This is a genomic window from Mycolicibacterium septicum DSM 44393 (genome assembly GCF_000455325.1).
GTDB lineage: Bacteria > Actinomycetota > Actinomycetes > Mycobacteriales > Mycobacteriaceae > Mycobacterium > Mycobacterium septicum.
Genome location: NZ_HG322951.1, coordinates 479423 through 520721, shown reverse-complemented (window position 1 = coordinate 520721; position 41299 = coordinate 479423). Strand labels below are relative to the sequence as shown.

The 41299-nt window shown below is 66.4% G+C and carries 36 protein-coding genes and 1 pseudogene; 12 read left to right on the top strand and 25 right to left on the bottom strand.

Annotated features, from left to right (window positions below):
• A partial coding sequence (locus TX88_RS34835; protein ID WP_044514420.1) for an FUSC family protein occupies positions 1 to 945 on the top strand: 945 nt, incomplete at its 5' end.
• Positions 946 to 949: 4 nt separating this feature from the next.
• Here the strand turns inward: TX88_RS34835 and TX88_RS02500 are convergent.
• Both TX88_RS02500 and ptsP read right to left on the bottom strand, forming a co-directional pair.
• Complete coding sequence (locus TX88_RS02500) at positions 950 to 1924, bottom strand: pirin family protein (RefSeq protein WP_044514419.1); 975 nt, start codon at positions 1922 to 1924, stop codon at positions 950 to 952.
• Positions 1925 to 2005: 81 nt separating this feature from the next.
• The gene (gene ptsP / locus TX88_RS02495; RefSeq protein WP_044514417.1) at positions 2006 to 3688 is read right to left on the bottom strand and encodes a phosphoenolpyruvate--protein phosphotransferase; all 1683 of its coding nucleotides are present in this window, start codon (positions 3686 to 3688) and stop codon (positions 2006 to 2008) included.
• A gap of 102 nt (positions 3689 to 3790) precedes the next feature.
• Between ptsP and TX88_RS02490 the strand changes: the two genes are divergently transcribed.
• The 4 genes and pseudogenes from TX88_RS02490 (at position 3791) to TX88_RS02475 (ending at position 7829) form a co-directional block, all read left to right on the top strand.
• Positions 3791 to 4558, top strand: a complete 768-nt coding sequence (locus TX88_RS02490) for a DeoR/GlpR family DNA-binding transcription regulator (RefSeq protein WP_044514415.1) — start codon at positions 3791 to 3793, stop codon at positions 4556 to 4558.
• Complete coding sequence (locus TX88_RS02485) at positions 4555 to 5523, top strand: 1-phosphofructokinase family hexose kinase (protein ID WP_044514414.1); 969 nt, start codon at positions 4555 to 4557, stop codon at positions 5521 to 5523. The genes TX88_RS02490 and TX88_RS02485 overlap by 4 nt, the downstream gene beginning before the upstream one ends.
• Positions 5520 to 7549: pseudogene (locus tag TX88_RS02480) on the top strand (PTS fructose transporter subunit IIABC). Before TX88_RS02485 ends, TX88_RS02480 begins: the two are co-directional and overlap by 4 nt.
• Positions 7550 to 7571: 22 nt before the next feature.
• Positions 7572 to 7829, top strand: coding sequence for an HPr family phosphocarrier protein (locus tag TX88_RS02475; RefSeq protein ID WP_029110534.1), 258 nt, complete (start codon positions 7572 to 7574; stop codon positions 7827 to 7829).
• A 93-nt stretch (positions 7830 to 7922) separates the two neighbouring features.
• On the opposite strand, the gene TX88_RS02470 is transcribed toward TX88_RS02475, so the two are convergent.
• The 3 genes from TX88_RS02470 to TX88_RS34125 all read right to left on the bottom strand — a co-directional run bounded on the left by TX88_RS02470 (position 7923) and on the right by TX88_RS34125 (position 9834).
• Positions 7923 to 8339, bottom strand: a complete 417-nt coding sequence (locus TX88_RS02470; protein ID WP_162563067.1) for a hypothetical protein — start codon at positions 8337 to 8339, stop codon at positions 7923 to 7925.
• 555 nt (positions 8340 to 8894) lie between these two features.
• On the bottom strand, positions 8895 to 9530 hold the full coding sequence (locus TX88_RS34130; protein WP_162563066.1) for a hypothetical protein: 636 nt from the start codon (positions 9528 to 9530) through the stop codon (positions 8895 to 8897).
• A gap of 103 nt (positions 9531 to 9633) precedes the next feature.
• Positions 9634 to 9834, bottom strand: a complete 201-nt coding sequence (locus tag TX88_RS34125; protein WP_162563065.1) for a hypothetical protein — start codon at positions 9832 to 9834, stop codon at positions 9634 to 9636.
• Between TX88_RS34125 and TX88_RS35685 the strand changes: the two genes are divergently transcribed.
• From TX88_RS35685 to TX88_RS02445, 4 genes are all read left to right on the top strand, one after another.
• Entirely contained in the window at positions 9833 to 10288 is a 456-nt protein-coding gene (locus tag TX88_RS35685) for a type VII secretion target (RefSeq protein ID WP_084621766.1), read from the top strand. The genes TX88_RS34125 and TX88_RS35685 overlap by 2 nt on opposite strands.
• A 444-nt stretch (positions 10289 to 10732) precedes the next feature.
• A complete protein-coding gene (mycP, locus tag TX88_RS02455) occupies positions 10733 to 12082 on the top strand; it encodes a type VII secretion-associated serine protease mycosin (protein WP_044514408.1) in 1350 nt (449 codons plus the stop codon).
• Positions 12079 to 13476 carry a type VII secretion protein EccE gene (gene eccE / locus TX88_RS02450; RefSeq protein WP_044514406.1) on the top strand — a complete coding sequence of 466 codons (1398 nt, stop codon included), beginning with the start codon at positions 12079 to 12081 and terminating at the stop codon, positions 13474 to 13476. Before mycP ends, eccE begins: the two co-directional genes overlap by 4 nt.
• Positions 13477 to 13525: 49 nt before the next feature.
• Positions 13526 to 13864, top strand: coding sequence for a YbaB/EbfC family nucleoid-associated protein (locus tag TX88_RS02445; RefSeq protein WP_044514405.1), 339 nt, complete (start codon positions 13526 to 13528; stop codon positions 13862 to 13864).
• Positions 13865 to 14020: 156 nt separating this feature from the next.
• Here the strand turns inward: TX88_RS02445 and TX88_RS02440 are convergent, their stop codons facing one another.
• From TX88_RS02440 to TX88_RS02360, 18 genes are all read right to left on the bottom strand, one after another.
• Positions 14021 to 15580: a PPE domain-containing protein gene (locus tag TX88_RS02440; RefSeq protein WP_049924819.1), complete on the bottom strand. Its 1560-nt coding sequence runs from the start codon at positions 15578 to 15580 to the stop codon at positions 14021 to 14023.
• Positions 15581 to 15808: 228 nt separating this feature from the next.
• On the bottom strand, positions 15809 to 18091 hold the full coding sequence (locus TX88_RS34830) for an EspK C-terminal domain-containing protein (protein WP_210741641.1): 2283 nt from the start codon (positions 18089 to 18091) through the stop codon (positions 15809 to 15811).
• Complete coding sequence (locus tag TX88_RS33060; protein ID WP_244438321.1) at positions 18088 to 19035, bottom strand: ESX-1 system-associated protein; 948 nt, start codon at positions 19033 to 19035, stop codon at positions 18088 to 18090. The genes TX88_RS34830 and TX88_RS33060 overlap by 4 nt, the downstream gene beginning before the upstream one ends.
• Positions 19036 to 19297: 262 nt before the next feature.
• Positions 19298 to 20047 carry a hypothetical protein gene (locus TX88_RS02430; RefSeq protein WP_244438319.1) on the bottom strand — a complete coding sequence of 250 codons (750 nt, stop codon included), beginning with the start codon at positions 20045 to 20047 and terminating at the stop codon, positions 19298 to 19300.
• A gap of 677 nt (positions 20048 to 20724) precedes the next feature.
• Complete coding sequence (gene eccD / locus TX88_RS02425) at positions 20725 to 22257, bottom strand: type VII secretion integral membrane protein EccD (protein WP_084621764.1); 1533 nt, start codon at positions 22255 to 22257, stop codon at positions 20725 to 20727.
• Complete coding sequence (locus TX88_RS02420; RefSeq protein WP_044514400.1) at positions 22254 to 23684, bottom strand: MinD/ParA family ATP-binding protein; 1431 nt, start codon at positions 23682 to 23684, stop codon at positions 22254 to 22256. Before TX88_RS02420 ends, eccD begins: the two co-directional genes overlap by 4 nt.
• Before the next feature lie 131 nt (positions 23685 to 23815).
• Entirely contained in the window at positions 23816 to 24103 is a 288-nt protein-coding gene (locus TX88_RS02415) for a WXG100 family type VII secretion target (RefSeq protein WP_044514399.1), read from the bottom strand.
• Positions 24104 to 24134: 31 nt separating this feature from the next.
• Complete coding sequence (locus TX88_RS02410; protein ID WP_044514397.1) at positions 24135 to 24437, bottom strand: WXG100 family type VII secretion target; 303 nt, start codon at positions 24435 to 24437, stop codon at positions 24135 to 24137.
• A 91-nt stretch (positions 24438 to 24528) separates the two neighbouring features.
• Positions 24529 to 25854 (bottom strand): PPE family protein, encoded by a 1326-nt coding sequence (locus TX88_RS02405; RefSeq protein WP_044514396.1) that lies wholly within the window; start codon positions 25852 to 25854, stop codon positions 24529 to 24531.
• Between the two features lie 41 nt (positions 25855 to 25895).
• A complete protein-coding gene (locus TX88_RS02400; RefSeq protein ID WP_044514394.1) occupies positions 25896 to 26189 on the bottom strand; it encodes a PE family protein in 294 nt (97 codons plus the stop codon).
• A 180-nt stretch (positions 26190 to 26369) separates the two neighbouring features.
• Positions 26370 to 28121 (bottom strand): type VII secretion protein EccCb, encoded by a 1752-nt coding sequence (gene eccCb, locus TX88_RS02395; RefSeq protein WP_044514393.1) that lies wholly within the window; start codon positions 28119 to 28121, stop codon positions 26370 to 26372.
• A 2-nt stretch (positions 28122 to 28123) separates the two neighbouring features.
• Positions 28124 to 30352 (bottom strand): type VII secretion protein EccCa, encoded by a 2229-nt coding sequence (gene eccCa / locus TX88_RS02390; protein WP_044514391.1) that lies wholly within the window; start codon positions 30350 to 30352, stop codon positions 28124 to 28126.
• Positions 30349 to 31791: a type VII secretion protein EccB gene (gene eccB / locus TX88_RS02385; RefSeq protein ID WP_044514390.1), complete on the bottom strand. Its 1443-nt coding sequence runs from the start codon at positions 31789 to 31791 to the stop codon at positions 30349 to 30351. Before eccB ends, eccCa begins: the two co-directional genes overlap by 4 nt.
• Before the next feature lie 2 nt (positions 31792 to 31793).
• Entirely contained in the window at positions 31794 to 33518 is a 1725-nt protein-coding gene (eccA, locus tag TX88_RS02380; RefSeq protein ID WP_044519019.1) for a type VII secretion AAA-ATPase EccA, read from the bottom strand.
• Positions 33511 to 34077, bottom strand: a complete 567-nt coding sequence (locus TX88_RS02375) for a hypothetical protein (protein WP_044514389.1) — start codon at positions 34075 to 34077, stop codon at positions 33511 to 33513. The genes eccA and TX88_RS02375 overlap by 8 nt, the downstream gene beginning before the upstream one ends.
• Before the next feature lie 14 nt (positions 34078 to 34091).
• The gene (locus TX88_RS02370) at positions 34092 to 34940 is read right to left on the bottom strand and encodes an ESX secretion-associated protein EspG (RefSeq protein WP_044514387.1); all 849 of its coding nucleotides are present in this window, start codon (positions 34938 to 34940) and stop codon (positions 34092 to 34094) included.
• Positions 34941 to 34955: 15 nt separating this feature from the next.
• Positions 34956 to 35267, bottom strand: a complete 312-nt coding sequence (locus tag TX88_RS02365) for an ESX-1 secretion-associated protein (protein WP_044514385.1) — start codon at positions 35265 to 35267, stop codon at positions 34956 to 34958.
• A 31-nt stretch (positions 35268 to 35298) separates the two neighbouring features.
• Entirely contained in the window at positions 35299 to 36858 is a 1560-nt protein-coding gene (locus TX88_RS02360; RefSeq protein ID WP_044514384.1) for an EspA/EspE family type VII secretion system effector, read from the bottom strand.
• Positions 36859 to 37249: 391 nt separating this feature from the next.
• On the opposite strand from TX88_RS02360, the gene TX88_RS02355 reads away from it, so the two are divergent.
• The gene (locus TX88_RS02355) at positions 37250 to 38752 is read left to right on the top strand and encodes a MinD/ParA family ATP-binding protein (protein WP_044514382.1); all 1503 of its coding nucleotides are present in this window, start codon (positions 37250 to 37252) and stop codon (positions 38750 to 38752) included.
• Between the two features lie 10 nt (positions 38753 to 38762).
• Here TX88_RS02355 and TX88_RS02350 read toward each other — a convergent pair whose 3' ends face one another.
• Entirely contained in the window at positions 38763 to 39545 is a 783-nt protein-coding gene (locus tag TX88_RS02350) for a hypothetical protein (protein WP_044514381.1), read from the bottom strand.
• A 388-nt stretch (positions 39546 to 39933) separates the two neighbouring features.
• Here TX88_RS02350 and TX88_RS02345 point away from each other — a divergent pair, with 388 nt between their 5' ends.
• Positions 39934 to 40227 (top strand): WhiB family transcriptional regulator, encoded by a 294-nt coding sequence (locus TX88_RS02345; RefSeq protein ID WP_044514379.1) that lies wholly within the window; start codon positions 39934 to 39936, stop codon positions 40225 to 40227.
• 232 nt (positions 40228 to 40459) lie between these two features.
• Here TX88_RS02345 and TX88_RS02340 read toward each other — a convergent pair whose 3' ends face one another.
• On the bottom strand, positions 40460 to 40726 hold the full coding sequence (locus TX88_RS02340; protein ID WP_044514378.1) for a DivIVA domain-containing protein: 267 nt from the start codon (positions 40724 to 40726) through the stop codon (positions 40460 to 40462).
• Positions 40727 to 40770: 44 nt separating this feature from the next.
• Here TX88_RS02340 and TX88_RS02335 point away from each other — a divergent pair.
• Positions 40771 to 41299 (top strand): pirin family protein (locus TX88_RS02335; RefSeq protein ID WP_162563064.1); only part of this gene is annotated, 529 nt, incomplete at its 3' end.

Here is a 41299-nt window from a genome sequence, read left to right as displayed (position 1 = left end):
CTCGCGGTCGCCGTCACCCACGTGTTTCCGGTGCAGCACGGCTTCTGGGTTGTACTCGGCGCGATGTCGGTGCTGCGCAGCAGCGCCCTGACCACCGGGACGCGCGTGTTGCGGGCCGTGGCCGGCACCGCGATCGGGTTCGTGCTGGGTGCGGTGCTCATCGAGTTCGTCGGGGTGGACCCCGTGGTGTTGTGGATCCTGTTGCCGCTCGTAGCATTCGGGTCCGCCTATGTGCCCGAGGTCGGATCGTTCATCGCCGGGCAGGCGGCCTTCACCATGATGGTGCTGATCAACTTCAACCTGATCGTGCCGACGGGATGGCGCGTCGGGCTGGTCCGGGTCGAGGACGTCGTGGTCGGCGCGATGGTCGGGATCGTGGTGTCGCTGCTGTTGTGGCCGCGCGGCGCGACGGCGTCGGTGTCGAAGGCGATCGACCAGGCCCGCGCGGTGGGTGCACAGTTCCTGAAGCACGCCGTTCTCCGCGTGACCCGGGGCGCCTCCGAGCAGGCCACCGACCGCGTCGTCGCTCTGGGCCACGACGCGCTTTCCGCATCCCGAACCCTCGATGATGCTGTCCGTCAATATCTTTCGGAGAACGGCGGGCCCAGCGACCAACGAGCCCCGGTCGTACGCGCGGCCAACCGGGCCAACCGGGTGCGGGCCGCGGCCGAGCTCATCGCCGACGTCGTGCCCCCGCCGCTCGGTGTCTACGCCCGCACGCGCGAAGTGATCGAGGAACACGCCGCGGCCATCTGCGCCCGGCTCACCGGCGACGACGCCACCGCGGTACTGGTGCCGATCGGGGAGAGCTTCGTGGTGTCGTTGCGTGCTGAAGCCGCCGGAACGGATCTGGCCGTTTCGGCGGCTCTCCCTCTTGTCGCCGCTGCCGCACATCTCGGCGAGCTGGAGTTGTTGTACCCGCAGCCCGCCGAGTCGGTGGGTTAGCCGATCAGCTCAGGGGCCGGTGCGGCATCAGCGCATTCGGTGGGATCTGGCCGAACTTGCCCGCCTGGTAGTCCTCCAGCGCCTGGATGAGCTCGGACTTCGAGTTCATCACGAACGGGCCGTAGTGGAAGACCGGCTCCCGAATCGGCTTGCCGCCCAGCAGCAGAACCTCCATCGCGGGCCGGTTCGAGTCCTGAGTTCCCTCGGCAGAGACCGTGATCCGGTCGCCGGGGCCCAGTACTGCGAGTTGACCCTGATGGATCGGGTGCCCGACCGGGCCGACGCTGCCGCGTCCACTCAGTACGTACACCAGTGCGTTGAAGTCGCGGTTCCACGGCAGGTTGAGCTGCGCGCCCGATTCGATCGTGGCGTGCGCCATGGTGATCGGGGTGTGCGTGCTGCCCGGGCCCTGCGCACCGTCGATCTCGCCGGCGATGATCCGGACCAGGGCGCCGCCGTCCTGCGAGGACAGCAGCTTGGCGTCGGGGCCCTCGATGGCCTGGTAGCGCGGCGTCGCGAACTTGTCCTTCTTGGGCAGGTTCACCCACAGCTGGATGCCATGGAAGGTGCCGCCGTTCTCGACCAGTTCGGCCGGCGGCGTCTCGATGTGCAGGATGCCGGACCCGGCCGTCATCCACTGAGTGGCGCCGTCGGTGATCAGACCGCCGCCGCCATGTGAATCCTGATGGGCGAAGCGGCCGTCGATCATGTAGGTGACGGTTTCGAACCCGCGGTGCGGGTGCCAATCGGTGCCCCGCGGTTCGCCGGGCTGGTATTCCACCTCACCCATCTGGTCCATGTGGACGAACGGGTCGAGGTCTGCGGCGCTGACTCCACCGAATGCGCGCACGACGGGGAATCCCTCGCCTTCGTATCCGCGCGGGCCGGTCGTGATCGAACGGACCGGGCGTTCGGTGTCCGACGCCTGAGCTGCCGCGATACGGGGCAGGGTCAAGGTGTCTGCGGTGATGGCTGGCATCTCCTACCTCCTGATTGTGTAAGCCTGATGCCAGCTATAACCGGACTGCGGTCCGATTATTCCCGTGAGGTGTTTGCGCAGTCAGGACAGCCGGGCCAGCGCGGCCTCGCGGGCCTCCGCGGCGGAGCCCGTGGCCAGGACCGCCTCCGCGGCGGCGCGGCACTGCTGCAGCGTCACCTGCGCGATCCGCGAACCCACCGCGGCGATGGCCGCCGGCGCCATCGACAGCGACGTCACACCCAGGCCCACCAACACGGCGGCCAACAATGGATCGGCCGCGGCCTCACCGCACACCCCGACCGGCTTGCCCGCGGCCGCTCCGGCTCGGGCGGCCATCTCCACCAGGGCCAGCACCGCGGGCTGCCACGGGTCGGTGAGGGCGGCCAGGTCGGCCGACATCCGGTCGGCGGCCATCGTGTACTGCGCGAGGTCGTTGGTGCCGATCGACAGAAAGTCGACGTGATCGAGAATCTTGTCGGCCAGCAGCGCCGCGGCGGGCACCTCGATCATCACGCCGGGCGTGAGCCCGTACGAACGCGCCTTGGCGGCAAAGCTTTTCGCCTCTGCAGCGGTGGCGATCATGGGCGCCATCACCCACGGCGGGTTTCCGGTGGCCTCGCCCGCAGCCGCCACCGCTTCGAGCTGGTGGGCCAGCAGGCCTGGATTGCCCTCGGCGATCCGGATGCCGCGGACACCGAGCGCCGGGTTGGCCTCGTCGGGGTGACCCGCGAACTTCAGGGGCTTGTCCGAGCCCGCGTCGAGGGTGCGGACCACCACCTTGCGCCCGGCATACGCCTCCAGCACCTCGCCGTAGATCGTCGCCTGTTCCTCGACGGTCGGCTCGGTGTCGCGATTGAGGAAGCACAGCTCGGTGCGGAACAGCCCTACGCCTTCGGCAGGGGTTTCGCGTGCCGCCTTGGCGGCCGCGCCGTCCTGGACATTGGCCAGGATCGCGATGGTGTGGCCGTCGGCCGTCGCACCCGGTCCGGTCCACTGCCGGGCGGCCAGGGCGTTGCGTTGAGCGGCGGCCACGGCTGCGGCCGCAGCCGTGGCGTCCGGATCGGTGGTCACCGTGCCCGCGGTGCCGTCGAGCAGCACCATCGCACCGGCGGTAACCGAATCGAGCCCGCTCACCGCGACGACGCACGGAATTCCCAGCTGACGGGCGATGATCGCGGTGTGGCTGGTCGGCCCACCCAGCGTGGTGGCCAGCCCGACCACCAACTGCGGATCCAGCCCCGCGGTGTCGGCCGGGGCCAAGTCCTCGGCGAACAGGATGGACGGGATATCCGGCAGCGGCACACCGGGTTCCGGGAGTCCGGACAGCTCGGCGACGACCCGGTCGCGGATGTCGCGCAGATCGGTGACACGTTCGGCCATCAGCCCGCCGAGCTGTGTGAACAGGTCCACGAACTGATCGACGGCCTCCGACACGGCGCGAACCGCCGGGGCACCCGCGGCAATCCTTTTGTCAGCGGCACCTATCCAGGCGCGGTCCTGGGCCAGCGTCGCGGTCGCGGCGAGCACCTCCGAGGCCGCACCCGTGGCGTGCGCGGCCCGGTCGCGCAGCCGAGTGGCGACCTCCGTCACCGCGGCCGCGAAACGCCCCGCCTCGGCCGACCGGTCCGCCTCGTCGATGTCACCGGCGGGGACCTGGATCTCCGGCAGCCTGCTGACCCGGATCACAGGTGCGTACTGCACACCCGGAACCACCGGAACCCCGCGCAAGACAGTGGGTGACGCAACCGATGATGTAGTGCCCATGTGAGACAGATTACAAGAAAGCGTTGACAAGTCAACACAGTCAAGCGTAAAACAACATTTACCAACATTCGAACGGGCTTGAACCCACACAAACGGAGGCTCATGTACGCCGAGGAGCGCCAGCAGGCCATCGCCGCGCTGGTCATGAGCAGGGGCCGCGCCTCGGTCGCCGAACTGGCGCAGACGTACGACGTCACCACGGAGACCGTCCGCCGCGATCTCGCCGTGCTCGACAAAGCCGGTGTGGTGCGCCGCGTGCACGGCGGGGCCGTGCCCACCCGGACACTGCACCTCGTCGAAGCCGGCGTCGGCGAACGCGACACCACCCGGGCCGCGCAGAAAGATGCCATCGCCGCGGCCGCTGTCGACTTCTTCCCCCTCAGCGGTGCCAGCGTCCTGCTCGACGCCGGGACGACCACAGCCCGCGTCGCCTCCCAGTTGCCGACGGACCGTGAGCTCACCGTGGTGACCAACTCGGTGCCGATCGCCGGCCTGCTCGCCACGGTCCCGACCGTCACCCTGCAGTTGCTCGGCGGACGGGTCCGCGGCCTCACCCAGGCCGCCGTCGGCGAGCAGGTGCTGCGCGTCCTCGAAACCCTGCGGGTGGACATCGCGTTCATCGGCACCAACGCCCTCAGCGCGCGGCACGGACTGTCCACCCCGGACACCGAGGAAGCGGCCGTCAAGCGGGCCATGGTGCAGGCGGCGAATTACGTTGTGGTGGTTGCCGACTCATCGAAGGTCGGCGAAGAGGACTTCGTCAGCTTCGCCCCCATCGACAGTGTGGACACCCTGATCACCGACGACGAGATCTCGGATGCCGACCGCGCACTGCTCACCGGGCACGGCGTCGAGGTCGTGATCGCATGATCATCACCGTCACCCCGAACCCCAGCCTGGACCGCACCGTCACCTTGGGATCGCCGTTGACGCGCGGAGCCGTGCAGCGCGTCAACTCCGTCACCGTCGAACCCGGCGGCAAGGGCATCAACGTGGCCCGCGCCCTGACCTTGGCCGACGTGGCCGCCGAGGCCGTGTTGCCCGCCTCTGACGCTGATCCTCTGCTCGGCGCTCTGCTGACGCTTGGTGTGCGGTTCACCAACGTTCCGATCGCAGAGCCCGTCCGTACCAACCTGGCCATCACCGAATCCGACGGCACCACAACCAAACTCAACGAACGTGGCGCCGTCGTGGATGCTGACGCGCTGGAGGCGCTGACCCGCTGCGTGCTGGCCAAGGCGCAGGAAGCGTCCTGGGTGGTGCTGTCCGGGTCGCTGCCGCCCGGGATCCCGGATGACTGGTACGCGCAGGTGGTGTCGCTGCTGGCGCCGCTCGGCTGCCGAGTGGCCGTCGATACCTCCGAGGCGCCGCTGGCCGCGCTGGCGGCCGGGTTCCAGGTGGCCGCGCCCGATCTGATCAAGCCCAATGCCGAGGAGTTGGCCGACCTGGCCGGCGTTCCGGCCGCTGCCCTGGACGACGCTGCCGCCCAAGGAGACCTCTCGCCGGTGGTGGCCGCCGCCGACGCGCTCGTCTCACGCGGTGTCGGCACGGTGCTGGCCACGCTCGGCGCTGCCGGCGCGGTGCTGGTGAACCGTTCGGGTGCCTGGCTGTCCATGCCACCGCCGATCGTTCCGCGCAGCACCGTCGGTGCGGGCGATGCCTCGTTGGCCGGCTACGTGCGCGCCGCCGTCGCCGGCGCCGAAGCCCCGCAACGACTGCAGATGGCCGTCGCCTACGGCAGTGCCGCCGCGGCGCTGCCCGGTTCGGCCCTGCCCGGCCCCGCCCAACTCGACCTCGACGCTGTCCGTACCCACCCCGTGAAGGTGCCACTATGACCCAACCGATCATCACCCCCGGTCTGGTCCTGCTCGATGTCGACGCGGGCGGTGACAAGGAAGCCGTCATCACCCGTCTCGTGGGCGCACTCGCGGAGGCGGGCCGCACCAGCGACACCGACGGCCTGGTGGGCGCGGCGATGGCACGTGAGGCCCAGTCCGCCACCGGGCTTCCCGGCGGCATCGCGATTCCCCACTGCCGCTCGCCGTACGTCGACACCCCGACGATCGGCTTCGCCCGACTCTCCCCCAAGGTCGACTTCGGCGCCCCGGACGGCCCGGCCGATCTGGTGTTCTTGATCGCCGCGCCGGAATCCGGTGGGGCCGAGCATATGAAGCTGCTGTCCAGCCTGGCTCGAGCGCTGGTTCGCAAGGACTTTGTGGCGTCACTGCGCGAGGCCGCCAGCGTCGATGAGGTGGTGGCGCTCGTCGACGGTGTCGTGAACCCGGCGCCCGCCGCTCCCCCGCCCCGGCGCCTGAACCCGTCGCCGAGCCGGTCAAGGCGGTGTCGATCGTCGCGATCACGGCCTGCCCCACCGGTATTGCCCACACCTACATGGCTGCCGACGCGCTCAAACAGGCGGCCGAGACCGCCGGCGTCGAGTTCACCGTCGAAACTCAGGGCTCGTCCGGCAGCACGCCGCTGTCCGCGGCGACGATCGCCGCCGCCGATGCCGTCATCTTCGCCACGGACGTCGGGGTCAAGGACAAGCAGCGGTTCGCCGGCAAGCCCGTCGTCGCCTCCGGCGTCAAACGCGCCATCAACGAACCCGACACCATGATCTCCGAAGCCGTCAGTGCCGCAAAAGATCCCAACGCGCCCCGGGTGGCCGGATCGGCCGAGGCCACCGCTTCTTCTTCGGCTCCGGCCGGCGACGTGGGCTGGGGTACCCGGATCCGGCAGATCCTGCTCACCGGCGTGAGCTACATGATCCCGTTCGTCGCGGCAGGCGGTCTGCTCATCGCGCTGGGCTTCCTCTTCGCCGGCTACGACATCGGCAACACCCCGGACGGTGCGGAACCGCTGGCCTACGGGATGAACTCGCTGGGCCACCACATCGCCGTCACCAACACCCTGGCCGACCTGCCGCCCGGTGGACTGACGCAGTATCTCGGCGCGGTGCTGTTCACCCTGGGCGGGCTGGCCTTCATGTTCCTGGTTCCCGCTCTGGCCGGCTACATCTCCTTCGCGATCGCCGACCGGCCGGGTATCGCGCCGGGCTTCACCGCAGGCGCGGTGGCCGTGTTCGTCGGCGGCGGGTTCATCGGCGGCATCGTCGGCGGTCTGATCGCCGGGTTCGCCGCACAGTGGATCAGTTCGTTCAAGGTGCCGCAGTGGTTCCGGGGCCTGATGCCCGTCGTGGTGATCCCACTGGGCGCCTCGTTGATCGTGGGCCTGCTGATGTTCCTGCTGCTCGGGCGTCCGCTGGCCGCGCTGACCACGGGTCTGACCAACTGGCTCAGCGGCATGACCGGAACCTCCGTCGTCATCCTCGGTGTCATTCTCGGGTTGATGATGTGCTTCGACCTCGGCGGGCCCGTCAACAAGGCGGCCTACGCGTTCGCCACCGCAGGCCTCAACGTCGCCGACCCCGCCACGCTCCGCATCATGGCGGCGGTGATGGCAGCCGGCATGGTGCCGCCGCTGGCGATGGCACTGGCCTCGACACTACGTCCGGGGCTATTCACCGAGCCGGAGCGCGAGAACGGCCGTGCGGCATGGCTTCTGGGCGCTTCATTCATCTCCGAAGGTGCCATCCCCTTCGCCGCTGCCGATCCGGTGCGGGTGATCCCGTCGATGATGCTCGGCGGCGCCGTCACCGGCGGACTGATCATGGCGTTCGACGTCACGCTGAAGGCGCCGCACGGCGGCATCTTCGTGTTCTTCGCGATCGGCAATCTGCTGTGGTTCCTCGTCGCCCTCGCCTTGGGCACCGTCGTCGCCGCTCTCGCGGTCATCACCGCCAAGCAGTTCGCCAAACCCACCGTCACCACGCCGGAAACGCCGGCGCTGGCCACCACCTAAGTCACAAACCTAAGGAGAAAACATGCCCAGCAAGACTGTCACCGTCGGTTCGGCCATCGGCCTGCACGCCCGTCCCGCCGCGATCATCGCCGAGGCAGTGGTGAACGCCGGGGTACCGGTCACCCTGTCCATGGACGGCGGCGAGCCCGTAGACGCCGGTTCGGCCCTGATGATCATGACGCTGGGTGCCGGCAATGGGGCGCAAGTGACTGTGGAATCCGACGACGCCGATGCGTTGGCCACCGTGGCCGGGCTGGTGGAGCAGGATCTGGACGCGTAAAAGCGCCCAGTCGCACGTACTCGTTGGACTGGTCCACACCGACGTGGGAACTACATCGGCACTGATCGTATTTCTGTTGAATTACAAGGTGATTCACGCTCGGTAAGGCTGCTGTGGGCCGCGCCCCTGTGAGTTCAAGTAGTTCATCGCGTTGCGCACGGCGTCGAGCATGCCTTGATACGTGGCGAGTTCGCGGTCAATGTGCTGATTGAATGCAGCACGAGAGCCGGCGGCACGCTTCCCCTTTGACCGCTTTTTGCTCTCAACGTAAGCGATGATGACCTCGCACCGGTCCGCCTCGGCCACCAATTCCCCATACGGTGCGGACCAGATCCGATCCTGAGACCAACGCGCCCAGAACATTGACGAATGAACCATCAACTGGGCCGTATCCTTGTACGACCCCTTACTGCTCCAGTAGTCGATGGAGCACATGAATACGCAGAATCCTGTTGCCACACAGGCGACGATGAGAATCGCTGGCGCCACCAGTTCGGTGACGCGCGCCATGTCCAAAGCATCGTTCTGTGTGACAGCCAGTAGGTGATCGGATGTCATCGTTGCCCGCCACCCGAAGCGACGTTCAACGCATCGGCCAACGAACTGGCCCACCCGCGCATAGCGACAGATCGACCCAGGGCTTCCTCATCACCGGCGCCAGAGGCGGCCCGTTGCTCAAGGAGAAGAGCCAGCTGCCAACGGCGTTGGGCCTCCGCCTCCAGCTCCACATATGGTGCGTGGCTTAGCTGGTCAGCCGGCCACCGAGTGCGAAACTGCTCTGATTCCCTGACCAAGCGAGCCTCGTAGGATTTCCGCCACGAGGTCATGAATCGAACGGAGCCGAATATAGCCAGGGCCCCGAAACCAACCAAGCAGAGCACTGCGATCGAGGATGACAAATACTCCTCTGGTGTGTCCGGCCAACTTCGTGCGGCGAGTACAGCCTCCGGCACCGACACACTGATCATGGGCGCAGCCTAAAGCAGCTGCGCTGAAGCGCTAACCAACGCCGCTGGTAATCAAGAGCTTTTGGCGCTCGGTCCCACTCCACCGTTGGATTGACGATCAAACCTTGGGCACACCGTTCGGCCAGACCGGACGGGGAGTGCCCACGATCGAAGGAGGCACGCCAGGACCCGTGTTGTCGCTGCCCGCACCGGACGGACTCGGCCCAGAAGAGACCATCTGTACCGCGAAGCGCTGACCAGACTCAGGCCCTGAGTTCGGCGCACCCTCATCGGTTTCGCCGCTGTTCGGCAGCCCTTTGACTGCTGCACGGACATCCTCACCAAGGCTTTCGTACTGACTGACAGTCTTATTGATCAGGTCCGTCACGTCACGGATCGTCCGTTGCCCGACCTTCAGCAGAGTTACATAGCCCCCCGTAGTTTGGGCATACGACGCCAACATGGCCTTATCCCGTTGCCACGCCGATTCCACGGCTTCCACGCCTTGGAGTGCATCAAGATGGACCTGCTGAGACTTCGTCAGTATGTCCGCGACGATTCGGTGTGCTTCGCGCAATTCTCGACGTTTGCTATCTAGCCGGGAACCTGCAATTCGCGCCTGATCGCTGCCAGTCCCTTCCCAGTTCGGATGCGCCGGTGATTCCTCGGTGAATTCGGAAGGAACGATATCCGGCGACATCGTGGTGCCCAACAGTTGACGGGCACCAAGCAAAACGCTGTCGGCTGGGTACATCTCTCTAGTATCTCTCAGCACTCCGGCACGCACGGCGCCAGTTTTATCTGCGCCCCATCGGGCTGACCCCGATTGATGGAAGCGGGACTCAGGGGCTCGCTCATCAGCCTCGCAGCTTCTGCAGCACCATAGAGCGCCTTTGTGTCGTCGCTTCCGTGACCACCGCCAACACGTCCGCCACCCGACTGAACGCCACCATGGAGATTTCGCGGGTGAACGACATCGCACCCACAGTTAGCATTGGTGGGCAGCGATTGACCGTCTGGTTTGACTTCCAGTGATCGAGCAACGATGGAGCGAGCATGGCACTGTCCGTAGACACGAACAGTTTGACGAAATGCGCAGTTGAATACGATCGCGTGGCTGCAGAGGTTAAATCAGCTTGCGCAGCGGATCCGTCGTTAACACAAGCAATTGAAGCGAGCCATGGACCTGCGGGATCGGCACTTACTTCCGCATTCGATTATTTCCAGGCTGCCTTGCAAAGGGCTGGGACGCAGGTTGCTCAGCTGCACAGTGAACACGCAGACCGCCTTCGAGTGGCGGCCGATCGGTACACAAGCGCCGACCAGGATGGTGCGGATCGGATTTCCACAGCGGGCCAGGCATCTGAGTCTGGTCAGCGCTCCGCGGTACAGATGGTCTCTTCTGGGCCGAGTCCGTCCGGTGCGGGCAGCGACAACACCGGGCCTGGCGTGCCTACCTCGATCGTGGGCACTCCCCGTCCGGTCTGGCCGAACGGGGTACCGAAGGTATAGCGGTCGATCCAGTTTCGAGCGGGTCTGGCCAGTCGCAGCCAGCCGACTGACAGTGCCGGGAGGCCTTAGGAGACTCTTTCTGGGGCCTTTCAGAGAACTTCCAGTCGTCATCCTCGACCCGTGACCGAAGTGGCGACCAGCGGCGGTCAGACCGGCGCCGTGCGACCTCGTCTGCACTGTAGTCGGGCAGCGAATGCAGCCCCGATCCACGATCGTCGCCCGACCGCACTATCCGGCACGAATCCTCGCCCCTTGCCCAGCGCAACTCCAACTAACGACAAGAAGCGTTATCAGCCTCACCTGGGCACCCTTATGATTGCCTGCGTGCAACTAGCCGGACGGCTTGAAGTGAGAAGATGCATTGTCGAGCAGACCGGACTTTGTTTGCTGAAAGTGCATCAGCACACTGCAGACATGTCCGATGTCCTTGGGGGAGTGTGAGGCGTGCAGCGCTTAGTCGTGATGCTGCTGGCAGTTTTGTTGGCCCTATTCAGTGCGCCTCCGGCGTTTGCGATCGACCCGCCGGCCATCGATGCCGCGGCCGTTCCGCCTGATGAAACCGGGCCCGACCAGCCGACCGAGCAACGCAAGATCTGCGCGGCGCCGACTGTCATGCCGAATTCGAACTTCGCCGACAAGCCGTGGGCGGCCGACTACCTCAAGCTGGCCGAGGCGCAGAAGTTCGCAACCGGCGCCGGCGTAACTGTCGCGGTGATCGACACCGGGGTCAACGGGTCACCCCGGGTTCCGGCCGAGCCGGGTGGCGATTTCGTCGACGCCGGCGGCAACGGGATGTCCGACTGCGACGCCCACGGGACCCTGACCGCGTCGATCATCGCCGGGCGCCCGTCCCCCACGGACGGATTCGTCGGTGTCGCCCCCGATGCGCGACTGATTTCGCTGCGTCAGACCTCAGTCGCGTTCCAGCCCAAGGGTTCGCGCCAGGATCCGAACGACCCGAACACCACCCAGACCGCGGGATCGATCCGCAGCCTGGCCCGTTCGGTGGTTCACGCGGCCAATCTCGGCGCGCAGGTGATCAACATCAGTGAGGCCGCCTGCTACAAGGTGACCCGCCGGATCGACGAGTCCAGCCTGGGCGCGGCCATCAACTATGCGGTGAACGTCAAGGGCGCGGTGATCGTCGTCGCCGCCGGTAACACCGGCCAGGACTGCACGCAGAACCCGCCGCCGGATCCGTCGATCCCGGCCGATGCCCGCGGCTGGAAGGGCGTACAGACGATCGTCAGCCCGGCCTGGTACGACCCGCTGGTGCTCACCGTCGGCAGCGTCGGCCAGAACGGCCAGCCGAGTAACTTCTCGATGTCGGGTCCGTGGTTGGGCGCGGCCGCTCCCGGCGAGAACCTGACCGCGCTGGGCTACGAGGGCCAGCCGATCAACGCGACGCCCGGTGAGGACGGCCCGGTACCGCTCAACGGCACGTCGTTCTCGGCCGCCTTCGTCTCCGGTCTGGCCGCGCTGGTCAAGCAGCGTTTCCCGGATCTGACCCCGGCCCAGGTCATCAACCGAATCACCTCCACCGCACGCCATCCCGGCGGCGGCGTCGACAACTATGTCGGTGCCGGCGTGGTCGATCCCGTTGCCGCGCTCACGTGGGAGGTTCCCGAGGGTCCGGCCAAGGCGCCGTTCCGGGTCAAGGAAATTCCGCCGCCGGTGTACATCCCGCCGCCAGATCGCGGCCCCATCACTGGTGTCGTGGTCGCCGGAGCCGCATTGGCGGTGATCCTCGGGATCGCCGCGATGACCCGGCGCGCGTTGCGGCGGCGCCAATGAACTTCCTGCGGCGGCATTTCGGTTTCCGCTTCACGACGGGGCACGCCATCTGGGCGGCCACGCTGATCCCCGCGTGCATCGCGGTGTGCCTGCACTTCAAGCTGCTTTGGCTGGGGATCACGCTGTCGGTGCTCATCGCGATCTTCTCGGTGCTCACCATCCGCGGATACCGGCTCACCGGCTGGGTCAGGGCGGTCTTTTCCTGGCGGCGACGCCACCGCAGCACGCCCGATGTGCCGTCCGAGCCCGCGGTCGGAGCCACCGTCATGCCGGGGGATCACGTTGCCGTGCGCTGGCAGGGTGACTACCTGGTCGCGGTAATCGAGTTGATACCAAGGCCTTTCACCCCGACTGTGATCGTCAACGGCGAGGCCGTCTCGGATGACACCGTCAGCACCAAGCTCGTCGAGAAGCTGCTGCGGGCGCACTGCCCGGACCTGGAGGCCGACGTGGTGTCGGCCGGCTATCGCGTCGGCAAGACCGCACCGGCCAGCCTGGTGGCGCTCTATGAGCAGGTGGTGGGCCCGTACCCGGCGCCGGCGAACCGGCGCACCTGGATCGTGCTGCGCGCCGACCCGGAGCAGACCCGCCGCTCGGCTCAGCGCCGCGACAGCGGGGTGTCCGGGCTGGCCCGGTATCTGGTGGCGTCGGCCACCCGCATCGCGGACCAGTTGGCCAGCAACGGAATCGACGCGCGGTGCTCGCGCAGCTTCGACGATTTCGACAAGGCCACCGAGATCAGCTTTGAGAAGGAGACCTGGTCGGTCATCAAGGGCCGCAGTACCTTCACCGCGGCCTACAACGCGCCCGGCGGCCCGGACGTCTGGTGGTCGGCGCGCGCCGATCACACCACGACGTGCGTGCGGATTCGGCCGGGAGCGGCACCGACGTCGACGGTGTTGCTGACGACGCTGTCCAATCCGACTACGCCACGCGGGTTTTCCTGCCTGTACGGCGGGCAGCGGGCAGCCCTGCAGGGCCTCACCCCGGTGACCGACAAGCACTACGACCTGCCGATCGGCTCGGCCGGGGTGCTCGTCGGCGAGACCTCGGACCGCTACCCGGTGTACATGCCGTTCGACAACGTCGACGTGAGCATCAACCTCGGCGACGCCCGACTGTTTACACAGTTCGTCATCCGCTCCGCCGCATCCGGCGCCGTGGTGACCCTCGGTCCTCAGTTCCGTGAGTTCGCGACCATGATCAACGGCCGCGTCGGGCGGGTGCCGCGCGTCGCGTGGCCGAATGCGACGACCTACCTGGGCCCGCATCAGGGTGTTGGTCGAGTGATCATGCGTCCCAACTTCATTGACACACCACGGCACCGTCAGCTGCCGATCACGTTGATCAATCCGCGTGAAGAGAGCCGCTACCAGATGGCGCTCGAGCAGTGACATCAAGCTTCCTGGGAGAGGGGTCCCAGAAAGGTCGGGAGGAATAGGCATGACAGAGGAGATGCATCCGCAGGTCGCTGCGGTCCTGCGCCAAGCGCAACAGCTGCAGTCGCTCATGGATGACCAACTGCACAAGATGAACAGCGAAACATTCACGGCGGCAGACGAAGCCAAGAGCGTCGAAGTGACGCTCAACGGGCATCACCACTTGATCGACGTGTACATCAAGGACGGATTGCTGCGGCTGGGCGCTCAGGCCGTCGAGCAGCGACTCAACGAGGCAATCCAGAAGGCAACGGCCGCAGCGACGGCATCCATCGAAGCCGACCGTGAACGGCTCGATGCGATGGTTGCGGAGCTAACGGCCGATGGGCCACAGCTGGGCTGAGGCCCACGGAGTCTCTTCAGGTCAGCCCGTCTCGCCCCGATGGCGAGGCGGGCTGACTTATTTGGTCCCCGCTCCGCGGAAACCGCATGGCGTACAACGAGACTCGCCGACGACACAGATCGTGTCGTCGGCGAGTCTCTGTCTACTGACGTTTGTCTACTTGGTGTCCTTGACATCTTTGCGCGCACGGCGGCCGATGACCGCCTCCGTGTACGCGCGATCCTCGACGTAAAGGTCCTCGTCCTCTGTGAGGTTCGGGTTGCGGCGCTTCTCCTTGCCCTGGCCGCCCTGACCGTGGCCGCCACCCATACCGCCCATGCCACCGCCCATGCCGCCGGCACCAGCGCCACCTGCCATGCCTGCGGGTCCAGCGCCAGCGCCCCGCGCTCCGGACGGAGACGCCGCCACCGTTTCCGCACCGACGGCGGGCCCGAGCGGTCCGGCGCCCATGCCGCCGCCACCGCCACCCATACCGCCGCCACCGCCACCGGCGCTGGCGGGCTTGAGGCTGGGTTCCTCGAGACCGGGCATCTCGGGCATGCCCTCGGTTCCCTTGGGCAGGCCGCCCGACGGGGCACCACCGCTCGGCGAGCCACCACTCGGTTGGCCACCGCCCTGGCCGCCGGAGGGCGAACCGCCGCTCGGAGAGCCTCCCGATTCCTGACCCGCCGACGGATCGGCGCTGGCCGGGGACATCGAAGGCGTGTCCATCGACGGCATCTCGGGCATCTCCGGGGTGCCGCCTCCGCCGCCTCCACCGCCACCGGTGCCTGGAGTGCTGCCCGGCGTCTGGGTACCTGGGGCCCCGGGTGTGTCGGGCTTGGTTCCAACCTCGTTGGAATTTACCGCCGGCACACCACCAATCGTGGGCGCCTTTCCTGGCCGTACTTCTTGGAGGTTGATGTTGTTTTCATAGTTATTGCGGTCGTATTCCGACTGATACTGCCATTGGGTCCAAAGTCGCATCTTGTTCAGCCGATTGGTTTTCTCGTACTCGGCGACATCATGCAAGTTGGGATGGACCCGGACCAGCTGATCGTGCGCATCGCAGAACTTCTGTGCCTCTTCGGCCAGCCTGCCGCACTCCTCCGCCATGTCCTTCCACCAGGTATGGAGACTTTGCATGGCGTTCTGACAGGCTTTGGCGGCAGTGCCGTCCCAGTCACCGACCTTGGCCGGAATGTTGTCGGCGTATGCAGTAAGCGTGTCCTTGTAAGCTTTCCACTGGTCTCGGAAGTAATTCAACGACAGGGCTTTCGTGTCGTTGTCGAAAATGGCATGTGCGGAAGCCTGCCAGGACTGGAATTGATCGTCCGGCGAGGATGGGTAGCTGCCGAAGTCCGGAATACTTGGCACCGGAATATTGACCGCTTCAGGAACCACCGGCTCGATAGGCGGCTTCTGACCGTCGCTACCGTTGACCTGACTCTGAAGCGCAGCTTTGGCCTGCTCGTCGATCTTGTCGTAAGCAGCGGCAACAGATTTCAGCGTTGCGGCGAGACGCTGCACCTCGGCGTCTCCGGCTTTGAGTGTGGCGCTCAATTTTCCGGCACTGTGCTTGAGTTGGTTGAGAGCTTCATTGGTCTCCGGCAAGGTATCCGGAGCCTTCAGGCCGTAATCCGGTGCCGACTCTGCATCCGGACCTTTCGGACGAGGTCGCAACATTTGCTCAGCCGCGCTGGTCAGCTCCGACGACGTGACCTTCAAATCACTCATCGCGAAATCATCCTCCCTACGCCGGTGCCGCTGCCCAGCGGCCGCCGACGCTCCTGACGAAACCAAAGTTGTCCCGCGAACGGCTGCTTCTCAAGCCCGCTCGACCGGTTTCTCGCGACAATCATAAGGGCGAGTCAGAGGCATCGGATGCGGCTCTTTCTTTGAGCCTTGCCGCTTCCGTTTCTGCTCTGCACAGCTTTGCTGTGTTCCGTCCCCCGACCGTCACGCTTACTCCGCCATCGCGTCGGCAACCAACTGCCCGATGTGCTGCCAGTAGATGAAGTCGGCGACAGCCCGGCGTTGCTCAGGTCCATCCCCAGCGGCATGCGCCTCATAAACAGCCCACTCCTGGGCGTGGGACGCGTACTCGAGAAACGCCTGCAGGTGCACCTGACCGCGGTTGGACGCGCCGCTGCAAAGTGGCTGCCACACTGCGTCCCACAAGTCGAGCCGTCGGTCTTCGGGCGGATTCGTATCGACCGGTGCCGGCGGAAGGATCTTCACCAGATCGCCGTCACTGATCTGCGCCAACCGGGAGGCAATCTGTGGGGCAATCACCTTCAGGCGGTCGCGACCAGCCATCTGGCCCTTGGCCGGGATGTCCTCGGGCGTCAGTACTTCCTGGTGTACGCCTGCATCCGAGTTCTTGAACTGGTCCTCGGTCGCGATCACGGCGCGCAGCTTCATGTCGTGGTGCTGGGCCCAACGCTGCACCGCCACGACCGGGTGAGTCACCCAGCTCGCGCGCTCAGCGGGCGGAATCGACTCGTCCGCCGTGGCCATCGCTACGTGCTCTGGCAACTGCACCTGCTCAGGGATGAAGGCCAGGCCGTAATTGTTGGCGACGACGATCTTTCCGTCCACGGTGACCGCCGTGATCCAGAAGAAGATGAAGTCCTCTTCGTCGACCATGTCGGGGGCGTTGAGTGCCGCCGCGATCCTGCGCGCCAAGACGAGTGGATCCGATCCCGACCGCTTGGCCGCGTCCTGGGCAGCGTCGCGCTGGGCGCGCGCTGCGGACACCGGGATCGGTGCGACCTGCGCACCGCCAGCGACATTCGCAGCCGGCGTGACCGCAGGAGGCGGAGCGGCCGCTGGAGGTACCGGTGCAGCGGGAGGCGCTGTCGGCGGCGGGCCCAGCGGCGGCGCACCCATCGGCATCCCGCCACCCATGCCCATACCGCCCATCGAGCCACCTGGCGACGGAGATTGAACAGGGGCCGCGGATGCCGGCGCACCCGCCTGCGACAGTGGCGCCGACGTACTGGCCGGCGCCATCGCATCGCTGGCCGGCACCGCAGGTGACGGCGCCAACGGCGGCGCACCACCAGATGAAGCAGCGTGAACTGGGGTGTTGGCCGAATCAGCGAAGCCCTTTGCGAACTCCTGCAACGGATTTACTGGAGCTTGGCCAGCCGGTCCTTGGCCCGCCGCCTGCGACGCGTTCGCGGCTTGTTCCAGACCGCTCAGGCCGGACGAGCCACTGCTGCTCAGAGGGCTGGGAGCGCCTCCGCCAGCACCTGAGGGGCCTCCGCCGCCCTGCAGATTCGGCGAACCGCCGCCTGCGGGTGACGGAGGTGAGATCGATGGCGGCGAAGGGGTGGGCCCCCCAGCGGATATCGGCGTCTTACCGGGATTGGCGGGGGGCTGCCCTTTGGGTGGAACGCCTGACTGCGCAGGTGGCGCCACAAAAGTTGAAGGACCACCTCCTGGCTGAACTTTGCCTGGATCAACCAATTGGTCGACTGACGGATCGGAATCGGCCGGGGCCGTCACATCGGCTGGACGACCTGCACCCGGGCTAACCTTGCCGGGATCAACCAGATTGGCGACCGGCCGCTCACGTTCGGCCGGCGGCGTGATCTCGGGCGGTTTGCTGTCCCGGCTGACCTTCGTGAGAGCTGACAACGGACTGCCCTCGCCGGACCCATCTTCCGCGTCCTCTTCTTTCGGATCTTCCTTCGCCCGTTCGAAGTCTCCCTTTTTAGGCGCCGGCGGCTCATCGGACACGCCTTCCTTGCCGCTGGCCTTAGCCGCACCCCACAAAACAGCGGCTTTGTTCCACTCATTAGCGTGGTCCTGGATTCTTCCGATCGCCCCTTCTGCGCTGTTCTCATCTTGAAGTGTGTCATTGATGACTTCGAGCGCTGTCTTTATCGTCCCGCGAATCGTGTCCTTGACTTGGCCAATTAGTCCGGCGGCTTCGTCGCACCACGTTGCGGCTGTCGTCAGCTGGCGCTCGTGTGCTTCCATGGCCTTCGTGTGAGTATCGACCTTGACGTTGGCGGCGGTTGCAGAAACTCCCGCCCACGTATTTTCGCTCTTGAGGTACGACTGGCCGGACTGCCACCCTTCTTTAGCCCGAGTTAGATCGTTGCGAATGCCGCCTAATTGGGTGCTGCGGCCAACAAACGTTGACTCGTGCGTCTCCGGCCACCCCCCGTCACGAACCATACGATGTGTATAGTCGCCTTTCGGCCTGTCATCTGCTTCAATTCCTTGACCGATCATGATGCAGCCTTGCAAGCCCAATCAATGGTCATAACCATGAACGATGCAGACTGCGCCAGAAATCCGTCGGGCGCGGTGTATCCGGGCAGTGCGGTGACATAGGCGCGTTGGTACTGTGCCGCAAGGATAGCGATGTCCTCGAATGTGGGATTCCCGCTTGCTCGACCCAACCGTTCCAATTCATCAGCATTAGCTTCCATTATTGGAATTACGGCATCATTAATTGCCTTCTGTTCTGAGGTCCATTCCGTCGCCGGGATCTTTGCGTCTACAGTAAGCCAAGCCTCAGTATCTTTGCTGAACTTCGCTACCATTGAGGACCATCCGGTGCATTCACTATTTACCGTGTTCAAGAACAGCGCTGGCGCCTTTGGATCACCCAACGGAGATATCTTCGACGGCGGACCTGGTTCAGCGATCAGCGGGGCAACCGGTGGCGCTGATCCGAAAGAGATCGCCGAACACACGTTGTTTAGACCGTTGCCTATCGCGTTAGCGACGGCGACCACGTTGTCATCTTTTGCGGCGTAGGACGGTATGCGCTTGACGAAATCACGCGTATAGGCGATGAACTGCTCGTAGAGTTCGCGCATAGTCCTGTGAGGTGTTCGCTTCACCAAATTTACGGTCTGGTCCGCAGCTCGAGTCATCGCCCTGCCCGCTGCCTCGAACATGGCTCGCTGGTCAGGAGTCCACGCACTTGCGGGTATAGAAGAATCCCGATCGGCCCAACGAATCGTCTTGGTGCTGTCTGCATAATCGCGGGACAACTTGACCCACGCCTCACAAGTCGGGTCTTCCGTGATGATGTTCGCAGGTGCGGTGTCGTTGGCACTGGCGAATTCGGAGCCAGAACTGTTTGTTCCGGTATTCGACGGACCATTCCCGCCACCGTCAGGTCGGACAACGAGCACGGTAATGACAACCACCAGCGCGATGGCCAAGATGGCGGCTAGGCCGCCGAGGATCCATTTCGCCTTACCGCCACCGCTGGGCGGCGGTGGCCCGCCCGCCCACTGTTGTTGCGGACCCCACGGCGGCGGACCTGAAGGCGGAGGACCGGACGGCCCACCGGGATAAGGCTGCTGCGACCACGGTTGCGGCGCACCACCACCGGGCTGACCACCCGTAGGCGGTTGATGCCCATACGAACCCGGCGGGGGAGGCAGACTCATCGGCACACCTTTGACTCAGTCACGGATACGGTCACAACACAATTGCAGGATCAGACGGCGCTCGCCGCGGCGCCGTCCCGGCGGGCGGTGACGGCGCTTCCGGCGCGGACGCTCCGGGCGCAGGGGAGGTCTGGGGCGCAGACGGCGCAGACACCGGCGCACGCTCGACTGGCGCGGACTCTGCGGCAGCGCCCTCAGACGACTGCGCCTGCGCGTCGTGATCATCGTCGCGCTTTTCGCGCTCGTCACGCTCACCTGATTTGTCGGCGCCAGGCTGCCCGGTGCCGGGCTTGCCGGACGCGGAGTCAGCGTTCTGACCCATGCCACCGGTCATCTGGCCGATCTGCTGCACACCCTGCATCACTGCCTGCGGGACCTGGCCGGCCATCTGAGCCATTTGCATCGGAACCTGGGCGGCCGTTTGGGCCATCTGCATCGGCATCTGAGCCAGTTGCTGCAACTGTTCCAGGCCCTGGCTACCACCACCGGTGCCTATGCCTGTGCCCGATCCGCTCGATGCGCCGCCGGCAGCACTGCCGAGCCCCGCCGTCGCTCCCTCAACCTGCCCGGCAATGTCCTGGTCGGATTTCTCATACTTGTCGGCAGCGGCTTGAATGCTCCGGGCCGTGGCCTGCGCATCAGCCTTGGTCTGGCCTACACCGTTGATGAACGCTTCTTCGACACTCTGGGTCTTGGTGGCCAACGCTTGCGACATCGGATCGGTGCCCTCCGTCGTGTACCGCTGCGGAGGCTCCGGTATGGCACCGGCATGGGATTCCATCGACGCACCGTGGCTCCGCAGCTCGGCCGGACTAACCCTCAACTCACCACTCATCGGTATCCCCAATCACCCGGCACACCAACCGTATCCACGTCCCAAACTCCGCCAGAGTTTCTGCCACGAGTAGCAGTTGGCTTCACCGACACCGGAATGATGCGAAGAGTGCGCGTCAGCACAGAGCCCACCGGTCTCACCAAGCAGCGCTTTCCGACCGAACTGTTCTTCCGTAACGGCACCGGGTTGGCCGCTTCTACGAACATTCGGGCACCGCGCGAGCCCCGGCTCACCAGCCCAGACACGCCCATACTGTGGTCCCCTCCACCAAATAGCTCAGCAAAAGACTACCTGAGCCCCGACCACCCCGATTGCGCAAAATTTGGGCGGCTACCGTCGATCAGCGGCCTCGCAGGTCACCTTTGGCCGGGGTGATACCTCGGGAGATTGCGGGTGATGCTCCGCGAGCCCGCGACCGCGTCGCGCACCCAAACTTCCCACGTCGGTGTCTCAGCCCAACGTGTGTGCCGTGCCCACCGGCCACAGGTGTTCAACTCGATGGACCGATGTCATGTGCTGCCGTTGATCATGGGATGACCGCGTGTCAGGTTGGGAAGCATGGGTTTCGCGCTCCCGACCTGAACCACGCTGTTCTAGCCGGCGAGGCCGGCCACCCGTAAGCGTCAGTGCAACCGCAGGTTTCGCAGCAGGTCGTACACCCCGGCAATCCACAGCAGCAGCGGGATCACCGCCGCAATGGCCGCACCGTCGGACAGTTCCAGGATCCGCTTGGTCACGGGCGACACCCGGCGCACGCCGTCAGTCGCGCCGACCGCGATGACGGCGACCAGACCGAGTGCGGTGTAGATCGCCAGCACCAACCAGGCGCTGCCCGGATTCCACAGGCACAGACGGACCATCACACCAGTGGGCACGGCGATGGCCGCCGCGAGCAGCGACCAGGAGCACCACCGCTCGGCGTACAACCGCGATCGGAAGCCACAGATCACAGCCACCAATACGGCCACGATCATGCTGTGGACGAAGAAGTGTCCCTGCACCACAACCGCAATCGCGCCGACCGAGAGCACCAGCGAGCCAGCCGACAGGAAGCCGATCAACAGCTGGCGGGTCAGCAAGCTGCGCTCTTGCAGTCGCGCAGCCGATTCGGGCACCGAGGCGATGATCGCCTTCCACGTGGGTGATGCCTCGTCCACTTCGTCCGGTGTGATGACCGGATCGAGCAGCTCGTCGTTGGACACCGTCTCACCGGGCGCCGGAATCGGCGGCAGGGCGATACGGGCAACAGCGACAGTGAGTTTCGCGGCGTTGGTCACCACGATCAATCCGAAGGCGATGGCACCCGCCGGCACCCAGGCGCCCCCGCCGTACCCGACGGCGATTGCCGCCCCGGTGATCGCGATCGCCAAGACGGCGATGAAGGAGGCGACGTCGGCACGACGGCGCGGTCCACCGCGGGTGGCCAACGTCAACAACAGCACCACCGCGCCGGCACCGGCAACCTGTGGCGCGCCAAGGGAATCCGCGTCGTAGGGCAATGGCACGGCCAGCGCGGCAGCACCGCCCAACACGATCGTCGCGGCCAGCAGCAGGCTCTCGGCCATATCCAGGTTCTGGTAGCGACTCTGCGCCGCGAGGCTCCCGCCCAGCAGGCCCAGGCCGAACAACGCCAGCGCCAACGCCCACCACCAGCCCTGGCCAGCCCCGTTCCAGGACACCAGGGACATCACGGTGATGGCCCCGGCGACCACGGGGATAGCCAGGCCGACAAAGCGATTCAGTGCAGTGCGGTCGAAAATCGGTGACTCGTCGAGCACGGCGATCGCGTCGATCACGTCCTCGACCAGCGGGCGGTACCGCTCGGTGCGGCTGACCGACACGAGCGTCAGCAATGATCCGTCGACCACCCCGGCGTCGTCCAGGGATTCGTCGGCCTTCAGCGGCGGCGCACCCGGGCGCGCGAACGCCCACATGCCCTGCTCGGAGAAGTCGAAACCCGCGAGGGTGTCCTTCGGAGTGTCCTCGAGCAATTCGCCCAGCACACTCACCGTTTCATCGATGTAGGTCTCGATAGCCGCGGCGGCCGGCAGGACCAGATCCGTCATCCGCTTACCGGTGAGGATGGTGACCCTGGTGGTGGACGGCCTATTGGGCGTCGCGCTCGACGTGTCAGCGGTAGCTGCGGTCGCGGTCAACGTCGTTCAAGCCTGTCGAAATCGTCCGACAGGGCAGCCGCCAGCTCGGTGATGCGGCGCTGGAACGTATCGCTGAGCAGCTCGAGCTGAATCTCGGTGCCCGCGGCGATGTGCTTGTCCCACGGCAGCACGATGACACGGCCCGGGGGCACGTGGCGCTCGAACTGCTGCACCAGGTCCTCGACGTCGACGTTGGGCTTACCGGGTGTGACGTGGTTGATGACGACGCAAGACCGGCCGAGCAGATCCTGGTAACCGTTCTGGCGCAACCAGTCCATCGTGATGGCGGCCTGCCGGGCGCCGTCGATCGAGGCGCTGGCCACGATGACCATCCCGGACACGCTGGAAAGCACGCCGCGGGAAGCCTTCTGGAACAATCCGGCACCGCAGTCTGCGAGGACGAGGTTGTAGTAGCGCGACACCACAGAGGTGGCGCCCTTCCAGTCGTCGTCGTTGAACTCGCGCTGGGCTCCGCTGTAGTCCTCCGAGGACAGCACCTCGAGGTTCGACCCGTTCATGCTCGTGTACGCACGAATGTCGTTGTAGCGGGACAGTTCCTGGTCGGCGAGCAGGTCGGAGATCGTCGCCGCGGACTGGCGTCCGGCCCGGTCGGCCAGGTTGCCGCCGTCGGGGTCGGCGTCGATGGCCAGGATGCGGTCACCACGGACCTTGGCCATCGCCGATCCCAGTGCAACGGTGACAGCGGTCTTACCGACGCCGCCCTTCAGTCCGAATACGCCGATCTGGTAGGAATCACGGGCATTCCGCCGGATCCGGCTGTGTAGATCAAGTTCGTAGACCTCATCCGGCGACAGGCCCAGGTTGATCCGCGTCGTCAGGTACAGCCAGTGCCGCCATCCCCGCTGGGACGGCATCTTCACACCGGTCTTCACCCCGACGTGTGAGAGCGCATCGATCGCGCGGTGGTTGCCCATCGAGGCGGCCGAGGTGGGGCCGGGCGCGGCTGGGCTGGGGATCGCCTGCCCGGCGCGCCACTGGCCACTGACCTCGGGATCGAGATCGGCGAACTGCGAAGGAGCCGGACCCGGCGCAACGCGCGCGGCCGGACCGGGCAGGGGGCGCGCCTGCTCGTGACGTGCGCCCTGGCCGAACTGCTGTTGCTGCGGAGCCCGCAGCATCGAGTTCTGCGGCCACTGCGGCGCGCTCGCCGGCGGCTGCGGCATCGGCGCAGGCATCTGCGGTGCGGCCTCCGCGTGCCGCGGCTGCGCGGCCGCCTGAGTCTGGGTGGCTGCCGTGGGGGCCACGGGTACGTCCGTGGAACTGGTTTCCCCGACCGGGACCGGCGGCGGTGGCGACGCGGCCGCGGCGGCCTTCAGAATGGCATCTCTGTCCACGATTGCAGTGGCGTCGTCGACCGGTTTACCCGGTTCAGACGAGTGGAAGAGCCGGTCATAGTCGGCCGACATGGGGACCCCTCAGATAGTCAAGTACAGATGGCTAGATCTTTACACCCAAGCACAAGTGGTGGGCGGGTTCGGGCTATCACCAGATAGACCGAGTACCCGCCCACCAGAAGCATGCTTGATGCCGCGCCGTGTCAGGCAAACATTCCCGTGACGCCGGCTTCGGTCTGGGACATGGTCTGTCCCGCCTCGCTGATCGTCTGGGCGAGATTCTGCAGCGCCTGGTTCAGCTCGTTGGCGGTGCTGTCCCAGCGGGTCTGAACGGCCTGGTAGGCCTCGGAACCCGAGCCGCCCCACGCCGAGGCCAGCGAAGCGAGCGAGCCCTTGCCCTCGTCCAGCAGGCCGGCGGTGGTGCCGACGGCACCCTGGATCTCGGATGCGCCGCCTTCGATACCGGCGAAATTCCAAACCTGTTCTGTCATGTCTTTGTCTCCGTTCTTGAGGTCAGCTAGGTCAGATCTGCATCGACGAGGCCAGGTTGCCGGCCTGATCGTCGTCGGTGCTCGAGTACTGGGTACCCGAGGTGTGGATGTTGGTCGAGATCTCGTTCAGTTCCTGGATCTGCTTGTCAGCAGCCTCGTGGAACCGAAGCAGAGCGGCCTGAGCGGCGGTGCCGGCCTGGCCCTGCATCTGAGCCGCCAAGGTGCCACCGGTCGACTCGACCTGTGCGATGACGCTCTTGAGCTCACCGGAGATGCGCTCGAAATTAGCAGCCTCCTTGGCGAGGACGGCGGCATCTGTATTCATCTGTGCCATGTTGGATTCCCCTTATTTTTCCTTTGTCCTCACCAGTTGGAGATTTGGCGAGTCCTCCGGCCGGGTGGCCGGAAAGTCTTGTGGTGGACGACTACCAGTCGTCGTCCGCGTCTTCCGTTTGGTCGTACGTGAGGGCGGTCGGTGCGATCAATCCGTCCTTCGTCCCACCGCTCTGCTCTTCCTTGTTCTTGGCAGCGTGCACCGGTGCACCGCTGCCACCGCCGGCGCCGCTACCCACCGGCGCCATCGGACCCGCTGCACCCGAGGCTCCACCGAACGCCGGCTTCGCCTCCCCACTGATACCCAACATGTTGGACAACAACGCGGTGCGCGGCGGAGATCCGAGCGCGCCCGGCAACGACGCCGCGCGCACCAGGCCGGCTCCCGAACTCGGGCCCGTGCCCCCGGCCAGCGGATGGCTCGAGAAGGGCATCGCGCCCATCAGCCCGGACTGCATGCCCGACTGGCTGCCGCCCATGCTCGAGAACTGGCTGACCATCTGGGTCACCTGCTGCAGCGGTTGCGTGAAGGTCTGCATCTGAGACTGGAGCATCTGCGGGATCTGCCCCGCGAGTTGCCCGGCCTGCTGCCCCATCTGCATGGCCATCTGCATGCCCTGCTGCATCGGGTTCTTCTCGTTCGGATCCTTTTCCTGCTGCCCGGCGTTCTCGCCCTTGCTCGCCGCGCCGACCGCCCGCTGCTCGGCGTGATTTGCCTGCGCGGCGGCGTTGCCGGCAAGCAGTTTCATCGACGAGAACGTGGATAGGGCGCTGATCCCTTCGACCGTCATGTTGCGGGCGACACCCTCGGCGGTCCGCGGAGCCGTCGCTGCGAGTGCCGCTGCCGCGGTCGTCTCACCGATCCCCGGCAGCACGATCGGCATCATCGGCACGATCGGCTCGAACAGCAGGTTGATGGTGGTTTCGGCGTGGTACGCCTCCATCGCCCCGGCTGCCTGGTTCCACATCCGGACGAAGTAGTCCATCTCATTGAGCCCGATCGGCATCGTGTTGATGCCGAGGAAGTTGGTGGCTTCCAGGACTCCGTGAGTGACGTGGTTCTGTTCGATCTCCGGAATGGGCGGAGTGGTCGTCAGAGCCAGGGTGTACGAACTTGCCTGAGCGCCGGCCTGCAAGGCCCGCTTCTGCGCCTGCAGCACCATCGTCCGCAGCCAGATGATCATCGGCATGGTTGCGGAGACCGCACGCTCACTGGCCGTGCCGCTCCACACCGAGGTCAGGTTGCTCAGCGCCCCGGCAAGTTCGTCAGCCTGGGTTTCCAGCAGGATCGCGAGACCCTCCCAACCCGTTGCCGCCTGGAGCATCGGCACCGGTCCGGCGCCGACCATCAAGCGGGCGGTGTTGATCTCTGGAGGCAGCGCGAACCATGTCGGTGGAACGGGTGGTACCGCAACCATGACTGGATGACCCTATCTCTGACGAATTTGCCTACGGCTTGCTAGAGCGTGGTGGCCTGAGCCGCGTCGACCGCGTTGTAGATGCCCGCGATCTCCTGGTACGCCGCGCCCGCCCGGGTCAGCTCCTCCTGGGCGAACGAGTTCGCCGCAAGAGCCTCGACACCCTCGCTGGCGAAGGCCATGGCAGCCAGTGCCGAGACCTCGTCAGCGCCGGCCGGAACCAGCGCGGTGACCGCCGCAGTAGCGGTGGTGCCGCCGGCCAGACCACGGGCCGCGTTTGCGATCACCTGTGCCGCAACGCCTTCGGCGCCCGGGTTGTGCATCATCGGTTGCATTTGCTTGCTCCCCTGTTTCGATTGCAAATAACCAGGGACAAGCACTCATAGGCGACTTGGCAGAGAGTTTGCCAAGTCGTCAAGGAATCTGTCCCCCGATCCCTTTGCTGACGGGCCGCCGCCAGCGTTGCTGAGTGCGCTGTTCAAATACTAACTGCCCTTTCGGGGTGCTGAGAACACTTATTCCGCCGGTGGATCGACGTAGGCCGCCTGGATGACTTCCTTGCCGTCCGGCCCGACCATAAATGCCTGGCCAGGCGGCCTTTTCTTGACGATGATCTCCCGCGACGGGAAGTCGTTCTTCTCGCCGGAGAGGAACAGAGTCGGCGAACCCGCACCGTAGGCGGCGCCCACGAACTTGTCCATCGTCGACCGGTGCGCCAGGCTCATCTGGCACGCCACGATGACGTGCAGGCCGATATCGGCCGCCGCGGGAAGCAGCGGCGCCAGGGGCGCCATCGGCGACATCATGCCCGCGGCGGCGGTGATCATGTGCCAGTCGTCGACCAGCAGCACGATGTCCGGACCGCTCCACCACGACCTCGCCCGCAGCTGCGCGGTGGTCAGGTCGGGCGGCGGCAGCCGCTTCTTCAGATTGACGGCCAGCGCCTTGATCGACTCCTCCAACGAAGCGCTGTTCCGGTTGATCGCGCCGGCCGCCAGCAGATGCGACTCCGGCACCGCGTCGAGCAGGCCCGACCGGTAGTCGGCCAGCATGAACCGCACCTGGTCGGGACTGTTGCGACTGCAGATCGCCTTCGCGACTGCGTGCGCGATGGTGGTCTTACCGGACTTCGGGGCACCGAAGATCAGCAGGTGCGGCGTCATGTTCATCTGGTTGTAGGCAACCGTGAGATCGGACTCGCGCACCCCCAGCGGCACCTGCCAGCGGGTCCGGTAATCGGCGTCGGGTCCCGGCGGATTCGGGTCGAGCTGATGCAGGTAGATCCGATCCGGCAGCACCCGCACCTGCGGCGCCTGATCGGTGTAGCGCGAGGCCACTTCCTGCACACCGGCCGAGATCGCGTCGACGATGTTGGCCGCGCTGTGGACGCCGTCCAGCCGAGGTACCCCGATCAGCAGGTGATGTTTCTCGAGCGAAACGGCACGTCCCGGCCGGTTCGCCGGGATATCCCGGGTGATCCGGTCGATCTGGGTCTCATTCACATCGCCCAGCCGGAACTCGATCTTCGTGCCCAGGTAGTCACGCACACGTGACTTGAGCTCGGTCCAGCGCGGGGTGGAGATGATGACGTGCACGCCGTAGGCCAGGCCCTGACCGGCGAGATCCTGCACGGCCGGTTCCAGATCGGGGAACTCGGCCACGAAGGCCGGCCAGCCGTCGATCACCAGGAAGACGTCGCCGAACGGATCCTGTGCAGCCGGGTTGTTCGGATCGTCCCGCATCTCGCGGTAGGACGAGATCGAGCCCACCCGGTACTGCTTGAACACCTGCTCACGGGCCCTCAAAACCGCTTTGACCTCGGCCACCACCCGGTTGACCCGGTCCGGCTCGGCACGGGTGGCCACGCCGCCGACGTGTGGCAGGTCCTCCATGTACATCAGGCCACCACCGCCGAGGTCGATGCAGTAGAACTGCACCTGCCGCGGCGTGTGGGTGGCCGCGGCCGACAGCATCAGCGTCTGCAGGAAGGTCGACTTCCCGGTCTGCGGTGCACCGCCGATCGCGATGTTGCCGCCGGCCGCCGACACGTCGACGCCCCAGATGTCCTGGCGGTGCCTGCGCGGCTCGTCCATGATTCCCAGGGGGAAGCGCAGGGGCTGCCGCTGGTAGTCGCGCTCGATCAGTTCGTTGACCGGAGTTGGATCCGTCAGCGGCGGTAGCCACATCTTGTAGGCACGGCTCTCACCGGTGCCCAACTGCCCGAGGACCACCTCGCGCAAGATCCTGGGTTCGGCGCCTGTAGTCATGGCTAGCTCACCGCCGTATCGAAGATCGGTGTCGTCGTGAACTGGTGAATCCGCACCCGGGACTGCCGCTTCTCCCGAGGCCTGGCCTCACCGTCCGCGGAGTCCTCCACCTCGGGCACATAGTTGGCGCCGGTGTAGAGGGTGCTGAACTTCACCGGGTCCTCCATGCCCACCCGCAGGAACCCGACGCCGCTCTCCTTGTTGGTGATGTACTGCGCCTCCGGCGTACCGATCACCGCCTTGGACTCAGAGGAGCTGGTGGTACGCAACGCAATTCGGTACGTCAGGTTAGGCTCGAGCTTGTCGATCCGGACACCGCCGGTGTTCAGCGACTGGGTGGCCAGCAGCAGGTGCACGCGCAGCGAGCGACCGACGCGGCAGATCCGGTCGAACAGCTGGATGAAGTCCGGGTGGTTCTGCAGGAGCTCGGCGAACTCGTCGACCACCACGAACAGCGTCGGGAGCGGCGGAAGGTCGGCGCCGCGCTCGCGGTGCTTCTCGTACTCGGCCACACCGGACAGCGCACCCGCGGCGCCCACCTGCATACCGGCCTGACGCAGGATCTGCTGACGCCGGTCGAGTTCACCGGTGAGCACCTCGCCCATACGTCCGACGAGCTCGGCTTCCTCTTCCATGTTGGTGACGACGGCCGCGGTGTGCGGCAGCTTCTCCATACCCAGGAAGGTCGAACCGCCCTTGAAGTCGGTGAGCAGCAGGTTGATCTGGTCGGGGTGGTGGGTGGCCACCAGCGACAGGATCATGGTCCGCAGAAACTCTGACTTACCCGAGCCGGTGGTACCGATGAGCATGCCGTGCGGGCCGGCACCGAACTCGGCGCCCTCCTTGATGTCCAGCTTCATGACCTCGCCGGACTTGAGTTCGTGGCCGAACGGGATCTTGAGCCGGTCCCGATCGGTGTCGGTGAACATCCGCCAACGCGCCGGGGTCACCTCTTCCACCGACTTGGCGCCCACCAGGTGGTGCCATTCCTTGGAGACCTTCTTCTGCACCCGGACGTTCTTGTCGATGATCGTCCCGGTGATCGACCAGCCGGCCAGCTTGCGGGCGATCCGGCCGGCCTGCGCCGGGGTCATCCGGTCCACGATCCGCGTCACCTCGCGGTAGTTCTGGTTCGGCAGCTTGTCGTCCGCCGTCCCGTCCGCGTCGACCCGCAGCCGGTAGGCCGAACCGCGGTGGTTACCCAGGGTGAGCACGGTGACGCCGGCCCGGCCGTCGACCGGGAAACCGGCCTTGCCACCGGTCAGATCCACGACGATCACGTAGGGGCCGCCGGGCGCGGCGTCGGCGCTGTGCGGGCCGCGCGCAGTGAGGTCGCTCAGGCCGTCGGGGCGGGTGTAGACCAAACGGGTGGGCCCGGCCGCGTCGGTGTCGGTCTGATGCTGGACGTGTGGCAGCCACTTGAGCCACGACCAGTTCGGATCCTCGGGGTTGTCGGTGAGCACCCGGATCTGCAACAGGTCCGGCGGATGGAACACCGCCAGATGGCAGATCATCGCGGTCAGCAGCGCCGAGGCGCCGTCGGTGTCGCCACCGACGGCGATGGTCGGAAACGTCCGCAGCTGAACAAGTTTCGGGCAATCCTGGATCAGGCCGTGGGTGCGCAGGAACTTGGTCACCCACATGTGGCTGACCGGCTCCAGGTGCGGCTGCGGCGCGCCCTGCGGGCCGGCCAACTCGCCACTGGTGTTCGGCTTGAGCAGCCGGTCCACCGCGATCTCGGCGCCGATGCCGATCCGGGTGGCGGCGTAGAAGTCCGAGTTGGCCTGACGGGACCACTGCCGGTGCGTGCCGATGATCGACAACAGATCGTCGGGATGCGGTGCGTGGTAACCGAAGAACGCCACCTGAGCCGACGCCGATGACGTCACCCGGGTGCGCAGGCCGGCCAGGTACCGCAGGTATTCCTTACGGTCGGCGTTGATCTCGGGCACCCGCTTGCCGCCCTGACCACCGCCCGACATGAAACCGACTGTGCCCATGATCATCATCAGCGGCATCATCAGCATGTACGGGGACAGCTGACGCACCCCGGTGAAGATCATGATCGCGATCATGCCGATCATGCAGCCACCCATGACCCAGGGCATGGCCTTCTGCATGCCCGAGGGCGGGATCTCGATCCCGAGGTCATCCGGTGCGGCGACATTGATCTCGCCCGGTGTCAGCCGCGGCCCCCGCTTGATCGTGGGGGTGAACTTCTTCGTCGTCATGAGCCTTGCTTGCTTTCGACTTTGCGCGGATGTGGGTCGGCAGGCAGCGTGTCGTGCTCAAGCAGCGCCGCGTCCTTCGACAACACCGGGCCCTCCACCAGCAGCCCGACGACCTGCCACGGTGCGTTCACCGAACCGGACAAGCCCAGATTCTTCGCGGCATCGTCATTCGCGATGCCGTACCTCACCCCTTGCGGGTCGATGTAATACAGGCTCTCGCCCACCCTAGGATCCGGTGACTGCAGCCGGACGAACTGGCCGCCTTCGATGTACACCGTTGCGTCGCCGCCGATCTGGTCGATCCCGGTGCCAACGGCCGACGACGGAATCGGTAGCCGGCGGCCGGCGATGACGGTGGTCTTCGGCGCCTGATCGCCCGGTTCACGCTGCCAGGCCCAGCACAGCACGGGTGAGTCCTGGCGCAGCAGCACCTCGAGCGGCTTGTCCGGCAACGGCGAGACATAGACCTGCTCGGTGATCTTGGAGACCGCGCTGGCCTCGACCGACGGCGGCTGCAACAGCCCGTAGGAGTTGGTGGCGCGCAATGCCGCAGCGGTGGTGGGGTTGACGCGGGCCACGCCGTCCGGCAGCACCACATAATGCTGCGGATCCGATTCGGTGGCCGTCTGGAAGACCGAACCGATCACCAGATTCTCCGGCAGCCCCACGGTATTCGGGGCGCCGGCGGCCGGGATCGCGGGCAGCTGCCACGGGCCCATGTTGGCCAGCGCGTTGAACAGGCCTTCGGAAACCGGTGTGGCCTTCGCGGTGACCGGGATGCCCACCGCGGAGCTCACCGCTCGATCGGACAGGTCGATACTGTGCCGGCCCTCGGCGGTCACCAGCCAATTACCGCCCTCGAAGTTCACCAACATGCCCTGGTTCGGGCTCATCGGACCGACCGCGAGATCCGTTGCCAGCGAGCGGATCAGGATCGAGGCTTCGACCTTGGGCGCCGAGCTGTCGGGCTTGGCCACGGTGTCGCACAGGGTCCAGCGCGATGCGGGCACGCCCGTCGGCGTGGCATACGGCGCACCCGGAATCCCGATCGGCTGGCCTTTGGGCAACCGGTTGAGCTCCTCGGACTTGACGGCGGACGGGGTGCCGGAATTACCGAGGGCCAACCGGGCCGAGGTCAGGTTGTACACCGGCCGCAGCAGGTTGCTTCCGGGCAACATCACATAGAGCTGATTGGTGGTGCGGTCCACCAACAACTGATCGCTGCCCTGCTTGCCCAGCGGCTTGAAGTACGCCATCAACGCCGCGCCGAGACAGATCAGCACCGAGACCACAACGCCGGCGAACACCGCACGGCTGTAGAACTGCAGCGGATCGTCGAACATCCGGGTATCCCGGCGCACGATCGCGTGCTCGACGCGGCGCAGCAGAAAACGCCAGCCGCTGACCTGGACCTTGGTGGTGAGCCGGAACCCTGCCATCTCTATTCGCCGATGCTCAGGCGGCTGTGAACCGCCGCGATCGCCGCCGCCATGTCTTCTCCGTTGACCTCACTGAGCTGATCGACACCCAGGTTCTCGAAGTCGAGCGACCGGGCCAGCCGCATGTCGCGGTTCTGCTCACCGGCCTCCACCAGCTGCCGGGCGTAGCGTCCGTTACCGGCGATGTCCAGTGCCGGCTTGCCGTTGAGGGTGCGCTGGCTCAGCAGGCTCGCCGCCTCGTGCACCCGCTTGGCCGCGGTGTCGTCGAGCTGCGAATCATTCGCCTTGGCAATGACTTTGGTGATATCGACGATGTCGTCGGGCGAGTACGAGTCGAATTCGATGCGGGTCGCGAAACGCGAACGCAGGCCGTCGTTGGTCTCCAGCAGACGGTCGATGTCGTTGCTGTACCCGGCGATGATCACCACCAACCGGTCGCGGTCGTTCTCCATCCGGGCCAGCAAGGTGTCCAGCGCCTCGGTGCCGAACGGGTCGGCGCGGCCGTCGCGCTCCTGCACCAGGGTGTAGGCCTCGTCGATGAACAGCACGCCACCCAGCGCGCGGTCGATCGTCTTGGCCGTCTTCACCGCCGACTGGCCTTCGTACTCGGCGACGAAATCCTTACGCGAGGTTTCGATCAGCTTCGGCTCCGCGATGACCCCGAGACCGGCCAGGATGTTGGCCACCACACGCGCGATCGTGGTCTTACCCGTACCGGGCGGACCCGCGAAGATCATGTGCTTGGAAGTCTGGGCCACCTTCATGCCGCGCGCGGCACGGATTCTGGCCATCTGGGTTGCCGCCCGGTAGGCCTCGATCTGCTCCTTGACCCGGCCCAGACCGATCTGCCGGTCGAGTTCGGCCTGCGCCTCGGCCAGCAGCTTGTCGCGCGCCGAGGTATCGGCCACCACACTGGAGGGATCCCATGGATCGGTGCGGGCAGCGATCTTCTCGGCAGTCGTGGTTTCCAGCCGGTAAGCCGGATCCCGCAGCGCTGCAGTGACTTTAGGCTCAGGGAAGTTCGCCTGCAACCATTCCAGGAGAACCTGGGCCGACTCCTCGTTGCCCTGGTTGCGCCGTGCCATCGCCAGAAACCAGGCGATGGCGCGTGAGCAAGCCGCCCCTGCCGGCGTACCGTCCGCGGCGGTGAGGCGTCGATCCGCCTCGGTGAACAGCCCCAGGTTGGCCGCCGCGACGCCGTGCGCCACCCCAGCCGCCGAGGCGAGGAAGTTGTCCGGCCATTGCTCGGCGCCGCGCACCTGGTCGATCACATCCGTCCAGCGTTGCGCCGCACCATAGATCACGGCCTTGACCCAGGCCACCAGATGATCGGACCCAGCGGCCGGGGCGTCTTCCAACGCCTCCATCGCGTCGGCGTAATTCCCCTCGTTCGCCTCCTGCACGGCGAAACCCAGGGTGATCGCCAGCGGTGAGTTGATCGGGTAGGAGATGTCCTTCCCATAGATGCCGCCGATCGGGATCCGCGCGCCGACACTGTTCATCGAGATCTCGGCGGTACCGGCCAGCTGACCGAAGTTCGAGCGTGAATACCAGGCTCGAAACAGCGTGACCCGATCGGTATCACCGCAGCGGATCCGCCCCACCCACGCGTCACACGCGGATTCGTCGTAGTTGGTGATCTCAGTGAATATCTCGAGCGAACGCGCCGGAGAACTGCTCAGCATCCCGACTGCCGAGCCGAACATCCCAGCGAGGTGGTCAACCATGATCGCCTCCATAGCGAGTCGAAAAGACCTGGGCCCGAGCATCATCGGCTTGCTCGGGCGTGAGCAGATCCAGGTCGCGGGTCAGAAAGTCGCGGGTCGCCGCGTCGTCGTGTCCGTGCTCGCGCATTCCCGCGAGCATGAACGAGTACTGGGCGGACTTGGCCTGTTGAGCGGCCAAACCCGCGATCACCAGGATCTCCTCGGCGAGATCCCGTTCGGTCAGATGCGTGACGTTGGGTGCCAACTCGATCCGCTGCACCCGGCCGTCCATGAACGCCGTCACCGTGACGGTTTCGGGCGGATTGGTGACAGCGAACAGCGGCACGGCAAGGTTCTCGTCCTCGTTGACGGAGCCATCCAGGTACCCGCCGCCGGATACGTCGTCGTCTTCCGCGGCGCCGGATGCGACATCGCCGAACACAACGCCGTCGTCGCCGTACGTCCCGAGCGCATCGAGCCCCGCGGCGTCCGATCCGTCGTCCGGGTATGAGAAATCGAGCGCCGAGAGATTGTCGTAGTCGTCATCGTCGTCCGGATGATGTGGCGGAAAGTCACCCACCGTGGCGGCCTCTTTCAGTGCAGGTAGGAGCGATCCGGTTCAGACTTTTCGAACCACGAACCCGAGGGCAAGAATTCGATCAACCCATCCAGGGCGCGTTGCAGGTTGTCCTTGGTGCCGGTCAGGAAGCTGCCGTAGAGCTCCCCGTTCACCCGGCGCGGGATGGACACGATGCGTCCCAGCTTGGAATCGAGCACACCCGCGGCGACGTCGACCTGAGCGGTGGTGCCGCCGGGATTCCGCTCGGACACCACGAGTTCCACCCAGCTCTCGGGCTCGGAGATGATGTTCGCGTACACCCGGGCCGAGGTCGGCGGAATCCCGTAACCGGTCAGCTCGTCGGCGGTCCGGCAGTTGGCCAGGGTCGCCGCGACACCGGTCAACGGCTCCACGCTGGCCGGCATCCCTTCCCCGAGCACGGTCATCACCATGCCGGCCAGACCCACTTGCGCGGCCACCCGCTGCAGCACCAGCATGTCGTTGTCACGGGCGGCGACCACGTGCCGACCACCCTTGCGGCACACCACAAACCGGATCATCTTCCCGCCCACGTCGCGGCGCCACCAGCGGCCCTCCAACGTGCGATCGGGCCGGCTCAAGGTGTCGAGCATGGCCGCCACTTCGGGGTGCGGCGTCCCGAAGACGTCCAGCACACCCTGGGCCATGAGGTCCCGCTCGACTTGTTCCCACACCGTCTTGCGCAGGTCGGGTTGCGGAATGTTCAGCCGGATTCCCATCGAAGGCGGGAAATCGGCCAGGCCCAGCCTGTCGGCGACCACCAGGATCCCGTCGATGGTCAATTCGGCGCCGACGACATCGTCGATCGCCTGCGTATTCGCGTCGGCGCTGTACGGATTGGTCATGGGTTCGCTCCGCCGCTACCGAACGGTTCCACGGAGGGCGCCGGCGAACGTCGAATCCGTCCGGTCGTACCCACCCGCGGCGCGCGTGAGCTTGTCCCCGAGGTCCTGCGACACGTTGGCCATCCCGGTTCCGGCAGCGCGGCGCGCATCGAGCGCGGCCTCGACAGCCGCGGCCGTCGACGACGAAATCGGTCCGTGCGTGACGCGCACCGAGGCGGCGACACCGTCGACCACTCCCGTAGCCATGGTCAGGCTGGTCGCAGCCTGACCTTGTTTGGCCGATAGCTCGTACAAATGAGCGGTGGCAACCCGCAAATCACCCGCCATGAAATTCCCCTCGATCCCTGTCCCCGGATTCTTACCTGTCGATCACGGCCGCAGATCCGGGTACACCGCGATCTAATGTAGCCGCCGCTGCCATATGCAGCTGGCCCTGCTCGAAATCCGCCCCGACATGCACCGGAGCCGGACCCACCGCGCCGCCGCCGGCAGCCGTGGCTTCCAGGTCAGGCGGCAATGTCTTGGCGGCCCCGTCATCTACGCCGGCGCCCAGCGGATCGGCCGCCGCACCCGCAGAATCCGCGGCGGGCGGGCCTCCTGCCTGGCCCTCCTCGAGCCCGTCCGTACCTTCGCCCGCCTTCTCGTCCTCGTCCTTCTCGTCATCCTTCTCGCGGCCGTCCCGGTCCTCACGGTCTTCGCCATCGCGGTCGTCCGTGTCGGAGCCGGCAGTTCCCGACGCCTCGTCGAGCTGGGCGTTGTCAGCGCCGCCGTTCCCCGGGTGCCCGGCCGCCTGACCGGCCATCTGTGCCGCCTGGGTCCCGCCCTGGGCCGCTGCCTGCGCCGCCTGCCCGGCGGCCTGCAACACACCGCCGAGAATCCCGCCGATCGGGCTGACCAATGAGCCCAGAATCCCGCCGAGGGCGCCCGCGGCATCGGCCGTCATGGCCGAGGACGGGGAGGCCCCCGCCGCCGCCGGCGACGGCATCGCAGGCGCCGATACCGGCCCCGACGAGCCCGTGGGCGTGCCACCGCCGCCACCAGCCGGCACTCCTCCGCCGCCGCCGGTCGAACCCTCTGCCGAGGCACCCGGTGTCGTGGCCCCGGGATCTCCCGGGGCCTCTCGCTCCTGAGGGTCGTCGACCGGAGGCGCGAACTCCGCACCGCTGGGAGTGGCTCCGCCGGCCAGGGTCTCGTATTGCGTTACCGCGGTGCGCAATACGGCCGCGTTCTGATCGACATGTCCGCGCAGGGTTCTCAGATCGCCGCTCGAGTCGCCGACGGCCTTGGCCACCATCGCGAATTCGGCTGACAGCTGAGCCGCCGTTCCGAAGCCCGGAATGATTCCGGCGCTCGTGGTCAGCAGGCTCATCGCGCCGAGCCAGTCGGAATGTCCGTCGAGGCTGTCGCGGGCGGCCGCGATCTGGCCGGCCTCGGCGGACAACACCCCGGCCACCATGTTGTCCAACCCGAGCATCGTCTGAGCCCGGCCGACCTGCTCGGTGTTGCGGATGGCGTAGGCGCTGGCGCCACCGCTGTTCCAACTGTCGTCCGGGAACGCCGACGCGAGCACCTGCCCGACCGCGCTCACCTTGTCCGCCCCCTGACCGAAACGTTGTCCGTTCTCCGGATCGCCGACCCCGGTACTGTGCTTCATCGACTCGATGGTCTGCTGACCGGCGGCCAGGATGGGCGACCGAGCCGTTCTGATCAGCCGCCGGCCGATCTGCGAGGCGAAGAAGTTGGCGGTCTTCTGGCTGAGATCGGCGATCTGGCCGCCGAACTTGGCAGCCTGGTCGAGTTCGGCACCGACTGTGTTGCGAGCGATGAACTCGCCGACCTTGGCGGCGCGCTCGGTCCACTTCAGATTGTTCTCGATCACGCCTTTGCCGAAATCGGCAATATCCCCCAGCAGTCCCATGCCCCGTGTCCCCTTCGCCGGAACAGAGATTACCAGCGCATCTGACCCGGTCAGCACACCAATTTCGGCCGGGGAAGGGCACCCGCCCCAAGGTCGGGGAACTCCCTCCGACCACTATTTATCGCAGCTGAGGGAGCGTTTTCTGCGGGACGCGCCGATGAGTGCGCACCGTGCGCGGGTGGCCTGCGCGGTGTGGCGATTCCGGGGTGGTTCTCGGTGTCTCCCCGACGCATTCAACCGCCGTCCTGCCCAGTCCCGACGTTTGCCGAACGAATTTGCTATCTCGTAATTTCCGGCCGATTGCGGACGGATCGTGCAAGCCGGACGGGTTGTAGTCGATACTTGAGCACGGTCAAAGTTCCCTTGTGTGAGTTCCGGAGGAGATTCAGGCGTGCCCGACCCAGACGACACCTTGCGTAGAGAGCTCGGCTGGACGGGTCCGGAGGAATCGCACTTCGAACCCGATACCCGCCCCACCCGCCGGAAACCGCCCGAGCCACCGTCGATACCCGGCCGTCCCCCGGTCAATTTCGTTCCGTCGAAGGCACCGGAGACCACCGATCCCGACGACTCCGGGCCCTCGCAGGGCGTTCCGACCGACCCCGACGCCGAGCGCGCCCGCACCACATTCCGGGAGGCGCCTCCCGCACCGCCGGCCCCGCCGCAGCAGCAGGCTCCGCCTCCACCTCCGCCGCCGGCACCACCCCAACCTCCGCATGACGCCCGTCAGGCTCCTCCGAACCAGGCACCACCGAACATGGGCCAGCCGGATGCGCGGACCGACGTATGGGAGCAGCACCCCCCGGGCTGGCAGCTTCCGTCGCAGCGGCCGCCCGGCCCCGGGGGTCCGCCGCAGCATCCCTATGGGCCGCCACCTGGTCAGCCCTGGCCCGCCGAAGGCGGATTCGCCCAGGATCCCGGTGCGGTTGCACCGGCCGTACCCCCGCTGCCGACGGGCTCGTACGCCGATCGCATCCGGGTCAACGACCTGGTGCCGCCCAAGCGTCAACCGCCGGGCAGTGGTTGGCGACTGTTCGTGTACCGGGCGACGTTCGGCCTGGTCAATCCCGGCCCGTCGCCCGAAGACCTTCGACAGGCCGAGCTCGAGGCCAAGATCAAGGGCCTCCTGCGAGGCCACTACAAGGTCGGGGTCATGGGCAAGGGCGGGGTCGGCAAGACCACCGTCTCGGCCAGCGTCGGATCGATCTTCGCGCAGCTGCGTCAGGACGACCGCGTGGTGGCCATCGACGCCGACACGTCCTTCGGCAAGCTCGGCAGCCGCGTCGACCCTCAGGCCCAGAGCTCGTACTGGGAACTCGCCAACGACAAGCACCTTGACTCTTTCGCCGACGTGCGCAGCAGGGTCGGCACCAACGCCGCCGGGCTGTTCGTCCTGGCCGGCGAGGGCACTCCGGCCCGACGCCGGGTGCTCGACGCGGCGATCTACCGCGAGGCGACGACTCGACTCGACAGACACTTCTCCATCTCGGTGGTGGACTGCAGCTCGACGATGGACTCGCCGGTGACGCAGGAGGTGCTGCGCGACCTCGACGGCTTGATCGTGGTGTCCTCGCCATGGGTGGACGGCGCCGCAACGGCCGGCCAGACGCTGGATTGGCTTGCCGCCCACGAGATGACGGACTTGCTGCAACGCACCGTCGTGGTGCTCAACGACTCCGACGGCCACGCCGACAAGCGGACGCGTTCGATCTTGGCCGGACAGTTCTCAGGGCAGGGTCAGCGCGTGATCGAGGTGCCGTTCGACGGACACCTCCGCCCCGGTGGCGTCGTCGATCCGCGGGAGATGTCGACACCGACCCGGCGCCGATTCCTGGAGATCGCCGCGGCCCTGGCCGAGCACTTCCCGACCCACGACGAGCGGCGGGACCGCTAGCCGGAGCCGATCAGCGCATCGCGCCGATGAGTCCCTCCAGGGCATGGACTGCGGGGGCGTCGATGGGATATTCGGCCTCGGCGCGGGCCACGGTGTCCTCGGAAACGCCTGCAGCCGTTGCGGTCTCACCGATCGTCAGATTGGCCTGCCGACGAGCGGCATAGAGGCGCTGCCCGAGGGTCGCCCCGGGCGCGGTGGCCGCGAGGGTGGTCAGCTCATCGATCTGGCGCCGCACCGCGCTCAGCGCCTTGATCAGCGCGGGAGTCACCATGCTGAGCCGCGCGGCGCGGGCAGCCACCGCCTCGAGCTGACGCAGGTCAGCCAGCACTGACGTAACCCGCGGCGTGAACTCGGGTTCGCCCACTTTGGGCAACGTGGCGATTGTCGACTCCAGAGTGCTGACCGCTGTCAGGACCGCCTGGGCGATCAGCGGTACCTCTTCACTGGCCGGCGGCGTGGTCGTCAACGGCGGTTGTGCGGTGACGACGGTCGGCGGTTCCACGGGTGCCGGCGGAGGCATCGTCGGATCTGGCACCGGCCCGCCCTGGCGCAGCCGGGCGATGGTCCCCGGCGGCCAGCGCAACACCTCTTCGAGCTTGAGCCGGGTGCGTTCGCGGGGCCAGCTGCGACCCTTCTCGAACGCGATGAGGGCTCCGGCGTTGATGATCCCGTCGGCGGCGAGGCTGCGCTGGCTGATGTCGAGCTCGCGGCGCCTGGCGGCGGCTGCAGCACCAGCGCGGATGAGTCCGACATCGAACTCGCCCGTGGCGAGATCGTACTCAGCGTCGGTCATACGGGGCTGTTTCCTCGCCGATGTGCTCAGCCTCAGCCGAAGTGCTGAAGCGGTTGCCGGGACCCGTCAATCCTAACCCCAGACCGAAGCACCGCTACACCTTGGGTTTTTTGTATTTGTAGCAAACAACCCCGATGCTACGGCTTCTCCGCCGGACGAACCGTACAGCTGCTACGGGTACATGAAGGTACCCATCGGTGTTCTGACGTGCGGTTTTAGATCCAAAGCGACTTTCCCCAGGTGATTCGCCATCGTTACCAATGCAAATTTCCGTAGCGTTGCACCGCTGCGGTTCCAACCAAACTGTTGCATCGCTACGGTTCTTGCTATAGCGTTCCCCCCAACGCGGTAGACACCGCAACAGAAGTCCTCTAACAGGAGCAGCAGCATGAACGCACTCATGGCCAACGGCATCCCGCTCGGCGTGTGCACCAGTGAGCCGGAGCGGTGGACCTCCACCCCCGACGATCAGGCGAAGGTCATCTGCCGCGAATGCCCGCGGCGTTGGCTGTGTGCCCGCGAGGCCTGCGAACTGCCCCGCGCCGAAGGACTTTGGGCCGGGATCATGGTTCCCGAGGCGGGCCGCGGCCGCACCTTTGCGCTCAAGCAGCTGCGCTCGCTGGCCGAGCGCAACGGCTACCCGGTGCGCAAGCTCGGCCTGGTCTTCCCTGAAGCCGCCTGATCCTCGATCCCGCGCATAGCACCAGATCTTTTCTGGCCCTTGCGCTGCCGATTCGAGGGGACGGCAGGGCAGGGGCAGGTTTCCATCGGGGGAGGAATAGGGGCCCGGGGTGTGTCGTTACACCCGGGGACGGTGTCGGGCATTGCCCCGGGCCCCACACCAGAACAGTCGCTTCGAGCGACCACTCGCCGAGAGGCGCAGTGACGGCACCGTCCCCAAACTTCTCTTTCGACTACTGCTCGAGCGTGGCGACCACCGCATCGAGCAGGGCGTCCACATCGTCCTCGGCGTAGCCGCGCTGGAACAACGGCGGCCTGGGGAACGCGATGTTCCGGACATCGTCGGCACCGAGGTGCCCGCGTCCGTCGAGCCTCCGGGCGACCAGCGCAAGAAAGTCGTCCACCGACTTCTTGTCGTAACCCCGCTTGCCCAGCGGCGGCTTCGAAAACTCGGTGCTGCGAACATCTTCGGCAGTCAATCCCCCGGTCATGCGGGTCATGCTAATCGCGTCGGGTTCGCCCGAACGCGGTTACCGTGAGGTTCATGAGCAATACCGATACGGCGCCCGCCGAAGTCACCTGCGCCAATTCGGAGTTCACCGGCGTTCTGCACCCGCGGGAGGTGCCGCTGGGCGGGCCGCGCGCGATGCTCGTCCGTCGCACCCTGCCGCAGCGGGACCGGTCCATGATCGGCGCCTGGTGCTTCGCCGACCACTACGGCCCCCACGATGTCCGAACCGCCGGCAGAGGCATGGATGTGCCGCCCCATCCCCACACCGGATTACAAACGGTGAGTTGGCTTTTCGAAGGCCTGATCGAACACCGGGACAGCGCCGGAGTCCATGCCATGGTCCGGCCGGGTGAGCTCAACCTGATGACCGCCGGTGCCGGGATCTGCCACTCGGAGGTCTCGACGGCGGAAACGACGATCCTGCACGGCGTGCAACTGTGGGTGGCCCTGCCCGACGCCGCCCGCGACACCGACCGCGACTTCGCGCACTACGCGCCGCCGCCGCAGGTCCTCGACGGCGCCACACTGCGGGTGTTCCTCGGTCGGCTGGCCGACTCGCAGT

Excerpts from the sequence above, each read along its gene's own strand:
- TX88_RS34130 (WP_162563066.1), bottom strand. The coding sequence starts at position 9,530 with ATGTACCCAGCCGACAGCGTTTTGCTTGGTGCCCGTCAACTGTTGGGC.
- TX88_RS02445 (WP_044514405.1), top strand. The coding sequence starts at position 13,526 with ATGACAGAGGAGATGCATCCGCAGGTCGCTGCGGTCCTGCGCCAAGCG.
- TX88_RS02345 (WP_044514379.1), top strand. The coding sequence starts at position 39,934 with ATGAACGCACTCATGGCCAACGGCATCCCGCTCGGCGTGTGCACCAGT.
- TX88_RS02440 (WP_049924819.1), bottom strand. The coding sequence starts at position 15,580 with ATGAGTGATTTGAAGGTCACGTCGTCGGAGCTGACCAGCGCGGCTGAG.
- eccA (WP_044519019.1), bottom strand. The coding sequence starts at position 33,518 with ATGGTTGACCACCTCGCTGGGATGTTCGGCTCGGCAGTCGGGATGCTG.
- TX88_RS02485 (WP_044514414.1), top strand. The coding sequence starts at position 4,555 with ATGATCATCACCGTCACCCCGAACCCCAGCCTGGACCGCACCGTCACC.
- TX88_RS02490 (WP_044514415.1), top strand. The coding sequence starts at position 3,791 with ATGTACGCCGAGGAGCGCCAGCAGGCCATCGCCGCGCTGGTCATGAGC.
- TX88_RS02430 (WP_244438319.1), bottom strand. The coding sequence starts at position 20,047 with ATGGAATCCCATGCCGGTGCCATACCGGAGCCTCCGCAGCGGTACACG.
- TX88_RS02365 (WP_044514385.1), bottom strand. The coding sequence starts at position 35,267 with ATGGCGGGTGATTTGCGGGTTGCCACCGCTCATTTGTACGAGCTATCG.
- TX88_RS35685 (WP_084621766.1), top strand. The coding sequence starts at position 9,833 with ATGGCACTGTCCGTAGACACGAACAGTTTGACGAAATGCGCAGTTGAA.
- TX88_RS02410 (WP_044514397.1), bottom strand. The coding sequence starts at position 24,437 with ATGGCACAGATGAATACAGATGCCGCCGTCCTCGCCAAGGAGGCTGCT.
- eccE (WP_044514406.1), top strand. The coding sequence starts at position 12,079 with ATGAACTTCCTGCGGCGGCATTTCGGTTTCCGCTTCACGACGGGGCAC.
- TX88_RS02360 (WP_044514384.1), bottom strand. The coding sequence starts at position 36,858 with ATGGGACTGCTGGGGGATATTGCCGATTTCGGCAAAGGCGTGATCGAG.
- eccCa (WP_044514391.1), bottom strand. The coding sequence starts at position 30,352 with ATGACGACGAAGAAGTTCACCCCCACGATCAAGCGGGGGCCGCGGCTG.
- TX88_RS02340 (WP_044514378.1), bottom strand. The coding sequence starts at position 40,726 with ATGACCCGCATGACCGGGGGATTGACTGCCGAAGATGTTCGCAGCACC.
- TX88_RS02405 (WP_044514396.1), bottom strand. The coding sequence starts at position 25,854 with ATGGTTGCGGTACCACCCGTTCCACCGACATGGTTCGCGCTGCCTCCA.
- TX88_RS02420 (WP_044514400.1), bottom strand. The coding sequence starts at position 23,684 with ATGTCGGCCGACTATGACCGGCTCTTCCACTCGTCTGAACCGGGTAAA.
- eccB (WP_044514390.1), bottom strand. The coding sequence starts at position 31,791 with ATGGCAGGGTTCCGGCTCACCACCAAGGTCCAGGTCAGCGGCTGGCGT.
- TX88_RS02415 (WP_044514399.1), bottom strand. The coding sequence starts at position 24,103 with ATGACAGAACAGGTTTGGAATTTCGCCGGTATCGAAGGCGGCGCATCC.
- TX88_RS02400 (WP_044514394.1), bottom strand. The coding sequence starts at position 26,189 with ATGCAACCGATGATGCACAACCCGGGCGCCGAAGGCGTTGCGGCACAG.
- ptsP (WP_044514417.1), bottom strand. The coding sequence starts at position 3,688 with ATGGGCACTACATCATCGGTTGCGTCACCCACTGTCTTGCGCGGGGTT.
- TX88_RS02470 (WP_162563067.1), bottom strand. The coding sequence starts at position 8,339 with ATGGCGCGCGTCACCGAACTGGTGGCGCCAGCGATTCTCATCGTCGCC.
- TX88_RS02350 (WP_044514381.1), bottom strand. The coding sequence starts at position 39,545 with ATGACCGACGCTGAGTACGATCTCGCCACGGGCGAGTTCGATGTCGGA.
- TX88_RS02475 (WP_029110534.1), top strand. The coding sequence starts at position 7,572 with ATGCCCAGCAAGACTGTCACCGTCGGTTCGGCCATCGGCCTGCACGCC.
- TX88_RS34830 (WP_210741641.1), bottom strand. The coding sequence starts at position 18,091 with ATGATCGGTCAAGGAATTGAAGCAGATGACAGGCCGAAAGGCGACTAT.
- TX88_RS02370 (WP_044514387.1), bottom strand. The coding sequence starts at position 34,940 with ATGACCAATCCGTACAGCGCCGACGCGAATACGCAGGCGATCGACGAT.
- TX88_RS02500 (WP_044514419.1), bottom strand. The coding sequence starts at position 1,924 with ATGCCAGCCATCACCGCAGACACCTTGACCCTGCCCCGTATCGCGGCA.
- eccCb (WP_044514393.1), bottom strand. The coding sequence starts at position 28,121 with ATGACTACAGGCGCCGAACCCAGGATCTTGCGCGAGGTGGTCCTCGGG.
- TX88_RS34125 (WP_162563065.1), bottom strand. The coding sequence starts at position 9,834 with ATGCTCGCTCCATCGTTGCTCGATCACTGGAAGTCAAACCAGACGGTC.